General features: G+C 69.5%; 50 protein-coding genes (1 of these 50 only partly in view). 35 read left to right on the top strand and 15 right to left on the bottom strand.

The features are described from left to right. Window positions 1-34: the 5' portion of a sensor histidine kinase gene (locus tag ABLE43_RS10130; protein ID WP_348978377.1), read on the bottom strand. Its footprint begins 1,658 nt before the window's first position; only the first 34 of its 1,692 coding nucleotides appear in the window; it begins with the start codon at window positions 32-34; its stop codon lies beyond the left edge, outside the window. Window positions 35-301: 267 nt separating this feature from the next. On the opposite strand from ABLE43_RS10130, the gene ABLE43_RS10125 reads away from it, so the two are divergent. The 4 genes from ABLE43_RS10125 to ABLE43_RS10110 all read left to right on the top strand — a co-directional run bounded on the left by ABLE43_RS10125 (window position 302) and on the right by ABLE43_RS10110 (window position 5,571). Then, window positions 302-1,642 (top strand): dicarboxylate/amino acid:cation symporter, encoded by a 1,341-nt coding sequence (locus ABLE43_RS10125; protein ID WP_348978376.1) that lies wholly within the window; start codon window positions 302-304, stop codon window positions 1,640-1,642. Window positions 1,643-1,726: 84 nt separating this feature from the next. After that, a complete protein-coding gene (locus tag ABLE43_RS10120) occupies window positions 1,727-3,334 on the top strand; it encodes an alginate export family protein (protein WP_348978375.1) in 1,608 nt (535 codons plus the stop codon). 72 nt (window positions 3,335-3,406) lie between these two features. Then, complete coding sequence (locus ABLE43_RS10115) at window positions 3,407-5,020, top strand: NAD-dependent malic enzyme (RefSeq protein WP_348978374.1); 1,614 nt, start codon at window positions 3,407-3,409, stop codon at window positions 5,018-5,020. 173 nt (window positions 5,021-5,193) lie between these two features. Further along, window positions 5,194-5,571 carry a hypothetical protein gene (locus ABLE43_RS10110; RefSeq protein WP_348978373.1) on the top strand — a complete coding sequence of 126 codons (378 nt, stop codon included), beginning with the start codon at window positions 5,194-5,196 and terminating at the stop codon, window positions 5,569-5,571. A gap of 129 nt (window positions 5,572-5,700) precedes the next feature. On the opposite strand, the gene ABLE43_RS10105 is transcribed toward ABLE43_RS10110, so the two are convergent. Then, window positions 5,701-11,970, bottom strand: a complete 6,270-nt coding sequence (locus ABLE43_RS10105; RefSeq protein WP_348978372.1) for an autotransporter outer membrane beta-barrel domain-containing protein — start codon at window positions 11,968-11,970, stop codon at window positions 5,701-5,703. On the opposite strand from ABLE43_RS10105, the gene ABLE43_RS10100 reads away from it, so the two are divergent. Both ABLE43_RS10100 and ABLE43_RS10095 read left to right on the top strand, forming a co-directional pair. After that, entirely contained in the window at window positions 11,969-12,154 is a 186-nt protein-coding gene (locus tag ABLE43_RS10100) for a hypothetical protein (RefSeq protein WP_348978371.1), read from the top strand. The two genes, ABLE43_RS10105 and ABLE43_RS10100, sit on opposite strands and share 2 nt — an antisense overlap. Before the next feature lie 72 nt (window positions 12,155-12,226). Continuing rightward, window positions 12,227-12,475: a hypothetical protein gene (locus tag ABLE43_RS10095; RefSeq protein ID WP_348978370.1), complete on the top strand. Its 249-nt coding sequence runs from the start codon at window positions 12,227-12,229 to the stop codon at window positions 12,473-12,475. Between the two features lie 594 nt (window positions 12,476-13,069). On the opposite strand, the gene ABLE43_RS10090 is transcribed toward ABLE43_RS10095, so the two are convergent. Next, window positions 13,070-13,825, bottom strand: a complete 756-nt coding sequence (locus ABLE43_RS10090) for a prepilin peptidase (protein ID WP_348978369.1) — start codon at window positions 13,823-13,825, stop codon at window positions 13,070-13,072. 111 nt (window positions 13,826-13,936) lie between these two features. Here ABLE43_RS10090 and ABLE43_RS10085 point away from each other — a divergent pair, with 111 nt between their 5' ends. From ABLE43_RS10085 to ABLE43_RS10030, 12 genes are all read left to right on the top strand, one after another. Then, the gene (locus tag ABLE43_RS10085; protein WP_348978368.1) at window positions 13,937-15,136 is read left to right on the top strand and encodes an acetyl-CoA C-acyltransferase; all 1,200 of its coding nucleotides are present in this window, start codon (window positions 13,937-13,939) and stop codon (window positions 15,134-15,136) included. Window positions 15,137-15,240: 104 nt separating this feature from the next. Beyond that, window positions 15,241-17,517: an FdhF/YdeP family oxidoreductase gene (locus tag ABLE43_RS10080; protein ID WP_348978367.1), complete on the top strand. Its 2,277-nt coding sequence runs from the start codon at window positions 15,241-15,243 to the stop codon at window positions 17,515-17,517. A gap of 147 nt (window positions 17,518-17,664) precedes the next feature. Next, window positions 17,665-18,441, top strand: coding sequence for a formate dehydrogenase accessory sulfurtransferase FdhD (gene fdhD / locus ABLE43_RS10075; protein ID WP_348978366.1), 777 nt, complete (start codon window positions 17,665-17,667; stop codon window positions 18,439-18,441). Next, window positions 18,441-18,971, top strand: a complete 531-nt coding sequence (gene mobA, locus ABLE43_RS10070) for a molybdenum cofactor guanylyltransferase (protein ID WP_348978365.1) — start codon at window positions 18,441-18,443, stop codon at window positions 18,969-18,971. The genes fdhD and mobA overlap by 1 nt, the downstream gene beginning before the upstream one ends. 31 nt (window positions 18,972-19,002) lie before the next feature. After that, window positions 19,003-19,479 (top strand): chemotaxis protein CheW, encoded by a 477-nt coding sequence (locus ABLE43_RS10065; RefSeq protein WP_348978364.1) that lies wholly within the window; start codon window positions 19,003-19,005, stop codon window positions 19,477-19,479. After that, window positions 19,476-20,744 carry a CheR family methyltransferase gene (locus ABLE43_RS10060; protein ID WP_348978363.1) on the top strand — a complete coding sequence of 423 codons (1,269 nt, stop codon included), beginning with the start codon at window positions 19,476-19,478 and terminating at the stop codon, window positions 20,742-20,744. Before ABLE43_RS10065 ends, ABLE43_RS10060 begins: the two co-directional genes overlap by 4 nt. Then, a complete protein-coding gene (locus ABLE43_RS10055) occupies window positions 20,741-21,256 on the top strand; it encodes a chemotaxis protein CheW (protein WP_348978362.1) in 516 nt (171 codons plus the stop codon). Before ABLE43_RS10060 ends, ABLE43_RS10055 begins: the two co-directional genes overlap by 4 nt. 3 nt (window positions 21,257-21,259) lie before the next feature. Next, window positions 21,260-22,918 (top strand): methyl-accepting chemotaxis protein, encoded by a 1,659-nt coding sequence (locus tag ABLE43_RS10050; protein ID WP_348978361.1) that lies wholly within the window; start codon window positions 21,260-21,262, stop codon window positions 22,916-22,918. A gap of 9 nt (window positions 22,919-22,927) precedes the next feature. Then, window positions 22,928-24,922, top strand: a complete 1,995-nt coding sequence (locus ABLE43_RS10045; protein ID WP_348978360.1) for a hybrid sensor histidine kinase/response regulator — start codon at window positions 22,928-22,930, stop codon at window positions 24,920-24,922. A 7-nt stretch (window positions 24,923-24,929) separates the two neighbouring features. Further along, complete coding sequence (locus ABLE43_RS10040; protein WP_348978359.1) at window positions 24,930-25,970, top strand: chemotaxis protein CheB; 1,041 nt, start codon at window positions 24,930-24,932, stop codon at window positions 25,968-25,970. Next, the gene (locus ABLE43_RS10035; protein WP_348978358.1) at window positions 25,967-27,622 is read left to right on the top strand and encodes an ATP-binding protein; all 1,656 of its coding nucleotides are present in this window, start codon (window positions 25,967-25,969) and stop codon (window positions 27,620-27,622) included. Before ABLE43_RS10040 ends, ABLE43_RS10035 begins: the two co-directional genes overlap by 4 nt. Continuing rightward, the gene (locus ABLE43_RS10030) at window positions 27,622-29,403 is read left to right on the top strand and encodes a response regulator (RefSeq protein WP_348978357.1); all 1,782 of its coding nucleotides are present in this window, start codon (window positions 27,622-27,624) and stop codon (window positions 29,401-29,403) included. The genes ABLE43_RS10035 and ABLE43_RS10030 overlap by 1 nt, the downstream gene beginning before the upstream one ends. A 65-nt stretch (window positions 29,404-29,468) precedes the next feature. On the opposite strand, the gene ABLE43_RS10025 is transcribed toward ABLE43_RS10030, so the two are convergent. Further along, window positions 29,469-30,215 carry a hypothetical protein gene (locus tag ABLE43_RS10025; RefSeq protein WP_348978356.1) on the bottom strand — a complete coding sequence of 249 codons (747 nt, stop codon included), beginning with the start codon at window positions 30,213-30,215 and terminating at the stop codon, window positions 29,469-29,471. Between the two features lie 180 nt (window positions 30,216-30,395). Here ABLE43_RS10025 and ABLE43_RS10020 point away from each other — a divergent pair, with 180 nt between their 5' ends. Both ABLE43_RS10020 and ABLE43_RS10015 read left to right on the top strand, forming a co-directional pair. Next, window positions 30,396-31,121 (top strand): murein L,D-transpeptidase catalytic domain family protein, encoded by a 726-nt coding sequence (locus tag ABLE43_RS10020; RefSeq protein WP_348978355.1) that lies wholly within the window; start codon window positions 30,396-30,398, stop codon window positions 31,119-31,121. 226 nt (window positions 31,122-31,347) lie between these two features. After that, window positions 31,348-33,402 carry an NAD(+) synthase gene (locus ABLE43_RS10015; RefSeq protein WP_348978354.1) on the top strand — a complete coding sequence of 685 codons (2,055 nt, stop codon included), beginning with the start codon at window positions 31,348-31,350 and terminating at the stop codon, window positions 33,400-33,402. A gap of 15 nt (window positions 33,403-33,417) precedes the next feature. Here ABLE43_RS10015 and ABLE43_RS10010 read toward each other — a convergent pair whose 3' ends face one another. After that, window positions 33,418-34,284, bottom strand: a complete 867-nt coding sequence (locus tag ABLE43_RS10010) for an oxygenase MpaB family protein (RefSeq protein ID WP_348978353.1) — start codon at window positions 34,282-34,284, stop codon at window positions 33,418-33,420. A 103-nt stretch (window positions 34,285-34,387) separates the two neighbouring features. Between ABLE43_RS10010 and ABLE43_RS10005 the strand changes: the two genes are divergently transcribed. From ABLE43_RS10005 to ABLE43_RS09995, 3 genes are all read left to right on the top strand, one after another. Beyond that, a complete protein-coding gene (locus ABLE43_RS10005; protein ID WP_348978352.1) occupies window positions 34,388-36,028 on the top strand; it encodes a histidine kinase famiy protein in 1,641 nt (546 codons plus the stop codon). A gap of 76 nt (window positions 36,029-36,104) precedes the next feature. Continuing rightward, a complete protein-coding gene (locus ABLE43_RS10000) occupies window positions 36,105-38,279 on the top strand; it encodes a histidine kinase dimerization/phosphoacceptor domain -containing protein (RefSeq protein WP_348978351.1) in 2,175 nt (724 codons plus the stop codon). Further along, complete coding sequence (locus ABLE43_RS09995; protein ID WP_348978350.1) at window positions 38,276-38,809, top strand: biliverdin-producing heme oxygenase; 534 nt, start codon at window positions 38,276-38,278, stop codon at window positions 38,807-38,809. The genes ABLE43_RS10000 and ABLE43_RS09995 overlap by 4 nt, the downstream gene beginning before the upstream one ends. 1 nt (window position 38,810) lies before the next feature. Here the strand turns inward: ABLE43_RS09995 and ABLE43_RS09990 are convergent, their stop codons facing one another. From ABLE43_RS09990 to trmD, 4 genes are all read right to left on the bottom strand, one after another. Next, the gene (locus tag ABLE43_RS09990; protein WP_348978349.1) at window positions 38,811-39,686 is read right to left on the bottom strand and encodes an alpha/beta hydrolase; all 876 of its coding nucleotides are present in this window, start codon (window positions 39,684-39,686) and stop codon (window positions 38,811-38,813) included. Between the two features lie 104 nt (window positions 39,687-39,790). Further along, entirely contained in the window at window positions 39,791-40,048 is a 258-nt protein-coding gene (locus ABLE43_RS09985; RefSeq protein ID WP_348978348.1) for a DUF6440 family protein, read from the bottom strand. 132 nt (window positions 40,049-40,180) lie between these two features. After that, window positions 40,181-40,570 (bottom strand): 50S ribosomal protein L19, encoded by a 390-nt coding sequence (rplS, locus tag ABLE43_RS09980; RefSeq protein ID WP_056497824.1) that lies wholly within the window; start codon window positions 40,568-40,570, stop codon window positions 40,181-40,183. Next, the gene (gene trmD / locus ABLE43_RS09975) at window positions 40,567-41,304 is read right to left on the bottom strand and encodes a tRNA (guanosine(37)-N1)-methyltransferase TrmD (RefSeq protein ID WP_348978347.1); all 738 of its coding nucleotides are present in this window, start codon (window positions 41,302-41,304) and stop codon (window positions 40,567-40,569) included. Before trmD ends, rplS begins: the two co-directional genes overlap by 4 nt. Window positions 41,305-41,385: 81 nt before the next feature. On the opposite strand from trmD, the gene ABLE43_RS09970 reads away from it, so the two are divergent. Both ABLE43_RS09970 and ABLE43_RS09965 read left to right on the top strand, forming a co-directional pair. After that, window positions 41,386-42,306, top strand: coding sequence for an NAD(P)/FAD-dependent oxidoreductase (locus ABLE43_RS09970; RefSeq protein WP_425475254.1), 921 nt, complete (start codon window positions 41,386-41,388; stop codon window positions 42,304-42,306). A 67-nt stretch (window positions 42,307-42,373) separates the two neighbouring features. After that, window positions 42,374-42,766, top strand: coding sequence for a BLUF domain-containing protein (locus tag ABLE43_RS09965; RefSeq protein WP_348978346.1), 393 nt, complete (start codon window positions 42,374-42,376; stop codon window positions 42,764-42,766). Between the two features lie 182 nt (window positions 42,767-42,948). On the opposite strand, the gene rimM is transcribed toward ABLE43_RS09965, so the two are convergent. From rimM to ffh, 4 genes are all read right to left on the bottom strand, one after another. After that, entirely contained in the window at window positions 42,949-43,410 is a 462-nt protein-coding gene (gene rimM, locus ABLE43_RS09960) for a ribosome maturation factor RimM (RefSeq protein WP_348978345.1), read from the bottom strand. Window positions 43,411-43,432: 22 nt separating this feature from the next. Then, window positions 43,433-43,555 carry a hypothetical protein gene (locus tag ABLE43_RS09955; protein WP_348978344.1) on the bottom strand — a complete coding sequence of 41 codons (123 nt, stop codon included), beginning with the start codon at window positions 43,553-43,555 and terminating at the stop codon, window positions 43,433-43,435. 97 nt (window positions 43,556-43,652) lie between these two features. After that, on the bottom strand, window positions 43,653-44,021 hold the full coding sequence (gene rpsP / locus ABLE43_RS09950) for a 30S ribosomal protein S16 (RefSeq protein WP_348978343.1): 369 nt from the start codon (window positions 44,019-44,021) through the stop codon (window positions 43,653-43,655). 48 nt (window positions 44,022-44,069) lie between these two features. Then, a complete protein-coding gene (gene ffh, locus ABLE43_RS09945; protein WP_348978342.1) occupies window positions 44,070-45,578 on the bottom strand; it encodes a signal recognition particle protein in 1,509 nt (502 codons plus the stop codon). 241 nt (window positions 45,579-45,819) lie between these two features. Between ffh and ABLE43_RS09940 the strand changes: the two genes are divergently transcribed. Next, complete coding sequence (locus tag ABLE43_RS09940; RefSeq protein WP_348978341.1) at window positions 45,820-47,445, top strand: putative bifunctional diguanylate cyclase/phosphodiesterase; 1,626 nt, start codon at window positions 45,820-45,822, stop codon at window positions 47,443-47,445. On the opposite strand, the gene ABLE43_RS09935 is transcribed toward ABLE43_RS09940, so the two are convergent. After that, a complete protein-coding gene (locus tag ABLE43_RS09935; RefSeq protein WP_348978340.1) occupies window positions 47,420-47,998 on the bottom strand; it encodes a DUF924 family protein in 579 nt (192 codons plus the stop codon). The genes ABLE43_RS09940 and ABLE43_RS09935 overlap by 26 nt on opposite strands. A 22-nt stretch (window positions 47,999-48,020) precedes the next feature. Between ABLE43_RS09935 and mtaB the strand changes: the two genes are divergently transcribed. The 3 genes from mtaB to ABLE43_RS09920 are packed head-to-tail and all read left to right on the top strand — an operon-like array spanning window position 48,021 to window position 50,790. After that, complete coding sequence (gene mtaB, locus ABLE43_RS09930; protein WP_425475252.1) at window positions 48,021-49,232, top strand: tRNA (N(6)-L-threonylcarbamoyladenosine(37)-C(2))-methylthiotransferase MtaB; 1,212 nt, start codon at window positions 48,021-48,023, stop codon at window positions 49,230-49,232. Beyond that, window positions 49,229-50,158 (top strand): signal recognition particle-docking protein FtsY, encoded by a 930-nt coding sequence (gene ftsY, locus ABLE43_RS09925; RefSeq protein WP_348978338.1) that lies wholly within the window; start codon window positions 49,229-49,231, stop codon window positions 50,156-50,158. The genes mtaB and ftsY overlap by 4 nt, the downstream gene beginning before the upstream one ends. Continuing rightward, on the top strand, window positions 50,155-50,790 hold the full coding sequence (locus ABLE43_RS09920; RefSeq protein ID WP_348978337.1) for a septation protein A: 636 nt from the start codon (window positions 50,155-50,157) through the stop codon (window positions 50,788-50,790). Before ftsY ends, ABLE43_RS09920 begins: the two co-directional genes overlap by 4 nt. 63 nt (window positions 50,791-50,853) lie before the next feature. Here ABLE43_RS09920 and ABLE43_RS09915 read toward each other — a convergent pair whose 3' ends face one another. Then, the gene (locus tag ABLE43_RS09915; protein WP_348978336.1) at window positions 50,854-51,504 is read right to left on the bottom strand and encodes a hypothetical protein; all 651 of its coding nucleotides are present in this window, start codon (window positions 51,502-51,504) and stop codon (window positions 50,854-50,856) included. Window positions 51,505-51,743: 239 nt separating this feature from the next. Here ABLE43_RS09915 and ispH point away from each other — a divergent pair, with 239 nt between their 5' ends. The 6 genes from ispH (at window position 51,744) to ABLE43_RS09885 (ending at window position 57,592) form a co-directional block, all read left to right on the top strand. Further along, a complete protein-coding gene (gene ispH / locus ABLE43_RS09910; RefSeq protein ID WP_348978335.1) occupies window positions 51,744-52,697 on the top strand; it encodes a 4-hydroxy-3-methylbut-2-enyl diphosphate reductase in 954 nt (317 codons plus the stop codon). Then, a complete protein-coding gene (gene thrB / locus ABLE43_RS09905) occupies window positions 52,697-53,650 on the top strand; it encodes a homoserine kinase (protein WP_348978334.1) in 954 nt (317 codons plus the stop codon). Before ispH ends, thrB begins: the two co-directional genes overlap by 1 nt. Continuing rightward, window positions 53,647-54,102 (top strand): ribonuclease HI, encoded by a 456-nt coding sequence (gene rnhA / locus ABLE43_RS09900; RefSeq protein WP_348978333.1) that lies wholly within the window; start codon window positions 53,647-53,649, stop codon window positions 54,100-54,102. The genes thrB and rnhA overlap by 4 nt, the downstream gene beginning before the upstream one ends. Then, the gene (locus ABLE43_RS09895; RefSeq protein WP_348978332.1) at window positions 54,099-54,764 is read left to right on the top strand and encodes a spermidine synthase family protein; all 666 of its coding nucleotides are present in this window, start codon (window positions 54,099-54,101) and stop codon (window positions 54,762-54,764) included. The genes rnhA and ABLE43_RS09895 overlap by 4 nt, the downstream gene beginning before the upstream one ends. Before the next feature lie 192 nt (window positions 54,765-54,956). Then, window positions 54,957-56,756 (top strand): M2 family metallopeptidase, encoded by a 1,800-nt coding sequence (locus ABLE43_RS09890; protein ID WP_348978424.1) that lies wholly within the window; start codon window positions 54,957-54,959, stop codon window positions 56,754-56,756. 254 nt (window positions 56,757-57,010) lie between these two features. Beyond that, on the top strand, window positions 57,011-57,592 hold the full coding sequence (locus ABLE43_RS09885) for a TetR/AcrR family transcriptional regulator (RefSeq protein ID WP_348978331.1): 582 nt from the start codon (window positions 57,011-57,013) through the stop codon (window positions 57,590-57,592). Window positions 57,593-57,671: the final 79 nt, after the last annotated feature.

Raw genomic sequence — 57,671 nt, 5'->3', positions numbered from 1 at the left:
CCGCCAGCGACAGCCCGGCGACCGCCCAGATCATCGTCCATAACCGGTGATTCTGTCGCATCGCGGCGATGCTACGTCGCCGTCCGGCCATGTGCAACAATTGACACATGCGGCGGCGTCCAGCGGCGAAAAATGGCGTACGACTGGTTCGTCACTTCGTTTATACCATTGTTCTGCAACGATATTTCCATAGCGATTGCGTTTTGGACAACCTGGATTGCACGAACCTATCCTGCCGCCATCGCGCAAATGTCGTCGCAGAACGGCGGGAGCGCATCCCAGAGGATGAAAGGCAGAACGCATGATGATTGCCCCCGCCACCGGCCACCCGCCGGTCCCGCCCGCCGCGAAGCCGTGGTACAAGCACCTCTATGTCCAGGTGCTGATCGCGATCGTCGCGGGCGTGCTGCTCGGCCATTTCTACCCCTCGACCGGTGAAGCGCTGAAGCCGATCGGCGATGCCTTCATCAAGCTGGTGAAGATGATCATCGCACCGGTCATCTTCCTGACGATCGTCACCGGCATCGCGGGGATGCGCGACCTCGCCAGCGTCGGCCGCGTCGCGGGCAAGGCGTTCGCCTATTTCCTCACCTTCTCGACGCTCGCGCTGATCGTCGGCCTGATCGTCGGCAACGTCGTCCAGCCGGGCGCGGGGCTGAACATCGATCCCGCGACGCTCGATACGTCGAAGGTCACCGAATATGCCGCCAAGGCGCACGACACCACGATCACCGGCTTCCTGACCGGCATCATCCCCGACACCTTCATCTCGGCGCTGACCGAGGGCAACATCCTCCAGACGTTGTTCGTCGCGATCCTGTTCGGCATCGGCCTCGCCATGATCGGCGACAAGGGCGAGCGCGTGCTCGACGCGCTGAACGACATCTCGATCGCCTTCTTCAAGGTCGTTGCGATCGTCATGAAGGCGGCGCCGATCGGTGCGTTCGGCGCGATGGCGTTCACCATCGGCAAATACGGCATCGGCACGCTGTTCAGCCTCGCCGCGCTGGTCGGCACCTTCTATCTCACCGCGCTGCTGTTCGTCGTCGTCGTCCTCGGCCTCGTCGCCCGGGCCTGCGGCTTCTCGATCTTCAAGCTGATCTCGTACCTGAAGGCCGAACTGCTGCTGGTGCTCGGCACCTCGTCGTCGGAAAGCGCGCTGCCCTCGCTGATCGAGAAGATGGAACGCGCGGGCATTCCGAAGTCGATCGTCGGGCTGGTCGTTCCCACCGGCTATTCGTTCAACCTCGACGGCACGAACATCTACATGACCATGGCCGCGCTGTTCATCGCCCAGGCGTGCAACGTCGACCTGACGCTCGGCCAGCAGCTGCTGCTCCTCGCCGTCGCGATGCTCTCGTCCAAGGGTGCGGCGGGCGTCACCGGCGCGGGCTTCATCACCCTTGCCGCCACGCTCTCGATCGTTCCCTCGGTGCCGGTCGCGGGCATGGCGCTGATCCTCGGCGTCGACCGCTTCATGAGCGAGTGCCGCAGCCTGACCAACTTCATCGGCAACGCGGTCGCCACCGTCGTCGTCGCCAAGTGGGAAGGCAAGCTGGACAAGCGCCAGTTCGACGAGGCGCTCGCCGGTCGCAGCGTCCGCGTCGACCAGATGCCCGAAGGCGCGGTTCCCGCCGAATAACGACAAGCCCCTGCCCCGCCGGCCGATGGGAATACCCCGGCCGGCGACATTCTGCCCGCCCCGCGAGGCACCGGAGAGGTAAAGATGAACATGTTCCTGCGGCTGAGCTGCACCACCGCCGCCCTGATGATCCCGGCCGTCGGCCATGCCGCGCCGGGTACCGCCGACGCCCCGGTCCCGCCGCAGGCCGCTCCGGTCGCCGCCCCGGTCGCCCTCGCCCTCGCCCCCGCCGCATCGACCGCACCCGCGCAGGGCGGATCGACCAACAGCAACTCGCCGTCGGTCTTCCCCGGCCCCGTGCCGGACAAGGGGACCGCCCGCCCGGTCGCGCAGGAATATCCCAGCACCGGCGTCGGCGACGGCGTGACCGCGGGCGGCTACAACCAGTCGCGCTGGGCCGAGGACTGGAGCAAGTATCGCGATCCCAAGAAGCGCGACGACATCCTCGACCGGCTGAAGTACATCCCGATCCTGAGCGACGAGGTGTATCTGACCCTGTCCGGCGAATTCCGCGCCCGCGTCAACCTGACCACCAACCCGAACCTGCGCGACCGCGAGGCGCAGCGGCAGGACATCTTCCGCGTCGTCGGCGGTGCCGACCTGCACATCGGCGACCATGTCCGCCTGTACGGCGAACTGGCGCATGCGGGCATGTCGGGCCGCAACCTCGGCGTGAAGGCGGGGCAGCTGCACAACGACCTCGTCGTGCAGCAGAGCTTCGTCGACGTGAAGGGCGAGCTGGGCGGCGTCGATGTCGGCGTGCGCTATGGTCGCCAGACCTTTGCCGACGGCCCCAACCTGATGGTCGTGCCGCGCGACAACAACACCATCTTCTTCGTCTACAACGGCGTGCGCGCGTGGGCGAAGGGCGACAGGATCCGCGGCGACGTGTTCGATTTCAAGACCACCCGGCTGGGCGTGGGCGGCACGCGCGACGACATCGTCGACGACAACCGCCGCTTCTCGGGCGGCACGGCGGGCTTCGTCCTGCCCAAGACGCTGTTCGGCGGATCGAACCTGTTCTTCGATCCCTTCGTCTGGGGGCTGCGCAACAGCAACGCCGTGTGGGGCGGCCGCACCGCCGAGGAAGTCCGCAAATTCTACGGCCTGCACCTCTATGGCGATGCCGGTCCGGTGAACCTCGACTGGACGGTCAACTACCAGGGCGGCGAATTCGACGATCGGCCGATCTCGGCATGGCTGGTCCTGCTCCAGCAGACCTACAAGGTCGGCAAGTCGAAGACCGCGCCGCGCGTCGGCTTCCACTTCGACTATGCGAGCGGCGGCAATTCGTACAACGGCGGCACGCTCAAGACCTCGCTCGCGCCGTTCGGCAACAACATCTACTACAGCTATCAGCTGTACGCGACGCCGACCAACTTGATCGCCTTCGCCCCCAGCGTGCAGTTCCAGCCGCACAGCAAGGTCCGCGTGGCGGCGGAATATCAGCTGTCGTGGCGCGACAGCCTGAACGATGCGGTATACCGCGCCAACGGACAGGCGTTCGCGGGCACGCAGCTCGGCGATTCGCGCAAGATCGCCGACACGATCCGGCTCCAGGCGATCTATGCGATCAGCCCGCGGGTCAGCATCACCGGGCGCTACGAGCATCTGATCGCCGGTCCCGCGCTGACCGACGCGGGGTATCGCAGTTCCGACTTCCTGGCAGGCTGGATCAGCTTCCGCTTCTGATCCGCCGGCCCTGCTGACGCCCCGGTGCCCGTCGCCGGGGCGTTTCTCCGTCCATGTAACACGAGTGTGCCCATGACCGCCGCCCCCCATGCCGCCGCGCGCGCCCTGCTCGCCGATCCGCTGACCAACAAGGGCACCGCCTTTACCGAGGCGGAGCGTGACACGCTGGGGCTGCACGGGCTGCTGCCGCCGCATGTCGGCACGCTCGACAGCCAGATCGAGCGGCGGCGGCGGGCGCTGGCGCGGATGCCGGACGATTTCCAGCGCTATGCCTTTCTGCGCGAATTGCAGGATTCCAACGAGGTGCTGTTCCACGCGCTGGTGCAGCGCGACCTGCCCGCGATGCTGCCGCTGGTCTATACCCCGACCGTGGGCGAGGGCTGCGAGCGGTTCAGCGAGATCTGGCACCGTCCGCGCGGGCTGTTCCTGTCATGGCCCAACCGGCACCGCATCGCCGACATCCTCGCCGATCCGGCGCTGGACCGGGTGAAGGTGATCGTCGTCAGCGACGGCGAACGCATCCTCGGGCTGGGCGACCAGGGCGCGGGCGGCATGGGCATTCCGATCGGCAAGCTGGCGCTCTACACCGCCTGCGCCGGGGTCCATCCCGCCGAGGTGCTGCCGATCCTGCTCGACGTCGGCACCGACAACGAGGCGCGGCGCGACGACCCGCTCTATGTCGGCTGGCGCCACCCGCGCGTCCGCGGCGCCGAATACGACGCCTTCGTCGAGGATTTCGTCACCGCCGTCGCCGCGCGCTTCCCCGGCGTGCTGCTGCAATGGGAGGATTTCGCCGGGCACAACGCCTATCGCCTGCTCGAACGCTATCGCGACCGGCTGCTGAGCTTCAACGACGATATCCAGGGCACCGCCGCCACCGCCGTCGGCACGCTGCTGTCGGCGATCGGGCGGACCGGCGTGCCGCTCGCCGAACAGCGCATCGTGCTGTTCGGCGCGGGCGCGGCGGGCGGGGGCATCGCCGAGATGCTGGTGCAGGCGCTGGCGGGCGAAGGGCTGAGCGAGACCGACGCCCGCGCGCGTATCTGGGCGGTGGATCGCGACGGGCTGATCCTGTCGGACATGGAGGGGTTGAGCGGCCCCCAGGCGGCGCTGGCGCGCGCGTCCGGCGAGGTCGCCGACTGGACCCGCACCGCGCACGGCGCGATCGACCTGTTCGAGACGGTCGCCAACGTCCACCCGACCGTGCTGATCGGCGCATCGGGCCAGCACGGCGCGTTCAGCGAGGCGGTGGTGCGCACCATGGCGCAGCATGTCGCCCGCCCGGTCATCTTCCCGCTCTCCAACCCCGTATCGCGGGCCGAGGCGCATCCGTCCGACCTGCTGCGCTGGAGCGCGGGCCGCGCGCTGATCGGCACGGGCAGTCCGTTCGGCGTGGACGGGGTAACGCAGGTCAACAACGTCTACATCTTCCCCGGCGTCGGCCTGGGTGCGCTGGCGGCGGGGGCGCGGGCGATCACCGACGGCATGTTCATGGCCGCCGCCCGCGCGCTGGGCAGCATGGGCGGGGCCGATACGCTGCTCCCCCCGATCGAGCGGTTGCGCGACGTGGCGCTCGACATCGCGCAGGTGGTGGCGGAACAGGCGGTCGCCGACGGGGTGGCGACCACCCCCGACACGATCGACCGCGACGCGATCGCCGCGCGGATGTGGACCGCCGCCTATTGAGGCACGGCGGGCCGCATCCGGCCCGGTGGCATCGGTCCGTCCCGTCGCCTGCCGCGGGTCGGCGGGGAGGCCCGCGGGAACTTTGCCCGCCCTGACGGCTTGGTCGCCCACCCGCACCCGTCCAGCTCAGGTTCACCGCGAACCGGGCAGGACGGGGTCTGAAAGGAACGACCATGAAGACCTTGCTGAACGCCTTCGCCGCCCTCGGCCTGCTGGTCACCAGCGCCACCGCCGCCGTCGTCGCCACGCCGGATACCGCCGCCGCCCAGTCGCGCGACTGGCGTGACGGGCGCGGCTATGATCGCCGCGACGACCGCCGGTGGCGTGACGACCGACGCCACGACCGGCGCTGGCGTGATGACCGGCGCGGTCGCGATTGGCGCGACGACCGGCGCGGTCGCGACTGGCGCGGCGATCGCGGACGCCATCGCGGCCCGGTGGTGCGCGAACGGATCATCGACCCGCGCTCGCGCGAGGCCCGCGCCATGGGTGTCGAGTATCGCGGCGGGTGCCGCTATGTGATCCGCAACGGCCGTCGCGTCTGCGGTTGAGCCATGCGCCGGGGGGCAGGATCGCCCCCCGGCGTTCGACCGGCTGAACCCCCTGCATCCCGAAGGACGCCGGACCGCCCTGCCCTGCGCTCCCCGTAACGGACAGCGCATGGTGAGGCGGAACCCCCGTCAGAACCGCAGGCGTGCCCCCGCGAGGATCGATTCCTGGTGATCGTCGCGCCCGTTCTGCGCGCTGCCGACCGCATAGATTTCGAGGTTGCGGCCGTAACGATAGGTGACGCCGCCGGTCGCGGTGGCGACCATCGGCGCCCGCCCGACGCCCAGTGCCAGCAGCCCCAGCCCGCCCCCGGCATAGCCGCCCAGCGCATCGGCGCGCGTACCGATCGTCTGGTAGCGCCCGCCCAGCGTCACGAACGGCCGGAACGGATCGTCCGACGTCTCGCTGCGCCCGAAGGTGATCCCGGCATCGACGAAGCTGGCGCGATGCTGGTCCCGCGCGACGTTCAGCGCGAAGGCCGCGCTGCCGCTTTCCTGCACCGCTTCCCGCGTCGTCCGCACCATCGTGGCACCGAGGCGCGGCGTGATCGCCCAGCCGTTGGCGAGCTGCGCGGCATAGTAGATCGACTGGTCCATGCTCCAGCTCGTCAGGTCGTAGCGACCGAGCGTGATGCCGTTCGCGCCGGGCACGAAACGGTCGGTGCGCGCCTTGGCGTCGTTGTAGACGATCGACGCGGCGAAGCCGAAGCCGCTGGGATCGCGGTAGCGGGCGACGCCGCCGACCACCACGCCGTCCGCCTGGGTCCGCGCGCCGAGCTCGCGGATGAACTGGCGCGTGTCGAGCCAGCCCGCGAACATGCCGACCATGCCGTCGCCGGTGCCGTAGCCGATGCCGCCGAGATAGCCATAGCCCTGCGACGCCGCCTTGCTGATCCCCTGATCGGCATCCGCCCCCAACCGATGCCACTGGCCGACCGACTGGGCGAACAGATAGGCGCCGGGATCGGTGCGGGTGGTGGCGAACGCCGGGCCGCGCGTGGTCTCGGCAAGGGCCAGCGCATTGTCGACCCCGATCTGCGTCGCCGAGGCATAGGCTTCGGGCGTGATCAGCGCGAACTGGCGCGGATTGGCATTGCCGTCGCCCGCTGCGGTCAGCAGCACGGGCAGCGCATTGCCGAGCGCGCTGTTGTCACCCTGCAGCAGCAGCGTGCGGTTGGCATAGGCGACGCTGCGCGCGACCTGCGGATTGAAGGTCGCATCGGTGCGGAACTGCCCGATCAGCGCGATACGATTGCCCTGCTGCGCCACATAACCGAACAGCGACGACGGCTTGGCGATGTTGGTGTAGCTGCCGGTGATCCCGCCGGTCGCGGTGATCAGCTCGAACGAGGTACCCGGGCGGACATAGCCGGTGGGCGCGAGCTGGAGCGTCGCCCCGTTCTGGATCGTCAGCGCGCCGTTCACCGCCAGCCGGTCCGCCGCGCTCTGGTTCAGCTCGAACAGCGACGTCGAGCTGCCGAGCAGCGTGACGTTGCCGTTCACCACCATCGTCCCGATCGACGAACCGGGGCTGAGCACCCCGGCGACCGTCAGATTGCCGTTGACCACGCCCGACGAGCCGAAGACCGCCCCCGTCCCGACGTTGATCTGCGACGCGGTGATCGTCGATCCGGCAAGGCCGACCAGCCGCCCGCCGCCGAGCGACGTGACGCCCAGCGTCCCGCTGCCCGCCAGCGTGGCATAGCCGCCGGTCATCGCGAACGCCTCGACATTGGCGATCGAATCGAACGCCACCGGTGCCGACGCGCTGCCGCCCGACACGCTGATCGTGTCGCTGCCCGCCCCGCCGTCGATCGCGCCCGCGAACTGGCCCGCGATGGTGAAGCGCTGGTCGCCCGCGCCGAACGCCACCTGCCGCGCGGTCAGGCGACCGTCGGCGGCGATCGTCAGGTCGGTGCCCGGCGTCACCCGGTCGTAGCTGTGGGTGCCGGTCAGCGTCAGGATGCCGCTGCCGGTGGTCGCCAGCGTCTCGAAGCCGGTCAGCACCCCTTCGCCGAGCGTGCGGTTGCCCGCCAGATCGAACACCGCGGTATCGTTGCCCGCCCCGCCCGAAGCGGTGCCGACGAGGAACGCATTGCCGACCAGCCGCAGCATGTCGTTGCCGCCGCCGAGGTCGATCGCCCCGCCCAGCGTGCCGCCGTTGGCGACGGTCAGCGACAGGTCGTTGCCGCCGAACCAGATCGCCCCGTTGTTCGCCAGCAGGCCGGTGACGGTCAGCGAACCGCTGTCCACCTGCACCGCCTCGAACCCGGTCGCCCGGCCGGTCAGCGTCACCGCGCCGGTATTGGCGAAGGTCAGCAGATCGTTGCCGGTGCCGCCGTCATAGCCGCCCACGGCGTTCGCGGTGCCGAGCGACAGCCGGTCGTCCCCGCCCGCCAGCGCGACCACCGACGCATCGCCGTCGATCGCGACCCATTCGCTCGCATCGCTGCCCTGGATCGTGCCGACCCGGTTGCCGCGCTGCGTCAGGTTCAGCCACGTGCCGTTGAGGATGATCTGGTCCAGCGCCTCGGTCTGCGCCAGCGACAGCAGGCCATAGCCGTCGATCTGCAACCGCTCGAACCCGCGGATGCTGCCCAGCCCGTTGCGGTTGCCCGCGAGGATCACGTTGTACAGGTCGTTGCCCGCGCCGCCGTCGACGGTACCGGTCACGCGCGATCCCGCCTGGTCGACGAACACGTCGTCGCCGGTGCCGAGCAGGACCGATCCCGCAATCAGCCCGGCGTTGACGACGCGGTCGTTGCCGCCGCCCAGCGACACCGATCCGGCGATGGTGCCGTTGTTGGTGACCGTCTCCGCGCCGTCGCTGCCGGTGATCGCGGTGTCGCCCGCGCTGCTTAGCGTCTGGCCCGCCGCGACCGTCACCGATCCGCCGCTGACGCTCACCGTGTTGAAGCGGAAGGTGCCCGAATAGGTGACGTTGCCGCTGCCGATCTGACTGAAGCGCTCGAAATTGACGAACTGGTCGCCGTTGACGCTGCCGCCGCCGGTCGCGTCGAGGATGAAGCCGTCGTCACCCTCGCCCGCATCGACCGTGCCGATCTGCGTCGCGACGGCGCTGTGCAGGAAGATGTCGTCGCCCGCGCCGAGGAACACGTCGCCCTCGATCCGGCCGTAATTCTCTACCCGGTCGTCGCCGCCGAGCAGGCTGATCGAGCCGGTGATCGTGCCGGCATTGAAGATCCGGTCGTTGCCGTCCGACCCCTGCACCGCACCCGCCAGATAGGGTGCGCCGATCAGCGCACCGGTCAGGTCGTCATCGGCCAGCACCGTGCCCGCACCGCCGCGGATGGTGCCGAAGTTGGTGATGTCGAGCGTGGCGCCGAGCGATCCGATCGCGTTGGAGCGCGCGCCGGTCGCCTCGATCACGCCGCTGGCATAGTTGGTGATCGCGGCGGTTACGCCGATCGGTGTCTCGACCAGAACTGCGTTGGCGGGCCGCGTGTAGAGATACGGACGGTCGGAGATCTCGAGGATTTCGCGACCACCGGCGTTGGCGCGGATCGTGCCGCTGTTCTGGATCGCGATGCCCAGCGTCCCGAGGGCCGGCGCATCGGGTCGGATCGCCACCGACAACCCGGCATTGGCGCTGCTGAGCGCCTCGATCGTGCCGCTGTTGTTGACGAGGATCTGCCCGTTACCCGGCGTTCCGTTCACCGCCAGGGTGACGGCGGCCGGATCGAAGCTGTCCTCCGGGCGCCGCGACGTGACCGTGCCGCTGTTGTTGAAGACCAGCGCGAACGGCTCGCCCGTCGCCAGCGCCGTCGCCCCGGTGGTGCTCGCCAGGACGCCGCCGCCGGTGATGGTCCCGTTGTTGGTCGCGACGATCGAACCGTCGCTCGACAGCCGGACGGCTGCGCTGACACCGGCGTTGCGAATGGTCCCGTCGTTCTGGAACGAGAAGCTGCCTTCGCGCGACTGATGCACCGCGAAATAGGAGAGCCCGGCGGTTTCGATGGTGCCGCTGTTCAGGAAATTGCCGACACTGCCGTAGAAACCGGCGATGGTCGCCTGATTGGTAAAGCTTGCCAGCCCGCTCAGGCGCAGGTCGTCCGGGGTGCTGAACGGCAGTGACGAGTCATACTGCGCATCGGCAAAGATGCCGTTGGTGACGTTCACCTTGTTGACGATCGAACCCGTGCCGTAGAGCGTCAGCTGATTATAGGCCCGATCCGCCTCCACGGTGACGACCGTGTCGGCGCCGAGCGCCTCGACCGACTCCCGCTCGAATCGGGTGGCGGTGCGCACGCCGAGGGTCACGACCCCGCTTGCGGTGCGGCGATAGCGGTAGGTATCCAGACCGGTACCGCCGTCGATCGTGCCGGTCACGCCGGTCTGCCCATCGGTTTCGACGAACAGGTCGTTGCCGCCCCCAAAGGTCAGATTGCCGCGCAGCACGCCGCCATTGGCGACATAGGCTGCCGACTGGCCGAAGAAACCGGTGCTGATTAGGTTTACCGAACCCTCGATGGTTCCGGCGTTGAACACGGCCATGTTCTGCCCGATGATCGCGGTACCGCCGGTCCCCGCAATCGTGCCGCCCTGTCCGTTCCGAACCGCCAGATTGCCGTAGTAGTTCGATTCGGCCTGTACGATGGCCGGTCCGCTCGCGCTCGCGATGCGACCGGTGTTGACGATGGACCTCGCCTCGTTCGGGTATCCGAACGCATCGAACGCCGCTGCAGGGCCGCCCACCTCGATCGTGCCGGTGTTGATCAGACTGCGAACGTTGCGAACGCCGGTCCCCGCTAAGCCGCCGGCCGCCTGGACGATACGCCCCGCGTTCGTGACATTCAGCGAACCGTTCACGCCGATGCCGCCGTCAAGCGTGATCGTACCGGCGTTTACCACCTGCTGCCCGCCCGCCACGGCGCTGGCCTTGTCATTGGCCGATCCGCGGTCATACACGCCGATCGCACCCAAATTGGTGAAGGTGGTACCTACGCTGCCGACCACGGCGGCCGTGACGTTGTTCTGCACCGTGCGATTGAGCAGCAGCGTGCCGCGATTGATCAACTCCAGATCCTGCACCGCCGTTTCGGCCGTCGATGCCAGGGTCGGCGTCCGCAGGATGAAGATCGGCGACGTAGCCGCCGTCAGGTTCAGCGCGCTTTCGACGGTGCCGTTCCCTGCGAACAGCAGCGGACGTGCCGACGCGAGTCCGGTCAGGGTCAGCTTCGCATCGTCGTACAGGTCGAACCCGATCCCGGCGAAACTGCCCGGATCGACGCTGTAGGACGCATCGGAACGCAGGCGATAGACCAGTTGCGCGTCAGGCGCGTTCACCGAGCCGGTGATACCGGCATAGGTGCCGGGACCGCTGTTGGCGAACTCGACGACGAGCGTACCGCCGCGCCCGAGGAAAAGATTGCCGTTCAGCACGCCGCCACGCTCCGCAAAATACCGGTTTCGCCGGACTTCCCTGTCGGTCAACCTTGCCAACTGCACATCGCCGTTGATGGTACCAGCGTTGGCCACGGTCGCGGAATTCACGTTCGCGTCGTAAAATGAAGAGGAGCCGAAACCGACGATACCAGCGGAAAGCCCCGACACGACCCCGCCTGCCGCATTGATGAGCGTCGCCCCCGACCGCATCCGCACGCCGGTGTCGCCCGAACTGATCGTTCCGCTGTTGCGCAGCGTTCCGTTGAGGATCACGCCGCTGCTGCCGCCGGAGATGCGACCGCGGTTTTCCGAAGCGGGCGACGAACCGAAGAGACCGAAATCGACCCCGGTACCATTCGCGCTGATCTGCCCGGTATTGAGGAAACTCGCGATAGAAAGGCTGACGCCGGTATCTCTGGCGGTGATCGATCCGCTGTTCCGGAACGTCGATGCGGCGGTCCCGCCGACACTTACGCCGCTGCCGGTCGATATCACCGTCCCGCGGTTATCGAAGCTGCCGCCGTTCCGCCAGTAGACGGCGTCAGAATAACTGCTCGGCGCGGTCGTGCGGATGGTGCCCTCGTTCACCAGCGTCAAGCCCGAGTATCCGGCCATGCTCGCGAACACGTTGTTTTCCGAAGTCAGGCTGGCACGATTGATGATCGTTCCGCTGCTGTCCGAACCCGCCTGGATCGTGCCTGGCGATGCGAAGCCCGCGTCGAGTGTCACCGTGCTGTCGTTATCCACGATCAGACCGCGATTCTCGAAGCCCGTGGGCATCGTCAACGCCGGACCGACCACTGCATCGCTGGTGAAGTGCACCAGCAGCAGGTCGAAACCGGCCCCGCCGTCGATCTCGCCACTGATGCCCGTACGGAGCGCGCCATCGGCATAACCGACGACCAGCGTATCGCTTCCGGACCCGAAACGGACATCGCCGGTGATGGTACCGACAGAATTATCGATATAGCTGTTAAAATACAGGGGCGACGTCATGATCACGTTGCCGACGATCTCGCCGTCGTTCACCAACCGCAAACTGCCGGCCGCGCTGATCGCCGTCGAACCACCGCTGGTGATCCTGCCCCCGATATCGTTCAACAATTCGATGCTTGATCCATCGATCGCAGCGCCACTGCCGCTATTGGCGATGACCCCCGAGTTGCCGATCTGCAGATAGTTGCGATACGACAATGTACTCGATGCAGCACTGTTGACGATTTTACCGGCATTGAAAATCGCCGAGTAACTATTGGAAGCAGACGTCGAAAAAACGGCGCTCCGCCTGTCGCCGTCGATCGTTCCGGCGTTGTCGATTGTCCTGATCGGGGCGAGGATCGCACCGATGTTCCCGGTCGATTGGTTGATGATGGAACTAACGAAAGAACTACTGCTGCCGCTGTATATTGCAACGCCGGACCGACCGGAAATCGTACCCGCGTTGTCGACGCTGACGTTCGTCGAATTCCTGCTGTTACTGGACATGAAGAGCCCAACGTAGCCGGTGACGGTAGCGCCCTCGGCGACGCGCAGGTCCATATTGTTCGCGCCGTAGCCCAAGCCGTTGGCCAGGGCTGTCAGACGAATCCCTTCCCTGGTGCCACCGTCGACGGCTCCGTTGACCGCCACCTGGGCATATGACCAACTATAATCGGTGGCTGGCCGATAAATGTCGATTGCCGGACTGCCATTGCCTTGAACGACCGCACCGCTTGCCACCGTGATACGCGGGCTGGCGCCCGCCGACCGAACCCCGTCAGGGTCGGTGCCGGTACAGATGATCTCGGCATTCTGTGGCGCCGGATCGGGGGTGCACTGCGCATAGGCCGGTGCGGCGACGCACGCCGCCAGCGCGATCGCGGTCGAGCCCAACGCGCGGCTCCGGGCACGCGCGGACATCGTGAGCTTCGTGTTCATAGTTCCCCCATCACTTTATCATGATGAATATCGCGGCGGTCGACCTGTTGTCCATGAAGAATCGTGAACTACAGCCGTAACGGGTTAAACTTGGGAAAACTTGGCATGACTGATAGAATAACAGCATATGGAATAAGATGAGCGTCACGGCGAACCGGGCGGGCGGTCGCCAGGCGCCTCAGGGGGCCGTCACCGCCCACACCAGAAATGCCGCCCCCGCCAGCAGCGTGCCGAGCGGCAGGCGGTCGTCGGCGCGCACCCGCCCGCCCTGCGCCGCACCCGCCGCCACCGCCGCCAGCCCGGCCAGCGCCGCGATCAGCAGGACCAGCGGCAACGCCCGCCAGCCGAGCCACAGGCCGATCGCGCCGAACAGCTTCGGATCGCCCCCGCCCAGCCCGATCCGTCCGCGCACGCGCCGATAGGCGGCGGCGAGGAGCCACAGGCTGCCGAACCCCGCGACGCCCCCGATCGCGCGCGCCGCCGGATCGGGCGTGACCCCGGCGATCCCGCCGATCCCCGCCACTACCGCCAGCGACAAAGTCAGCCGGTCCGGCAGCCAGAAGGCGGCAAGGTCGATCGCGCCGAGCGCCAGCAGCAGCCAGCCGCACGCCGCCCCGGCCACGCCCGCCGGCCCCGGTGCGACGAGCCCGGCGGTGACGCCGATGCCCGCGCCCAGCAGTTCGATGACGAAATGGCTCGGCGCGATTGCGGCACGGCACGTCCGGCACCGTCCGCGCAGGAGCAGGAAGCTCGCCAGCGGCACCAGTTCGACCGGTCGCAGCACCCGTCCGCAGCCGTCGCAGGCGGATCGGCCATGGGCGACGCCGCGCCCCTCCGGCCAGCGCAGCGCGATCGTCGCGATGAAGCTGCCGAACACCGCGCCCAGCACCCCGAGCAGGATCGGCCAGAACGGGGGCGGCAGCGACATGGACATGACCGCGCCTATCGCGCGAAGCCGTGGGCGGAGCAACTCGGCTGGCGTCCGCCCTGCGCTGCGCCTAGATATGGTTTCAAACGAAACAGATGCTTCAGGAGAGCAGCCGCCATGTCCGATCCCGCCAAGACCGATCCGGTCGTCATCCTGTCCTATGCGCGCACGCCGATGGGCAGCTTCCAGGGCAGCCTTGCCGGAGCGAGCGCGACGCAGCTCGGCGCGACCGCGGTCGGCGCGGCGGTGGAACGGGCCGGGCTGTCGGGCGAGGCGGTCGAGCGCATCTACATGGGCTGCGTGCTGCCCGCGGGCCTCGGACAGGCCCCGGCGCGGCAGGCGGCGCTGGGTGCGGGCCTGCCGACCCATGTCGAGGCGACGACGGTCAACAAGATGTGCGGATCGGGGATGCAGGCGGCGATCATGGCCGCCGAGGCGCTGGCGGCGGGCTCCGCCGACCTGATCGTCGCGGGCGGCATGGAGAGCATGACCAACGCGCCCTATCTCTCCACCCGGCATCGCGGCGGTGCGCGGATCGGCCACGACCGGTTGATGGACCATATGTATCTCGACGGCCTGGAGGATGCCTATGAGCCAGGGCGGCTGATGGGCAGCTTCGCCGAGGCGACGGCGGCGGCGTACCAGTTCACGCGGGCAGCGCAGGACGAATATGCGATCGAATCGCTTCACCGGGCGCAGCGCGCGCAGGGGTCGGGCGCGTTCGATCGCGAGATCGTCGCGGTGGAGGTCGCGGGGCGCAAGGGCAGCACGACCGTGCGCGTCGACGAACAGCCCGCGCGCGGCGACGTGGCGAAGATCCCGACGCTGAAGCCCGCCTTTTCCAAGGACGGCACGATCACCGCCGCCAACGCCTCGTCCATCTCGGACGGGGCGGCGGCGCTGGTGCTGACGCGGCAGTCGGTCGCCGACCGGCTGGGCCTCGCCCCGGTCGCGCGGGTGGTCGCCCATGCCGCGCACGCCCATGCGCCCGCCGATTTCGCGACCGCGCCGGTATTCGCGATGCGCAAGGCGCTGGCGCGCGCGGGCTGGTCCGCGACCGATGTCGATCTGTTCGAGGTGAACGAGGCGTTCGCCTGCGTCGCGATGATCGCGATGCGCGACCTGTCGCTGCCGCACGACGCGCTGAACGTCCATGGCGGGGCCTGTGCGCTGGGCCATCCGATCGGGGCGAGCGGGGCGCGGGTGCTGGCGACGCTGCTGTCGGCGCTGGAGACGCACGGCCAGCGGCGCGGGCTCGCCTCGCTGTGCATCGGCGGCGGCGAGGCGACGGCGATGGCGGTGGAGTTGCTGGACTGACGCCCCCACCCCAACGGAACTTTCGCCGCCCGCCCGGCATATGCTACGCTCGGGCGTAGCGGGCTCGGGCGTAGCGGGCTCGGGCGTAGCGGGAAGGAAAAGACGTGGCGGATCGCGAAGAGACGGTGGGATACAAGGGTCCCGCCGGTGGCTGGGGGTCCGTCAAGGGCATGTCGAAGGTGCTCGCGAGGGAGCGCAACCACCCCGCCGCGCTCGCCCAGCTCGCCCGCCAGAACAAGCCCAAGGGGTTCATGTGCACCTCCTGCGCATGGGGCAAGCCCGCCGAGCCGCATCCGTTCGAGTTCTGCGAGAACGGCGCGAAGGCAACGCTGTGGGACCTGACGCCCAACCGCTGCACGCCGGAATTCTTCGCGAAACACAGCGTGAGCGAGCTGAAGGGCTGGAAGGACTACGACCTCGAGCATCAGGGGCGCCTGACCCATCCGATGCGCTACGACCATGCGACCGACCATTATGTCGAATGCAGCTGGGACGAGGCGTTCGCCGCGATCGGGGCCGAGCTGAAGGCGATGGACCCGAAGAAGACGATCTTCTACGCATCCGGCCGGGCCAGCCTCGAAACATCGTATCTCTGGGCGTTGTTCGCACGGCTCTACGGCCACAACAACCTGCCCGACAGTTCCAACATGTGCCATGAGACGACCTCGGTCGCGCTCAAGAAGACGATCGGCGCGCCGGTCGGCACCTCGATCCTCGACGATTTCGAATCGTGCGACGCGATCTTCTTCTTCGGACAGAATACCGGATCGAACAGCCCGCGCTTCCTCCACCCCTTGCGCGAGGCGGTGAAGCGCGGGTGCAAGGTCGTGACGTTCAATCCGGTGAAGGAACCGGGACTGATCGCCTTCACCGATCCGCAGAACCCGTTCGAGATGGCGACCCGGACCAGCACGAACATCTCGTGCCAATATCATCAGGTGCGCCCCGGCGGCGACGTGGCGGTGCTGATCGGCCTTGCCAAGCATGTGCTCGCCGCCGAGGACAAGAGCTGGGCCGAGCGCAAGGTCCATGTCCTCGACGTGGATTTCATCGCGCAGCACACCAACGGCTTCGATGCCTTCGCCGCGATGGTCCGCGCGACCGACTGGGCCGATATCGAGCGCGAGAGCGGCCTGACGCGCGCCGCGATCGAAAGCGCGGGGCAGGTCTATGTCGAGGCCGACCGGACGATCGGCATCTACGGCATGGGCCTGACGCAGCAGGTCCATGGGTTCGACAACGTCGCGACCTATGTCAACCTGCTGTTGATGAAGGGCAATATTGGGCGCGACGGGACCGGCATGTCGCCGGTGCGCGGCCACAGCAACGTGCAGGGGCAGCGCACCGTCGGCATCTCCGAAAAGCCGGAGCTGGTGCCCAACGACCGGCTGCGCGAACTCTACGGTTTCGATCCGCCGATGGAGCATGGCCATAATACCGTGACCGGCTGCGAGGCGATACTGAAGGGCGAGATCGACGCCTTCCTGTCGCTCGGCGGCAATTTCATCCGTGCGATCCCCGATCTGGAGCGGCTGGAGGCCGCGTGGCCGAACATCCGCCTGACGGTGCAGATCGCGACCAAGCTGAACCGCAGCCACCTGATCAACGGGCAGGTCGCCTATCTCCTCCCCTGCCTGGTGCGGACCGAGGTGGACGTGCAGGCCAGCGGCGAGCAGATCGTGTCGATCGAGGATACGTTCAGCCACATCCACGGATCGATCGCCACCCATCCCGCCGCCAGCCCGCACCTGAAGTCGGAGATCGCGATTGTTGCGGGCATCGCCAAGGCGACGCTGCCGCCCAATCCGAAGGTCGACTGGGACGGGTGGACCGGCGACTATGCCAGGGTCCGCAAGCAGATCGAGTTGACCTATCCGGAGGAGTTCCACGATTTCGAGGAGCGCATGTTCACGCCGGGCGGCTTCTATCGCGGCAATTCGGCGCGGGAACGGGTGTGGAAGACGGAGAGCGGCAAGGCCGAGTTCACCGTGCCCCAATCGCTGTCGGGCACCGACATTCCCGATGCGCCGGGGCGGCTGCGGCTGGTGACGCTGCGCTCGAACGACCAGTTCAACACGACGATCTACGGCTATGACGACCGGTTCCGCGGGATCAGCGGCACGCGCGACGTGGTGCTGCTGAACCCGAGGGAGATCGCGAAGGCGGGCCTGCGCAAGGGGCAGATCGTCACGCTGGTCGGCGACGGGGACGACGGCATCGACCGGCGGGTGGCAGGGTTGAAGGTCGTGCCGTTCGACCTGCCCGACGGGTGCATCGCGGGCTATTATCCCGAACTGAACCCGCTGATCCCGATCGGCTGGCATGACAAGGAATCGATGACCCCGGCGGCGAAGGCGGTGCCGGTGAAGATATTGGCGTAGGGTCACGCCGATCCCGCGCCCGTACCCCCGCGCAGGCGGGGGTCCAGGGTTTCATACAAGGGACGTTGCCGTATATCGCTCTGGACCCCCGCCTGCGCGGGGGTACGGTGTAGAGACTGTCCGGACGCCTGGTTGCAGGACGCTTGCATGACCGCCCCCACCCGCCCCGCCCCGTTCACCCGCATTGCCGGCGACGGCACCGCCTCCCCCGCCGAGCGCATCGTCGCCAGCGAGACGCCGGTCGCGATCGAGGTCGACGGGCTCGGCTATGCGGTGCTGATGGCGACGCCAGCCGACCTGCCCGACCTCGCCACCGGCTTCGCGCTGGCCGAGCGGCTGATCGACCGCGCCGGGGAACTGGTCGAGGTGGATGCGCATGCGACCGCGAACGGCATGCTGCTGCGCCTGATGCTGATCCCCGATCGGCACGAACGGGTGGCGGAGCGGGTGCGCCACCGCGTGTCCGAATCGTCGTGCGGGCTGTGCGGGATCGAGAATCTCGAACAGGCGCTGCGCCCGTTGCCGCGCGTCACCGCCGCGACCGCCGCCACGGCGCATGCGATCTTCGCCGCCGCACAGGGCTTGCGCGATCACCAGCCGCTGACCCGCGCGACCGGGGCGGCGCATGCCGCGGCGCTGTGCGCCGCCGACGGCACGGTCCGGCTGGTGCGCGAGGATGTCGGACGGCACAACGCCTTCGACAAGCTGATCGGCGCGATGCGGCGGCAGGGGCTGGACTGGGACGGCGGCTTCGCGCTGCTCACCTCGCGCTGCTCGTTCGAGCTGGTCGAAAAGGCGGTGCTGGCCGATTGCCCGCTGCTCGCCACCCTGTCGGCGGCGACCGCGCTGGCGCTGGAGCGCGCCGCCGGGGCGGGCCTTGCGCTGCGCACGCTGGTGCGCGCCGATGCGATGCTGGCGTCGTGATGCGGAGATTGGGCGCGATCCTCGCGGGGGGGCGCTCCAGCCGGTTCGGCAGCGACAAGGCGCTGGCGCTGCTCCACGGTCGCGCGCTGATCGACCGGGTGGCCGATGCGCTGCGTCCGCAGGTCGACGCGCTGGTCGTCGTCGGTCGCGATCATCCGGGCCTCACCGGCACGCCCGATCGCCCGGCCGCCGATCTTGGCCCATTGGGCGGGATCGCCGGGGCGCTCGCCCATGCCGCCGCGCACGGCTTCAGCCATGTGCTGAGCGTGCCATGCGACGCGCCCGACCTGCCGGACGATCTGCCGGCACTGCTCGGTGAGCCACCGGCCTGTCTGGCCGATTTGCCGGTCGTGGGGCTGTGGCCGAGCGCCGCGCTGGCGGAACTCGATGCGCTGCTCGCCGGACCGGGGTCGCGGTCGGTGCGTGCCTTCGCCGACCGCATCGGCGCGCGGGCAGTGCCGGGCGGCGGCATCGCCAACGTCAACACCGCCGACGACCTTGCCCGCATCGCCGCCGCGGAACGGCGCTGACACGCCCGCGAACGCCCGATATAGCGAAGCCGTGAGCGACCTGTTCCTGATCCTGCGCGCCGGCGCCGTGCGCCTCGGGCTGCCGTTGGCGGCGGTGCGCGAGGTGCTGCCGCTGCTGCCGGTCGAGGCGGTGCCGGGACTGCCGCGCCCGCTGCTGGGGTTCGTCGACCTGCGCGGCGATATCGTCGCGGTGGTGCAGCCGCTGGCGCTGCTCGACCCGCAGGCGCCGCTGCCGCCGGTGGCGCTGTCGGCGCACCTCGTCCGGCTGCGCGGGGACGATGCACCGTGCCTGCTGGTCGATCGTGCCGAGGATGCCGTGCAGGGTGCGCCGCAGCCGATCGATCCGGCGCACAGCCTGCACGGCACGGTGACGGGCGAACTCCCGCTGGGCGAGGGCACCGCGCTGGTCATCGATTCCGCCGCGCTGCTGCTCGCCGCCGAACGCGCCGCGATCGCCCGGCTGGCGACGGCGGCGGCGGCGCGGCGCGACCAATGGGCCGCCGCATGACGCCCACCGACCCCGGTTTCGCCGAGATCAAGGCGCTGGTGATCGAGCGCACCGGCCATCATTATTATGCCGACAAGGACGCGCAGCTGCTCGAGCGCATCGTGCAGCGGATGGCGGCGCGCGGCGATGCGACGCTCGCCGCCTATCGCGACCGGCTGCGGGACGGCGACGGCGACGAATGGCCGCAGCTCGAAAGCGCGGTCACGATCAACGAGACCTTCTTCTTCCGCTTCGCCGAACAGTTCGCCGCGCTGCGCGACCGCATCCTGCCCGACCTGATCGCCGCACGGGCCGGGGAACGGCGGCTGCGCATCTGGAGCGTGGGCTGCTCGACCGGCGCGGAGGCGCATTCGGTCGCGATCCTGCTCGCCGACCTGCTGGGCGAGGCCATCGGCGAGTGGCGCATCCAGCTGACCGGCACCGACATCGACGATGCGGCACTGGCGGCGGCGCGGCAGGCGGAATATTCGTCATGGGCGCTGCGTACGATGGGCGAGGGGGAGCGCGCGCGACTGTTCGACCGGCACGGCGAACGCTACCGGCTGAAGGACGCCTATCGCGGGATCGCGCGGTTCGAGCGGCACAACCTGATGGCGATGATCGCCGATGCCGCCCCGCTGCATTTCGCCGACTACGACCTGATCCTGTGCCGCAACGTGCTGATCTATTTCAGTCACGACCATGCGACGCGGATCGTCGGCGCGCTGGCCGAGCGGCTGGCGGAGGGCGGCGTACTGCTGCTCGGCCATGCCGAACCCAATCCGGCGTTCGACGCGGTCGCCGATCCGGTGCAGCTGGGCGGGGTGCTCGCCTATCGCCGCAGGGGCAGCGTGCCCCCGCCGCCGGTCGCGCAGGTCGTATCCGAACCGCCTTCGCCGCGCATCACCCTGCCCCGTCCGGCGCGCCCGATGCCCAGGGTCGCCCGGCCCGTCCCCGCCCCCGCCCCGCCGCCGGGCGAGCCCGCCGGACGCGATGCTGTCGCCTGTTACCTAGCAGCGCTGTCGGCGATGGCGCTGGGCGAACGCGCCGTGGCGGAGCGCGGGTTTCGCGACGCGCTGTATCTCGATCGCTCGTTCGCGATGGCGCATTATCTGCTCGCGCGGAACCTGCTGGCCGACGGGCGTACCGACGATGGCCGCCGCAGCCTGACCAACGCGCTGCGCCTCGCCGCCGCGCTGCCGCCCGATGCCGAACTGGCCGAGGGCGACGGGATGACCGCCGGTGCGCTCGCCGCCGCCGCCCGCCATGCGATCCGTACGCTGTGAGCGGCATCGACATCATTGCCGAGGGGCTGGACCCCGCCGCCGTCGCCGCCGTGCTGCGCGCCCGGCAGCGGGCGCTGGCCGCGCCCGACGCCGGTCCGGCCGCCGCGCGCGAGACGTTGCTGGCATTCGCGCTGGACGGCGTGGCCCATGCGCTGCCGATCGCGGCGGTGCGCGCGGTGGCGGCGGTGCCGCCGATCGCCGCCGTGCCGCAGGCTCCCCCGGCGCTGCTCGGCCTCGTCGCGTGGCGCGGGACCGTGGTCAACCTGTTCGCCCCCGGCCCGGCGCTCGGACGGGCGGCGACGACGCCGGGCGCGATGATCCTGCTGCGGCACGAAGCGCCGCGCATCGCGCTGGCGGTCGATACGCTGACCGGCGTGGTGACGGCGGCGGCGGCGGACGGTGTCGCGACACACTTGTCGCGGCTGGTCGCGACCGATACCGGCCATGTCACCCGTATCGAACCGGCGCTGCTCGTCGAACTGCTGCTCCCGCCCCGTCTTCAGGAAGGATAAGCCTTGTCCGTCTCCACCCGGATCGCAGCGGGCTTCGCCGCGATCACCGCCATCCTGCTGGCGCTCGGCGTCTATGCCCTTACCCAGATCGGCGAGGTGCGGACCACCGTCGACCAGATCGTCGGGCGCGACCTCGCGTCGATGCAGGCGCTCAGCCGGATCGACCAGGCGCTGGCCCGCAAGGTGGAGGCGCGCGGCGCGATCGTCCGCGCGTTCCTGACCAACGACGCGGCGGGCATCCGCGAGGGCACGACGGCGTGGCGCGGCGCGATCGACGATGCGACCCGCGGCATCGCCGAGCAGCAGCGCGCCGCCGAAAGCTATCGCACCAACGCCATCACCGGGTCGCGCGCGGAGCAGTGGACCCGGATGGTCGCGCAACTGGGCGATGCCGAGGAGGCGCTGTCGCGCACCCGCGGCGACGTGGAGGCGCAGCTCGCCGCGATCCGCGCGGGCGACCGCGAGGCGGTGCTGGCGAGCGAGACCAGTATCGCGCGCGATCACGCCGCGACTGTCGCCCGCGTCGCCCAGGCGCGCGAGACGCTGAACGTCGCGATCCAGCGCGGCAGCGAGGCGACGCGCGAGGTGTATGAGGCGAGCCGTCGCTCGATCCTGCTGGGGCTGCTGGCGGCGATCGTGGTCAGCATCGTCGTCGCGGTGACGATCCGCCGCTCGATCGTCGGGCCGCTGGGCGAGTTCATGGGCTTCGTCGGGCGGATCGGCGGCGGCGACCTGTCGCACACCACCGATGCGACCGGGCGCGACGAGCTGGGGCAGCTGGGGCGGACGCTGAACGAGATGGTCGGCGGGCTACGCACCATCGCGACGCAGAACCGCGCGGCGACCGAGAACCTCAACGCCGCCGCGACCGAGATCCGCGCATCGACGCAGGAACAGGCGGCGTCGGTCGAGGAACAGCTCGCCGCCGTGCAGGAAACCGCCGCGACCGTGGACGAGATCACCCATAGCGGCGCGCAGATCAGCCGCCGCGCGCAGGAGGTGATCGCCGCGGCACAGGCGACCGCACAGGTCAGCGACAACGGCCTGACCGCCGTCGCCGACACCGCCCGCGCGATGGACGCGATCCGCGATCAGGCCGAAGCGGTGGCGACCAACATCGTCGCGCTGTCCGAAAAGACGCAGGCGATCGGCGACATCATCGCGACGGTCAACGACGTGTCCGAACGCTCGCACCTGCTCGCGCTCAACGCCTCGATCGAGGCGGCGGCGGCGGGCGAGCAGGGCCGCAGCTTCGCGATCGTGGCGGCGGAGATGAAGATGCTGGCCGATCAGGCGAAGGGCGCGACGAAGGGCGTGCGATCGATCCTGGGCGACATCCAGCGCGGCATCAATTCGTCGGTGATGCTGACCGAGGAAGCGGTGAAGCGCATCGCATCGGGCAAGGAACGCACCGATCAGGGCCATGCCGCGATCGAGGAACTGGCGATGCGCGTGCAGGAGAACGTCCAGACCTTCCAGCAGATCGTCGCATCGACCAACCAGCAGCAGATCGGCATCGAACAGGTGACGATCGCGCTGCAGAACATCCGCCAGGCGTCGCAGCAGACCGCCGCCTCCACCCGCCAGCTCGACCAGGCGGCGGGCGACCTGTCCGACCTGTCGCGCACCCTCGTCTCGCTCACCGAGCGCTATCGCCTGTAGGCCGCGGCGATGGACGAGCTTCAGGCCGAACTGCTGGCGGCGTTCGCATCGGAGCTGGCCGAGCATATGGCGGGCATCCGCACGGCGCTGGCCGATGCCGATGCGGGCCGCGCGGTCGACCTGCGCGAATTCAGCCGCCGTGCCCACAGCCTGAAGGGCGCGGCGCGCGCCGTCGACCTGCCCGATACCGAAGCGGCGGCGCACGAGATGGAGACGCTGTTGCTGGCGGTCGAGCGCGGCGAACGCCCGCTCGACGCGCCGCTGGTCGCCGAGCTGCGCGTGCTGGCCGACGCGATCGAGGACGGGGCGGCACCGGCCGCCGACGCGCCCAGGGAAGCCGAGCCCGACCGCCGCGTCGCCATCGCCGGGCACCGCGTCGAACGGCTGGGGCGGTCGCTGGGACTGCTCGCAACGCAAATCGCCGAACAGGGCGTCGTGACCGACCGGTTGCAGGCGCTTGCCGACGATCTGGCGCAGATCCAGACGCTGGCGCTGGCCACGGGCAATGCCGAACTGGTCCGGCGCCTCGCCCAGGCCACGGCCGAGGCGGGACGCATCCGCCGCGTGCATGGCCGGTTGCTCGGCGCGCTCGACCGTTCCAGCGCCGAACTGGAGCGCGACGGCGAGCGGTTGTTGCTCCAGCCGATCGGTACGCTGTTCGACGGCTATGAACGCACCGTCCGCGATCTGGCCGGGGCCGAGGGCAAGGCCGCGCGGCTGGTCCTGCCCGAGGTGGAGGGCGAAGCGGACCGGCGGGTGCTGGCGGCGCTGCGCGATCCGCTGCTCCACCTGCTGCGCAATGCGGTGCGCCACGGGATCGAGCCGCCGTCCGAACGACGGGCGAAGGGCAAGGGCGAGGAAGGGCTGATCGCGATCGACGTGCGGATCGATCGCGGACGGATGACGCTGACCCTGCGCGACGACGGGCGCGGGCTGGACGATGCCGGGATCGAGGCGCGCGCACGCACCGCCGGGCTGATCGCGCCCGACGCCCCGCGCCCGCCGCGCCGCGCTCTCCATGCGCTGCTGTTCGAGCAGGGCTTCTCGACCGCCGAACGGCTGGATGCGGTGGCGGGGCGCGGCATCGGCCTGTCGGTGGTGGCGGAGGTCGCGCGGCGGCTGCACGGATCGGCCTCGATCCTGCCCGCGCCCGGCGGCGGCACCGCGATCCGCCTCGTCGTGCCGCTGGCGCTGACCCGCCGGACGCTGTTGTTCGTCGAGGTGGGCGCGACGCGCTGCGCGGTGCCGACCGATGCGGTCGCGCATGTCCGCCGCGTCGCGCCCGCCGACCTGCAACCCAGCGGCGGGCAGACGATGCTGCTGGTGGACGACGCGCCGGTGCCGGTCGCGCGGCTGGGCGACGTGCTCGGCATCGCCCACGGCGAGGGCGGCAGCGCCGACGCGCTGGTACTGTCGATGGACGGGCAGCGCCGCGTCCTGCTGGTCGATGCGCTGCGCGAGGTGCGCGCGCTGCTGGTCGGCGATCCCTCGGCGATCGCCGCCGATGCGCCGCTGGTGCTGGGCACCGTGCTGGTCGACGGGGCGGTGGTACTGGTGCTCGACCCGGCGCAACTGGTGCGCGACCGGCCCGGCATGGCGCTGTTGCCGGTCGCGCCCGCCGCCGCCGCGTCGGTCCAGAAGACCATTCTCGTCGTGGACGATTCGATCACCACCCGCACGCTGGAGCGCAGCATCCTCGAGGCGCAGGGCTACCGCGTGCTGGTGGAGGTCGACGGGCTGGCCGGGCTGGAGCGGCTGCGATCGGGGATCGACGCGATCGACCTGCTGGTCGCCGATGTCGAGATGCCGCGCATGGACGGTTTCGGCCTGCTGGGTGCGGTGCGGAACGATCCGGCGCTCAAATCTTTACCCGTCGTCATGATGACCTCGCGCAACAGTCCCGACGATATCGAGCGCGGACTGGCGCTGGGGGCCGATGCCTATGTCACCAAACAGGACTTCGATCAGGGCACGCTGATCTCCGTGGTCCAGCAACTGCTCTGAAGCGCCGATGGAACGCCGTACCCGCCCCGCCCGCGTGATGATCGTCGAGGATTCGGCGGTCGTGCGCACGCTGCTGACCCATATCGTCGCGGGCGATCCGCGCCTCACCGTCGCCGCCGCCGTCGCCAGTGCCGAGGAGGCGATCGCCGCCATCCCCACCGTCAGGCCCGACGTCATCTCGATGGACATCCGCCTGCCCGGCATGGACGGGCTGGCGGCGACGCGGCGGATCATGGCCGATCATCCGACGCCGATCGTGGTCGTATCCGGCAACATCGATCGCGGCGAACTGGGCAGCAGCATGGACGCGCTGCGCGCGGGCGCGCTGTCGGTGGTCGAGAAGCCGGTCGGCCTGGCGGACGCCGCCTATGCGCAGGTGGCGCACGAGATCCGCACGCAACTGGCGATCATGAGCGAGGTGGCGGTCGTCCGCCGCCGCCTGCGCGAACCGCTGCCGCCGCCGGTGGTGCCGCCCCGGACCCGCGATCCGCGGATGCTGCTCGTTGCCGCGTCGACGGGGGGGCCGCCCGCGCTGGCCCGGCTGTTCGCGGCGCTCCCCGCCGATCTGCCGCTGCCGGTGCTGCTGGTGCAGCATATGGGCGCCGGTTTCATGCCGGGCTTCGCCGGCTGGCTCGACAGCGTCGTGCCGCAGCGGGTCGAACTGGCGCGCCATGGCGAGACGCCCCGGCGGGGCACGATCCATGTCGCGCCGGGCGACGCGCATCTCACCATCGCGCGCGGCGGCACCATGGCGGTTTCGACCGATGCACCGGTCGGCGGACAGCGCCCGTCCGCCACCCGCCTGATCGAAAGCGCCGCGACCGGCCTCGACGGCGCGGCATTGGCGGTGGTGCTGACCGGCATGGGCGACGACGGCGGCGAAGGCGTGCGCGCGCTGCTGGCGGCGGGCGGATCGGCGGTGGCGGAGGATGCCAGCAGCGCGGTCGTCTATGGCATGCCTGCCGCCGCGCACCGGGCGGGCGCATTGTCGCTGCCGCTCGGCATGATCGCGCCGCATCTGCGCCGGATCATGGACCGCACCGGATGAGCGACGGCGCATCGATCCTGCTGGTCGAGGATTCGGAGACGCAGGCGCTGCAACTGCGCCGCATGTTCGAGCGTGCCGGTTTGCGGGTCGAGCGCACCCGCGATGCCGAAGCCGCGCTCGGCGTACTGGCGTCGCACCGGCCCGACCTGCTGGTCGTCGATTATCGCCTGCCCGGCATGAACGGCGACGAGCTGGTGCGCATCGTCCGCCAGACCAGCGCCACCCGCGCGCTGCCGGTCCTGATGCTGACCGGCGACGACGCTTCGGAGATCGAGCGGCAGGGGCTGGACAGCGGGGCCAACGCCTATGTGCCCAAGGGCGGCGGCGGCGAGCTGATCGTGTCGCGCATCCGCGCGCTGCTGCGCCAGTCACCCGGCCGCCCGGTCGAGGATGCGCCCGCCCCCGCGCTGCGCCGTGCCCGGCTGCTGCTGCTGGGCGGCAGCGAGGCCGATCGCGACGGTTTGCGTGCGCGGCTCGGCGCGGACGGCTATGCGGTCGGCGATCTGGGCGATGTGGCGGCGGCGCTGGCGGCGATCGATGCCGATGTCGCGGACGGCATATTGATCGTGGCGCACGACGGCGCGGACCGCTTCGCCGCCACTACCCGGCTCGACGCCCGCCGGATCGAGCGGGCGAGCGGGGTGGCGCTGGTCGCGCTGACCGACGATGCCGAACCCGCGACCGTGCTGGCGGGGCTCGCGGCGGGCGCGGACGACGTGGTGTCGCAGGGGCGCGGCGGCGACATGCTGCTGGTGCGCATCCGCGCGATCGTCCGCCGCAAGCTGGCCCGCGACGAGGAGGCGGCGGGCATCGCCCGCGACCGGGCACAGGCGGTCGCACTGGCGCAGGCGCGCGCCGAGGCCGAATCGGCGGAACGCCTCGCCAACGCCAACGCCGAACTGGCCGGGGCCAACGCCCTGCTGCGCGAGACGCAGGCGCAACTGGTGCAATCGGCCAAGATGGCGTCGCTCGGCGAACTGGTCGCGGGCATCGCGCACGAGATCAACAATCCGCTGGCCTTCATCCTCGCCCATCAGGCGACCGTCGAGCGCGCGGTCGGCGCGGCGCGCACCGCCACCGACGACGAACGGCGCGACGCGCATCTCGCCAAGGCGTCGGACCGGCTGGAGTCGATCCGCACCGGGCTGACCCGTATCCAGGAGCTGGTGGTCAAGCTGCGGCGCTTCTCGCGGCTGGACGACGGCGAGGTATCGCGGATCGACGTGCCGGAGGCGATCGATGCGGTGCTGACGCTGCTGGCCCCCCGGCTCGGCACCGTCGCGGTGGCGCGCGACTATGGCCCGGTCCGGCTGCTCGAATGTTCGGGGGCGCTGGTCAATCAGGTGGTGATGAACATCGTCGCCAACGCCGCCGACGCGGTCGATCCGGCGGCGGGGCGGATCGCCATATCGACCCGATCCGAAGGCGGGCAGTTCGTGATCCGCATCGCCGACAACGGCCCCGGCATCCCGCCCGACCGGCGCGAGCGCATCTTCGAGCCGTTCTTCACCACCAAGGACGTGGGGGCGGGCACCGGCCTCGGTCTCGCCATCGCGTACGGGGTGGTCCGCTCGCACCACGGCACGATTACCGTCGATTCCGCCGGGGAGGGTGGCGCGGCGTTCACAATCAGGATACCGGAACGACCATAATGGAAACTGCCGGTCCCCCGCCCCTGCTGCTGCTGGTCGACGACGAGCGCGAGATCCTTGTCGCGCTGACCGACCTGCTGGAGGACCGCTACCGCGTGATCGCCACCGGATCGCCGGTCGAGGCGATCGAACTGGTCGCCGCCAATCCCGACATCGCGGTCATCGTGTCCGACCAGCGCATGCCCGAGCTGACCGGCAGCCAGTTCCTCACCCGCATCCGGGGCGTCAGCGATGCGGAAGCGATCCTGCTGACCGGCTATGCCGATCTGTCGGCGGTGGTCAGCGCGCTGAACGACGGCGCGATCAGCGGCTATGCCAACAAGCCGTGGGACGCCGATGCGCTGGGCGCGATGATCGACGCGGCGGCGGAGCGGTTCGCGCTGCGCCGCGCGCTGGCGTTCGAGCGTGCCGCCTTCGACGGACTGATGCGCGGCTCGCCCGACCGAATCGCGATCATCGACCGCGGCGGGCGGGTGGTGCGCGGCGATGGGGTACCGGACGAACGCGATCTGGCGGCGCTGGCCGAGGATCGCGTCGACGAGGAGGACCGCCACAGCGGCGATGCGGCGAGCGGCGAACGCTGGGCGCATATCCAGCGCATTCCCTTCGGCGAGCCCGGCCATCGCTTCCTGCTCAGGATCGAGCGCGACGATACCGAACGCCGTCTGGCGCAGCGGCGGCGGCACCAGTCGGAAAAGCTGGAGGCGCTGGGCACGCTGGCAGGCGGCATCGCGCATGACTTCAACAATCTGCTGGCCGCGATCCTCGGCAATCTCGAACTGGCGACGCGGCGGATCGACGATGCCGATCGCCTGCCGCGCCATCTTTCCGCCGCGACCGAGGCGGCGGGCCGCGGCAGTGCGATCACCCGGCGGCTGCTGAGCTTCAGCCGCCAGCGCGACCTTGCCGCCGAGACGTTCCGCCCCGACGCGGCGATCCGCGCGGTCGAGGAGCTTATCGTGCGTACCGCCGCCGCGCGCATCCGCCTGTCCTACGACTTCGCCGATCCGACATGGTCGGTGCATACCGATCCGGGCCAGTTCGAGCTGGCGATCCTGAACCTCGCGATCAACGCGCGCGATGCGATGGGCGGCGAGGGTGTGGTGGGCATCGCCACCGCCAACATCCCCGACGCGACCGGCATGGCGGAGGGGCTCTCCGGCCCGTTCGTGCGCATATCGGTCAGCGACACCGGTACCGGCATCGACGAAGCGGTGCGCGCGCGGGTGTTCGAGCCGTTCTTCACCACCAAGGCGCAGGGGGTCGGCACCGGCCTCGGCCTGCCGATGGTCCGCGCGATGGCGCAGGCGGCGGGCGGCGACGTGACGATCGACAGCACGCCGGGCGAGGGCACCACGATCCACCTGTGGCTGCCCTGCGTCGCCGCCGAAGCGGATGCGCCGCCCGCCCCGCCCGCCGGGCCGCTGGCCCCGCACCACATCCTGCTGGTGGAGGACGATGCCGAGGTCCGCGACGTCGTGACCGCGCAGCTGGAGGCGATGGGCCACCGCGTCACCGCCGAATCGACGGCGGCGGGCGCGCTGGCGCGGCTGGAGCGGTGCGATTGCGCCGACATGATCATCACCGACTATGCGATGCCCGCCCTGTCCGGCGTGGCGCTGGCCGAACGGGTACAGGCCTGCTGCCCCGGCCTGCCGGTGCTGCTCATCACCGGCTTCGCCGAGATCGGCGGCGCGATCGACCTGCCGGTGCTGACCAAGCCGTTTTCGAGCGAACAGTTGCAGGCGGCGCTGGTCGCGGCGCTCGGCCCCGCGGAATAACGCAAGAGTCTGGTCCACTTGCGCGGAAGCGGTACCGGCCCGCTCCGGCTTCGCTGGATCGGACTCTATCCGGCGCAGCGCACCCGGCGGATCGGCGCGCCCTCGCCCATGATCGTCAGCCGGTCGCCGTCCAGCGTCAGCGACTGGTGGGTGGTCCACGTTTCGCCCTCGCCCGAATAGCGCGCGTCGATCGTCACGCCAGCCCCGCCGGGCGCGACCGCCGTCACCTCGCCGACGCTCTCGTGGAAGCGCAGTTCGCGCAGGGAAATGGTCACGCCCTCGATCGACGTCGCAGGTGCCGCGCAGGCGGCGGCGTCGCGATCCCAGCGGCCGAGGAACCGCGCCGGGATCGTTACCGGCGACGCAACCGGCGTCGGAAAGGCACAGCCCCGCACCGGCGGTCCGCCGATCTCCAACATCCCGCTGAACGGACGCGGTTCGCCCGACATGTCGTCGGTGCAGGCCTTGTTCGTCACCGTCACGACCAGTCCCTCGGCTCGCCAGCGACGACCGCCCGCGACCGCCTCCTGCGACAGGATCGGCAGGCGTCGCTCGGGGCTGTCGACGCCCGACAGCCGGATCGTACCGCCGTCGACCACGGCCCGGTAGAACGGTTCGTTGGTCGTGACCGAAACCGCCGCCGGCAGCGTCGGACTCCTTGCCTGCGCGATCGGGGTGAGGGACGGCGCAGGCGAAGGCTGCCCGTTCACGGTCGGCATCGGCGACGGCTGCTGCTGCGTCGCGCCGCCGCCGCACCCGGCGAGCGATGCGATGGACAGCGCCAGCAGCGCCCTGCACGGAAAAATATCCATCGAATCACTATCGCGCGGTCGCGTCGCCTTGGCAAATCGCGCCATTCCCCGGGTCTTGCGTCCCGGTGACGATCCGAAGCCGATCGATACGCAAACGACCGACCGTTGGATCGCTGCGACGGGCGACGGAACGGCTAAACCTCCGACAATTGAACCCGTTCCCCCGGTCGATTAATTAAAATGCTCAACGACATTGTGAGGGCATGGATGCAGGACGCAGAGGTTCGGTCGCGGCGGGCGGTGCTGAAGGCGGCGGGCGGGATCGCCGGCCTGATGCTGGCGCAGGGGTGCGCCCGTCCCTCGATCGCACCGGTCGCCAGCCTGCCGCCCGCGCCGATGCCGCGGGCATATGCGCCGGTTCCTGCTGCACCGGTACGGACGATGGCCGCGCCGCCGACGGTGAACGCCGCGCTGTTCGAGCGCGCCCGCGCCGCGCTGGATCGCCATGCGGGGCAGATCCGCCGCAGCGACCGCATCGCCATCGCCGACTTCGCGCTCGATTCCACCCATCCGCGCTTCCAGTTCATCGACATGCACAGCGGCGTCGTCTCGGCGATGCGGGTGACGCACGGCAGCGGATCGGACCCGGCGCATCGCGGGCGGCTGGAGCGGTTCAGCAACGTGCCCGATTCCAACGCGACCTCGGAAGGCGCGTTCACCACCGAGAACTACTATATCGGCAAGCATGGCCGGTCGCAGCGGCTGGTCGGGCTCGATCCGACCAACGACAATGCGCTGATGCGTGCGATCGTGATCCACGGCGCATGGTATGCCAATCCGGAGATGATCGCGCAGCACGGCAAGCTCGGTCGCAGCCAGGGTTGCTTCGCGGTCGCCGAGGGCGATCTGGCGCGGGTGTTCGACCTGCTCGGCGAAGGGCGGATGCTCTACGCAGCGAAGGTGTAGGACAAGGGACCGGCCGCTTCGTTCCCAGGTTCCGGACCGTTCGTGTCGAGCGCAGTCGAGACACCGCGCGATCCGCTTGCGGCACGTCCCTCGACTTCGCCCGGGACGAACGGACGGGGAGGTGGCCGTGCCCGGTCGTTCATAACGCACTGATTGATATACCCAAATCAACCACCCGCCCCTTCGCGCTGGCCCGCCCCGGCCCGATCCGGTAAGGATCGCGGCCATGACCGAGCATCGCTTCCATTCGATCCACACCCACGGTTTCGTGCGTGTCGGTGCCTGCACCCCGGCGGCGAGCGTCGGCGATCCGGCGGCCAATGCCCGCGCCGCGATCGCGCTGGCCCGCGAGGGGCATGACGCGGGGGCGGACCTGCTGGTCTTCCCCGAACTGAACCTCACCTCCTATGCGATCGACGACCTGCACCTGCAGGACGCGCTGTGCGCCGCGACCGAGGAGGCGCTGGCCGAGGTCGTCGCCGCCAGCGCGGACCTGACCCCGGTCCTGCTGCTCGGCGCGGCGCTGCGGCGGAACGGGCGGCTGTACAACTGCGCGATCGCGGTGGCGCGCGGGCGCATCCTCGGCGTGGTGCCCAAGACCTATCTGCCCAACTACCGCGAATATTACGAGAAGCGCTGGTTCGCCACCGGCGTCGGCCTGACCGGGCTGACGATCACGCTCGCCGGACAGGCGGTGCCGTTCGGCACCGACCTGCTCTTCGCCGCCGCCGACCTGCCCGACTTCGTGTTCCATGCCGAGATCTGCGAGGATTACTGGGCGCCCCTCCCCCCCTCGACGGCGGGTGCGCTGGCGGGGGCGCTGATCCTGTGCAACCTCAGCGCGTCGAACATCGTCATCGGCAAGGCGCGCGAACGCGAACTGCTGTGCGCCTCGCAATCGGCGCGCACGCTGTCGGCCTATGTCTATTCGGCGGCGGGCCGCGGCGAGAGCACGACCGACCTCGCGTGGGACGGACAGGGCATGATCCACGAACTGGGCGAGCTGCTCGTCCAGTCGGAGCGGTTCGACCGCGCGAGCGGCGTCATCTATGCCGATGTCGATGTCGCGCGGCTGCGGCTGGAGCGGATGCGCACCGGCACCTATAACGACTGCGCGGCGGCGAACGGGCATCCCGAAACCCGCTTACGCACCGTGACCTTCGATCACCGGCCGTCGTTCGCCGACATCGGCCTGAAGCGTCCGGTGCGCCGCTATCCCTTCGTCCCCAACAATCCCGCCGCGCTGGACGACGACTGCTACGAGGCGTTCAATATCCAGGTGGAGGCGCTGCGCCGCCGCCTGCTGGCCTCGGGCGCGCGGCAGCTGGTGATCGGCGTGTCGGGCGGGCTCGATTCGACCCATGCGCTGATCGTCGCGGCCAAGGCGTTCGACCGGCTGGGGTGGGAGCGCAGCCGTATCCTCGGCTTCACCATGCCCGGCTTCGCGACCGGCGAGGCGACGAAATCCAATGCATGGACGCTGATGCACGCGCTCGGCATCACCGGCGCGGAGATCGACATCCGCCCCGCCGCGCGCCAGATGCTGGCGGACATGGACCACCCCTTCGCGCGTGGCGAGGCGGTGTACGACGTGACGTTCGAGAATGTGCAGGCGGGGCTGCGCACCGACTATCTCTTCCGCCTCGCCAACCAGCGGCAGGGGATCGTGCTGGGCACCGGCGACCTGTCCGAGCTGGCGCTGGGCTGGTGCACCTATGGCGTCGGCGACCAGATGAGCCATTACGGCGTCAACGCGGGCGTGCCCAAGACGCTGATCCAGTATCTGATCCGCTGGGCGATCGGCACGCACCAGTTCGATGCCGCGACCGATGCGGTGCTGGATGCGATCCTCAATACCGAAATCTCACCCGAGCTGGTGCCCGCGGGCGACGACGGGCGGATGCAGAGCACGGAGGACCGGGTCGGTCCCTATGCCCTCAACGACTTCTTCCTCCACCATATCGCCCGCGCCGGGCAGGCCCCCTCGAAGGTCGCGTTCCTGTGCCGGCATGCGTGGGCGGACGCAGCGGCAGGGGCCTGGCCGATCGGCTTCCCCGAGGAGGCGAAGGGAGCCTATGACCTGCCGGTGATCGCGGCGTGGCTGGAGAAGTTCCTGTGGCGCTTCTTCCAGACCAGCCAGTTCAAACGGTCGGCGCTGCCCAACGGGCCGAAGGTATCGGGCGGCGGCGCGCTGTCCCCGCGCGGCGACTGGCGCGCGCCGTCGGACGGGACGGCGGCGCCGTGGGTGGCGGAGCTGAAGGCCGGGTTGCCGCCGCTGTAGGCAAGCGCCCGCCCCCTACCCCTGCGCCCGCGCCGTCCTTTCCGAAGCCGATCCGCCCAGTGCCCAGCGCAGCACCCGCGCCATGCCCTGTGCGCCGGTGCGGGCCGCCACCCGCACCCCCGCCCCGCCGCGATCGAGGTCGAGCAGCCCCCGCGCCCAAGGCCGCAGCAGGTCGATCGCCGCGCCGGTGTTGACCGCGCCGAATCCTTTCAGCAGCGGGTTCGGCAGCGGCTGGCGTACCAGCGCGTCGCGTACCGCCTGTGTCCGGTGGTCGAACCGCAGTTCGCGCCGCATCGCGGTCAGATAGGCGTCCACCGCCGCCCGGCTGTCCGGCACGTCGCGCGCGCCCAGCCGCTCGGCGACCACGACATTCTCGGCGAAATAACGGTCCTGATCGCCCGCCGACAGGCCGGGATCGCGATAGCGCAGATAGCCGCGTAGGAATGAGTCCACCTCCGCGACATGCACCCACGTCAGCAGGTGCGGATCGTTGGCGTCGTAGCGCGTGCCGTCGGGCAGCATCCCGTGCACCCGGTCGTGGATGCCGCGCACCCGCGCGATCAGCCGTTCGGCCTCGGCGGTGCTGCCATAGGTGGTGGCGGCGATGAACTGCGCGGTCCGCTTGAGCCGCCCGAGCATGTCGCGGCGGAAGTCGCTGTGGTCCCACACCCCGGCCAGCGCGCCCGGATGCAGCATCTGGAGCAGCAGCGCGGCGGTGCCGCCGATCATCATCGACGAGAAGTCGCCGTGCACCCGCCAGCTGACCGACCCCGGCCCGAACAACCCGTCGTCGCCCGGCGGCCGGGTGAGGTCGATCGCACCGTCGCCCGCGCCGGTCAGCGCGCGGATCTGGACAGCGATGGCGTGGCGCAGGGGATTCATGCCGGGTCAACGCCTTGTGCGGGCCGCCGGGTCCGTATCGCAGGCGGAACTATTCGGCCGTTCCCGGCTTCATGCCGGACACATAGCCGGTAGAATGCGCCCGATGGACAATTCCGACTCCTCAGAAACCGGCGCACGCGGCGGCCCCCCGCCCTCGATCGCGCCCGGCGACGGCGACATGACCGATCCGCACAACGAAATCTTCTTCGCGGCGGTCAAGACGACGCGGATGCCGATGATCGTGACCGATCCGCACCGGCCCGACAATCCGATCATCTTCGCCAACCCGGCGTTCATCAACATGACCGGCTATGGCTGGGACGAGCTGATCGGGCGCAACTGCCGGCTGTTGCAGGGGCCGGACACCGACCCCGACACGATCGCCGAGGTCCGCCGCGCGATCGAGCAGCAGCGCGAAACGTCGGTCGAGGTGCTGAACTACAAGAAGAACGGCAGCGCCTTCTGGAACGCGCTGTTCGTCTCGCCGGTGTTCGACAAGGCGGGCAAGCTCCGCTATTTCTTCGCGTCGCAGCTCGACGTCAGCCGCAGGCGCGATGCCGAGGACGGCCTGCGCCAGGCGCAGAAGATGGAAGCCGTCGGCCAGTTGACCGGCGGCATCGCCCACGACTTCAACAACCTGCTGACGGTGATCCAGGGGTTCACCGACATGCTGCTGAACCAGGTCGAGCGGGCCGACGAACGCCCGATCGATCCGGGTCGCGCCCGCCGCTCGCTCCGCGCCGTCATGGAGGCAGCGGAACGCGGCGCGGGGCTGACGCAGCAGTTGCTCGCCTTCTCCCGGCGGCAGAAGTTGCAGGGGCGCGTGGTCAACGTCGACGATCTGGTCGAGGGCATGATCCCGATGCTGGAACGCACGCTCGGCGACGGGGCGATCCGGATCGAGATGAAGCGCTGCGGCCAGGACTGCAACGCGCGGATCGATCCGGTGCAGGCGGAAACCGCGATCCTCAACATCCTGCTCAACGCGCGCGACGCGATGCCCGGCGGCGGCACGATCCGCATCGTCGTCGACAAGGCGCATGTCGATCCCGGCGACGAGGGGTTCGGCGACGTGGCCAGCGGCGACTATATCGAACTCGCCATCGCCGACACCGGCACCGGCATGTCGCCCGACATCCGCGATCGGGTGACGGAGCCGTTCTTCACTACCAAGGACCAGGGCAAGGGCACCGGCCTCGGCCTGTCGATGGTCTATGGCTTCATGAAGCAGTCGAACGGCGCGCTGCGGATCGAATCGGAGGAAGGTGCGGGCACCACCATCCGCCTGTTCTTCCCCGCCGTGGACAGCGCCGCCGAACCGATCGCCCACCGCGCGCACCGGGCCGAAGCGGATTCGCAGGGCAGCGAGACGATCCTCGTGGTCGAGGACCAGCCCGATGTCGGCGATCTGGCGGAGGCGATCCTCGTCGACTTCGGCTATCGCGTCCTGCGCGCGGCAAACGGCCCCGACGCGGTTCGCATCATCGAAAGCGGCCAGCCGATCGATCTGCTCTTCACCGACCTGATCATGCCCGGCGGCATGAACGGGGTCACGCTGGCCCGCGAGGCGCGGCGGCAGCGCCCGCGGCTCAAGGTGCTGCTGACCACCGGCTATGCCGAGGCGTCGATCGAGCGCGTCGATGCGCGCGGCGCCGATTTCGATCTCATCAATAAGCCGTACAAGCGCGTCGATCTGGCGGCGCGGGTACGGCAAGTACTTGATGGACCCACCGGAGTCGGTTGATAAGGCGGCATAGCCGGCGAAAGGCCGTGTCGATCCGCGCGATGCGGGTGGAGAGTTGATCCGGAAAGGCCATGGTTTGGCGACCAGTCCCGAGTTCGAGTCCCTGGCGGGTTCCTCCGCAGCGCAAAGCCCTTCCGAACTCGGACAGGATCTGACCGCCTGCGATCGGGAACCGATCCATATCCCCGGCGCGGTCCAGCCGCATGGAACGCTGCTGATCGCCGATGCGCAGGACGGCACGATCGTCGGCGGGGCGGGCGATTGCAGCGGCCTGTTCGGTTCGGCATGGCTGGGGCGTCCGCTGGCCGAGGTGCTGGGCGACGGCGGCGTCGCCGCGCTGACCGACGGGGGCGGCACGCACCTGCTCGACCCGGCGGTGGAGGGCAGCCATTCGGCGGTGGCGCACCGCGAGGGTGGCCATTGGCTGATCGAGCTGGAGCCGCGCAATCCGGGCGCGCCGGGCACCGACGATGCGCTGGCATGGATCGGGCGCGGCAACGACGAGTTCAGCCGCGCCATCGACCTCGACGATCTGGCGGCGCGGGCCGCGACGATCTTCGCCGACCTGACCGGGTTCGACCGGGTGATGATCTATCGCTTCCTCGACGATGATTCGGGAAAGGTGGTGGCGGAACGCCATGCCGCCGACGTGCCGGGTTTCCTCAACCATCATTTCCCCGCGTCCGACATTCCGCGGCAGGCGCGCGCGCTCTATATCCGCAACCGGGTGCGGGTGATTCCCGACGCGGCCTATACCCCGGCACCGATCGTCGGACGCGATCCCGCGCTGGCCGCCGTCGACCTGAGCGACATCGGCATCCGCGCGGTATCGCCGATCCATATCCGCTATCTCCACAACATGGGCGTCGCGGCATCGGCATCGGTGTCGATCGTCAAGGACGGGGTATTGTGGGGGCTGGTGGCATGCCACCATCGCACGCCCCGACCACTGTCCTACCTCCAGCGCAAGACCTGCGAACTGATCGCCGCCGCCTTCGCGCAGCAGGTGCGTGCGAAGGAAGAGGCCGCCGAATATCGCGAGCGGCTGCGGATGCGTGCCGCCGAGGATGCGCTGGCCGTCCGCCTCGCGCAGGACAACGACCCCGATCAGGTCGCGCCGCTGATCGGCCACGAACTGCAACGCATGTTCGCCGCCGACGGCTTCGCGCTCCACCGCGGCACGCAGCTCCACACCACCGGCCATGTCCCCGCGCGCGAGGACATCGCCGAACTGTCCGCCTGGGTCCGGCAGCAGGGGATCAGCCCGCTGCACACCGCCAGCCTCGAACAGCGGCTGCCCGCTGCCCGTGCCTATCGCGATCTTGCCAGCGGGCTGCTGGCGATCGTGCTGTCGGTCGACGAACCGGCCGTGCTGCTGTGGTTCCGGGCCGAGGCGCTCCAGACGGTCAAATGGGCGGGCAACCCGCACAAGGCGGTCGAGGCGACGCCCGGCGAGCAACTGACCCCGCGCGCCTCGTTCGCGGCGTGGAGCGAGGAAATTCGCGGTCGCGCCCGGCCATGGTCGACCGCCGAGATCGAAGCGGCGCACCGCCTGTCGCGGATGCTGTTCGACCTGCGCCAGCGTCGCCGGATCGGCGAGCTGAACCGCGAACTGAGCCGCGCGGTCGCCGACAAGGACGTGCTGCTGGCGCAGCAAGACACGCTGATCAAGGAGGTCAACCACCGCGTCCAGAACAGCCTGCAACTCGTCGTCGCGTTCCTCGCGATGCAGGCGAGCGCCGAGAATGACGAGACGCTGACCCGCCATCTGGGCGAGGCGCAGCGGCGGCTGTCGGCGGTCGCGCTGGTGCATCGCCGCCTCTATTCCGACGACAGCGTGACCTCGGTCGATCTCGGGCGCTATGTCGAGGATCTGCTGGGCGAGATGCAGTCGTCGATGGGCGCCGAATGGCAGGGGCGGCTGACGATGGACGTCACGCCGATGCTGATAAACCCCGATGCGGCGGTGCAGGTCGGGCTGATCCTCGTCGAGCTGGTCATCAACGCCCAGAAATACGCCTATGCGGGCAAGCCCGGCCCGATCGCGGTGACGCTGGAGCGGTTCCGCAACCGCTTCCGCCTGACCGTCGCCGATCGCGGACAGGGACGCACCGGCACGCGCAAGGGGTTCGGCACGCGCATGCTGACCGCGATGGTGCAACGGCTCGACGGCACGATCGAGGAAAGCGACAATGCGCCGGGGCTGCGCATCACCGTGTCCGCGCCGGTCGGCGTTCCCGACGACGCATGACCGCCTCCACCGCGCTGCGCGCGGCGACGGCGGCGGCACATGAGGCGGTCGATGCCGCCTATGGCCGCTTCGACCTGACCGATGCGGCGAGCTATACCGCGTTCCTCGTCGCTCATGCCCGCGTGCTGCCGCCGGTCGAGGCGGCGTTGGCGGGTAGCGGGGTAGTACCGACGTTCCGCCCTCGCGCCCAGGCGCTTGCCGCCGATCTGGCGGCGCTGGGCTCCTCCACGCCCGATCCGCTTGCGGTCACGATCGAGCGCGATCCGGCGGCGGCATGGGGGACCTTCTACGTCGTGGAGGGGTCGCGGCTGGGCGGGGTGATGCTCGCGCGGCAGGTGGGTGGCGGGCTGCCGACCGCCTATCTGTCGGCAGGGCACGGATCGGGCGACTGGCGGAGGGTCCGCGCGTCGATCGATGCGGCGGACACCGGCGGCGACTGGACCGCGCGGGCAGTCCGTGCGGCGGAGCGGTGCTTCGCGTGGTACGCGCAGGCGGCGGCGGTACCGCCGGACCGGCATTTCGCGCAGTAGGTCAGCCGCCGAACGGGTAGGTCTTCACCGATGGCGGGAGCGGTGGCGGACTGAGTCCCCTTGACTGCGCCGTCAGCAGGTCGATGATGTCTGCGACCAACGCGCCGTCCGGATGATGATCCGCGCCCGACAAGGCGAATGATGCCCCCTGTTTGCGGCTGTGTACCGCCGCATTGTGCAATTCATTCGCCATCGCCGGGGGGACGACATCGTCCACGGTCCCATGCAGCAGGAAATACGGTTCGTCGAGCGCCGCGACCGCGGCCAGATTGTCGTAGCGATCCGCAATGAAGGCACGCGCGATCCGGGGAGCCATCGCCCTGAGGCGGGTAAATGTGCCGATCGTTATCAGGGCGTCGAGCCGCTGCCGCATCGCCAGCCCGAATGCCACCCCGCCGCCAAGGCTGTGGCCGACGACCAGAACCGGCCTGCGCTGCGACCGGGCCTTGGCGAAGGCATAGAATGCGTCGGCATCCTGCGCGATTCCGGCTTCCCCGGGCGTGCCCGGGTTGCCCGAATATCCCCGATATTCCGCGGCGATGATACCATAGCCACGCTGCGCCAGGGGTGCGAACCACCGCACGGCTTCGTCCGCGCCGCTTCCGTTTCCATGGAAAAGAAGAATCAGCGGACGGTCGCTGCGACCTCGCACTTCGATTCCGGTCAGTTCGGTTCCATCCGCCGCCCTGACGCGGATGGTGTCCGCTTCCGCAGGAAGGTTCGTCATGTCGAGGCGATGCGTCGGCGGACGATATATCTGGTCGCGGAACATCTGGCCCGACGCGGGGTACGCAACGACGGCGCCCAGGACCGCCGCAACCATGGCAATGGCTTCAGGACCACGCAAAGCCCTGGCTCGATCGGGAACCCATACCATTACGCCCCCACCTCCTTCGGCGGACCCGCAGCTACGACGCCGTAGCGGCCGATCGAGGAGCGCATAGCATGAAATAAGGCGCGGCGGCCATTGGCCACCGCGCCCTAGCCACACATCGGCAGACCGTCCGGCTTCACCCGCGGCGTCATGCTGCCGCGCGAGCCGCGTTGCCACACCAGATACTGGCATCCCGTCTCCGGATCGCGCCAGACGCGGACCGTCCCCCTGGCACGGCCCGAACCGATCCTGCCCTCGGCGGTGGCGGCGTTGGTCGCATCGGCATCGTCGGGCGATTCCGACCGGTCGCAGCCGCCCAGCACTGCCGCACCCACCAGGCACGCCGCCGCCATCATCGTCCGCATATCCGTTCCCCCGCATCCATCGCCCGTCGATCCTACCGCCCGCCCGCCCGGGTGCCAAGCCGAACGCAAAAAGGGCGCGGCGACCGCAGTCGCCACGCCCCTTTCGTCGGTCGACAGCGGCCCGTCGCACGATTACTCGGCGGCGGTCGCCTTCGCCGGGCGCGGATCGCGGCGTTCGGCGATACGCGCCGACTTGCCGGTGCGGCCGCGCAGATAATAGAGCTTCGCGCGACGCACGACGCCGCGGCGCACGACCTCGATCGAATCGATGTTCGGCGAGTAGAGCGGGAAGACGCGCTCGACGCCCTCGCCGAAGCTCATCTTGCGGACGGTGAACGACGAGCCCATGCCCGCGTTCGAGCGGGCGATGCACACGCCTTCATAATTCTGCACGCGGGTCCGCTCGCCTTCGACGACCTTCACGCCGACCTTGAGGGTGTCACCGGCGCGGAATTCGGGGATCGACTTCGATTCGAGGAACTTGGCGATCTGTTCCGCTTCGAGCGTCTGGAGGAGGTTCATTGCTTCTGACCTTCGTCTTTTCTGTGCGCGCCAGAGGGCGACTGGACCCGAGCATCGACATGACGCTCCCACAGGTCCGGCCGCCATAGCCGGGTATCGGATTCCGAACGTGCCTTGCGCCACGCCGCGATCCGCGCATGATCCCCCGACCGCAACACCTCGGGGATCACACGCCCTTCCCAGTCATAGGGTCGGGTATATTGAGGATATTCGAGGAGGCCGCTTTCAAAGCTCTCTTCGATACCGCTCGAAGCCGCGCCCATTACGCCGGGAAGCAGCCGAACGCAAGCATCCAGCAGTACCAGCGCCCCCATTTCGCCGCCCGACAGCACGTAATCGCCGATCGCCACCGGTTCGATCGCGCGCGCCTCGAACAGACGTTCGTCGAACCCCTCGAACCGGCCGCACAGGATCACCGCGCCCGGCCCCTCCGCCAGCGCGCGCACCCGCTGCTGGGTCAGTTGCGGCCCCCGCGGGGTCATCGCCAGCACCGGCCTGCCCGGCGCCACGCTGTCGAGCGCGGCGGCGAGCACGTCGGCGCGCAGCACCATGCCCGCGCCGCCGCCTGCGGGCGTATCGTCGACCGAGCGATGCTTGTCGGTCGCGAAGTCGCGGATCTGCACCGCATCGAGCGACCAGCGCCCCTCGCGCAGCGCACGGCCCGCCAGCGACAGCCCCAGCGGGCCGGGGAACATCTCGGGGTACAGCGTCAGGACGGTGGCGGCGAAACTCATGCCCGCTCCCCTGCCAGCAACGCCCGCGGAACGAAAGGCGGCGCGCGCCATTTGCGCCCCTATCGATATCGACGGATGGAAATGATGGACGAAGCGGCGGACTGCATCATCATCGGCGCAGGCCCGGCCGGGCTGACCGCCGCCATCTATCTCGCGCGCTTCCACCTGTCGGTACGGCTGTTCGATTGCGGGTCGAGCCGGGCGGCGATGATCCCGCGCACGCACAACCATGCGGGCTTCCCCGGCGGTATCTCCGGTCCCGACCTGCTGGCGCGAATGCACGAGCAGGCGCGCCTCTACGGCGCGACCTGCGAACCGTCGACTGTCACCGCGATCGAACGCGACGGCGAAGGCTTCGTCGTCCGCACCGATCGCGGGACCACGCCCGGGCGCACCGTGCTGCTGGCGACCGGGGTCGTGAACCACCGTCCGCGCAAGCTGGACGATGCGACGCACGACGCGGCACTGGCGCGGGGGCTGCTGCGCTACTGCCCGATCTGCGACGGCTATGAAGTGACCGACAAGCGGGTCGGTGTGATCGGGACCAGCGACCACGGCATGCGCGAGGCGCTGTTCCTGCGCGGCTATACCGCCGACGTGACGCTGATCGCGCCCGACAGCGACCACGACCTCGACGATGCCTGCCGCGCGGCGCTCGACGATGCGGGGGTGGTGCGGGTCGATGGCCCCTGCGGCGACTATCGCATCGACGGCGACCGGTTCGTCGTGCGCACCGCGGACGGCGAGCTGGCGTTCGACAGCGTATATCCCGCGCTCGGCTCGCGCATCCGCTCCGACCTCGCGGTCGCGGCAGGCGCGGCGGCGAGCGCGGACGGCTGCCTCGAGGTCGACGATCACCAGCGCACCACCGTCCCCGGCCTGTTCGCGGCGGGGGATGTGGTGAAGGGCCTCGACCAGATCAGCCATGCGATGGGCGAGGCAGGCGTCGCGGCCACCACGATCCGCAACCTGCTGGCGGAGCGCCGTCCGCTGCGGCGGTAGCGCGCTTGGCGCAGGCGCGACGGCCGACGCCCTTGATCGGTCCGGGTATGCATCGTATCCGATCGCGGTGAGCACCGAGTCCCTGCGTCAGATCCTGTACACGAGCACCAGCGCCGGACAGGCGGATACCGACGCGATCCTCCAGCAGTCGCGCCACAACAATGCGGTGGACGGGATCACCGGACTGTTGTGGGTGCATGGCGGGCGCTTTCTCCAGGTGCTGGAGGGGCCGGAAGACAGCGTGGCCGAAACCTATGCCCGGATCGCCGCCGATCCGCGACATCACGACGTGCGGATATTGTCCGACCGACCGGTCGGGACGCGCGAATTCGGCTATTGGAGCATGGAGCACGGCCCGGATTGCACCGATGCCGGATTGCGCGGGCGGCTGGCCCGGCGGCTGGCGGATGCGCCGGGGGATATCCGCGACGCCTTCACGGCGCTGTGCGCGGAGGGGTAGGCCCGATCGACCTTCCGCTCGCCGAAGCAGGAAAACCGCTCCATTTTCCTGCCGTCACTCGTGCGCAGGCGGGAGCCCGTATGCGCCAGCGTCGCGAATCCGGTCGAAACGTCAGCGGTTATGGATTCCCGCCTGCGCGGGAATGACGGGAATCGATGCGTATCGCTGCAGGTCGATCGGTCCTAATCGACCGCGAAGATCGCCGCGACCACCAGCCGTTCGTGGTCCCATTCCGGCACCGCATGCGGCTGCATCGGCACCATGAAGCGCTTGCCGGTCGGGCGTTCGATCTCGATCACGTCGCCCGCGCCGAAATCGTCGATCGCCACCACCTGTCCCAGCGCCTCGCCGTCGGTCGATATCGCAGGCAGGCCGAGCAGGTCGGCGTGGTAATATTCGCCCTCCCCCAGCGGGGGCAGTTCGTCGCGACCGATCCACAATTCGGTGCCGCGCATCGCCTCCGCCTTGGTCCGGTCGGTGATCTCACGGAACCGGCCGATCACGCCGTTGGTCGCCGGGCGCACCGCCTGTAGCGTCAGCGCGCCACCGTTGAGCCGCGAATAGGCGGCTAGGTCGTCGGTGAACAGCTTGAGCCGCACCTCGCCGGTCAGGCCGTGCGCGCCCGCGATGGCGGCGAGCACCACCCGGCGCCCGCCGCTCCCTGCGTCATTCGGGGGAACCGGCGTCGCCTTCGGGGGCGTCGTCGCGGCCTTCGGCGGGGTCTTCCGCCGATCGGCCCTGGTTGGTGGCGTCTTCGTCATGGGCGGGCTGCTGTTCGGGGTCGGTCATGCGGCGATGCTCCTGTCACGGGACAGGGCGTAACGCGCAGGCGCGACCAAAGGCTGCCCGCGTCCGCCCACATGGGGCGGACGCGGGACGAAGCCCCTTATGCTTCGGCGTTGGCGGCTTCTTCGGCGGCCTTGGCCTTTTCGGCACGCTCCTCGGCGCGCTCGACGGCCTTCTCGCCCGGCTTGCCCTTGTTCGGGTTGTTGCGGGCGGCCCGCTCCTTCACGCCCGCCTTGTCGAGGAAGCGCGCGACGCGGTCGGTCGGCTGCGCGCCGACGCCCAGCCAGTGGGTCGCACGCTCGGCGTCGAGCACGACGCGCTTCTCGTCTTCCTTGCCCAGCAGCGGGTTGTAGGTGCCGATCTTCTCGATGAAGCGGCCGTCGCGCGGGCTGCGCGCGTCGGCGACGACGATGCGGTAGTAGGGACGCTTCTTCGAGCCGCCACGCGACAGACGGATGCTGAGTGCCATTGTTCTTCTTCCTTCGTTGGTTCGTGTAAGCCGGTTCCCGACCGGCGGTTACTTCTTCTTGATGAGGTTCTCGAAACCGGGGGGCAGCTGCGGCATGCCGCCGCCCTTCCCGCCCAGACCCGGCAGGCCGGGCATCTCGCCCCCCGCCTTGCCGAGCAGGTCGCCAAGACCCGGGCCGCCCAGCGCATTGCCGATGCCGCCCAGCCCGCCGCCGGGACCGCCCTTGCCCAGCATCGCCATCATGCCCTTGATTCCGCCCATCTTCTTGAGCTTCTTCATCGCCGTCTGCATCTCCTGATGCATCTTCAGCAGCTTGTTGACGTCCTGCACCGTGGTGCCGGAGCCCTTGGCGATCCGGATCTTGCGCTTGGCGTTGATGAGTTCGGGCTTGGCGCGTTCCTTCGCGGTCATCGACGTGATCATCGCGTCCATGCGCAGCAGGATCTTTTCGTCCATCGCGCCCGACGCCATCGCCGCCTGCGCCTTCTTCATGCCCGGAATCATGCCGGCGAGCGCGCCGAGGCCGCCCATGCGCCGCATCTGCGCCAGTTGCCCGCGCAGGTCGTTCAGGTCGAACTGCCCCTTGGCGAGGCGACCGGCCATGCGCTCGGCATCCTCGGCCTCGATCGACTGCGCCGCCTTCTCGACCAGCGACACCACGTCGCCCATGCCGAGGATGCGGCCCGCCACGCGCTTCGGGTGGAACGGCTCGATCGCGTCGAGCTTTTCGCCGGTGCCCGCAAACTTGATCGGCTTGCCGGTGACGGCGCGCATCGAGAGCGCGGCACCGCCGCGCGCGTCGCCGTCCATGCGGGTCAGGATCACGCCGGTCAACGGCACCTGATCCGAGAAATTCTGCGCGACGTTGACCGCGTCCTGCCCGGTCAGCGAGTCGACGACCAGCAGCGTCTCGTTGGGACGGGCGATGTCGGACACCGCCTTCATCTCGTCCATCAGCGCCTGATCGACGTGCAGGCGGCCCGCGGTGTCGAGCATGACGACGTCATAGCCCTGCAACTTCGCCGATTGCAGCGCGCGCCGCGCGATATCGACCGGCTGCTGCCCCGCGACGATCGGCAGGGTCGCCACCTCGACCTGGGTGCCCAGCACCGCCAGCTGTTCCTGCGCCGCCGGGCGGTTGACGTCGAGCGACGCCATCAGCACCTTCTTGCCCTCGCGCTTCGACAGCAGCCTGGCGAGCTTGGCGGTGGTGGTCGTCTTGCCCGAGCCTTGCAGACCGACCAGCATGACGACGGCGGGCGGGGTGACGTCGATCTCCAGCTCGGCGGTATCCGGCCCGAGCATGTCGACCAGCGCGTCGTGCACGATCTTGACGACCTGCTGCCCCGGCGTGATCGAACGCAGCACGTTCTGGCCCACCGCCGCCTCGGTCGCCTTGTCGACGAACTGGCGCGCGACGGGCAGCGCCACATCGGCCTCGAGCAGCGCGACGCGGACTTCGCGCATCGCCGTCCGCACATCGCCCTCGGTCAGCGCGCCGCGACCGCGCAGGCGATCGAACACCCCTCCCAGCCGGTCACTCAGACTCTCGAACACGCGGACGACTCCAATTTTGCGCCCCGAAAAACGCTCAAGCAAAACACGCCGGCGGACGAAACCTCGTCGGCCGGCGTCGCCCATGGGCGGCTGTGCTCAAACGATTCCCTGGGGAAACGATCGGGGGCGGATAGCAGAAGGCGGATGACGGCACAAGGGCGCGGTCGCTCCGCCACAATTTCGTGCTTCCATAATGCATATTAACAACTTCTATACGGGTCGGGCGCATCGTGGCGGCACGATGGAACCCGATCGCCCCAGCATCGCCGCCGATGCGCCCGCGCCCGAGCAACGGCGGCGCCGGGCGGTCGCGCTCGGCGGGGTCGCGCTGCTGCTGTTCGTCGGGATCGGCGGTGCCATCGTGGCGCGAACCATGGCGTGGCGTTTCGGCGACGGTCCCCCGGTCGAGGCGGGGCTGATCGTCGCGCTGCTGTGCAACGTGGCGCTGATGGCGTTCGCATGGGCACGGCATCGCGCGCTGATTGCGGAAGTCGCGGTACGCACCGCCGCCGAGGAACGGGCGCGACAGCTCACCGCGCGCGATCCGCTGACCGGTTTCCTCAACCGGCGCAGCCTGCACGACGCCGGGGCCGGATTGCTGCGCTTCGCCGCGCGACGCGGCGATGCGGTGGCGCTGCTGATCGTCGATCTCGACCATTTCAAGGCGATCAACGACATGCACGGCCATGCCGCGGGCGATGCGGTATTGCGCAACATCGCCATCGCGGTCGCGGGGGCGATGCCGCCCGCCGCGCTGACCGCCCGGTTCGGCGGGGACGAATTCGCCTGCGCCTTCGCGTTCGATGCCGCCTGTCCCGGCATGGTCGAAGGCGTCGTGGCGCGGCTGAAGACGGCGCTGGCGCAACCGGTCGAGGTCGACGGCCTGCGCTGCCAGATCACCTGTTCGATCGGCATCGCCCGGTCCGACCGCGACGGCGGCGCGATCGACCCGCTGCTCCGCGCCGCCGACATCGCGATGATTTCCGCCAAGAAGGCCGGACGCAACCGCCACGCCTGGTTCGATCCGGCGATGGAACGCGCGCTGAACGACCGCAACGCGCTGGAGAGCGGACTGCGCCACGCGATCCCCGCCGGACAGGTGGTGCCGTGGTTCGAGCCGCAGGTCGAACTGTCCAGCGGGCGACTGACCGGGTTCGAGGTGCTGGCGCGCTGGACGCATCCGGTGCTGGGCGAGGTGCCGCCCGACCGCTTCATTCCGATCGCCGAGGAAGCCGGGCTGATCGGCGACCTGTCGCTGTCGGTCATGCGGCAGGCGTTCGTCGCCGCGCGCGACTGGGATCCGGGGCTGTCGCTGTCGATCAACGTCTCGCCGGTGCAACTGCGCGACGCATGGTTCGCGCAGAAGATCATCAAGGCGACGATCGAGGCAGGCTTCGCGCCCAACCGGCTGGAGGTGGAGATCACCGAAAGCGCGCTGTTCGACAATCTGCCGCTCGCCCAGTCGATCATCGGCAGCCTGAAGAACCAGGGCGTGCGCGTGGCGCTGGACGATTTCGGGACCGGCTATTCCAGCCTCGCCCACCTGCGCGCACTGCCGTTCGACCGGATCAAGATCGACCGGAGCTTCGTCCTATCGCTGCTCGACAATGCCGATTCGGCGGCGATCGTGAAGGCGATCATCGGTCTCGGCGACAGCCTGAACCTGCCGGTCGTGGCGGAAGGGGTGGAGAACGGGCTGATCGCCGAGCGGCTGGCGGCGCTCGGCTGCATCAAGGGGCAGGGCTGGGCCTTCGGTCGCCCCGCGCCGGTCGCCGACACCCGGCGGATGCTCGGCGCGCGCGGGTTGCTGCGCGGCGGGACCGACCCGGACGTGCCGTGTCTTACCAGCCGGCGTCTGGCCGGCTGAGATACGCCGCCTCCGCCTCGGTCGACACCCGCCCGAGCGCGGCGTTGCGCGACGGATAGCGACCGTAGCGGGCGATGACCGCCGCATGATCGCGCGCGAACTTCAGATTGGTCGGATTGCCCAGCGCCTCGAAACAGCGCAGCGAGAAGCGCGCCACGCCCGCATCCTCGCTATGCATCAGCGGCATGTACAGGAACGAGCGCTCCAGCGACGGCCAGCCCCGGTCGTCGCCGCGTGCGATGCCGACCAGCGCGAGCTCGAGCGCCAGCGGATCGGCGGCGAACGCTTCCGCGCTGCCCCGGTGGATGTTGCGCGAGAACTGGTCGAGCAGGATGACGGCGGCGAGCAGGTGCCGCGCATCGCCCCGCCAGTCCGCCGCCTCGCTCGCCAGCACCGCGTCGCGCAAGGCACCGAACCGTTCGGCGATCGTCCGGTCGAGCGCGTCGTCCTTGGCGAAATGCCGGTCCGGCCCGACCTCGTCGAACCAGAAGTCGAGCACTTCGCATGCTGCCGCGTGGACTTCGCGTGCCGCTGTCCCTAAGTCGTCGCCCATGCCATCCTCCGTTGGTCCCACCATGATAACGCTCGGCTGTCGGCTGAACATCGCCGAGAGCGATGCGATCCGCGGGCTGCTGGCGGGGCGCGACGCGGTAGTCGTCAACAGTTGCGCCGTGACCAACGATGCGGTGGCCAGCACCCGACGCGCGATCCGCCGGGCGCGGCGCGATCGACCGGGGGCGGAGCTGATCGTCACCGGCTGTGCCGCGCAGATCGATCCGGCGGCGTTCGCGGCGATGCCCGAGGTCGACCGGGTGATCGGCAATTCGGACAAGCTGAACCCCGCCGCATGGGCGTCGACCGAGCCGGTGGTCGTCCGCGAGATCGCCCGCGTCCTCGACACCGCGCCGCAACTGTCGGACGCCTTCGCAGGCCAGACGCGGGCGTTCGTCGAGGTCCAGAACGGCTGCGACCATGGCTGCACCTTCTGCGCCATTCCCGGGGGGCGCGGCCCCTCGCGCTCGGCGAGCGTGGACGCGGTGGTCGCGCAGGTCGCGGCGCTGGTCGCGGGCGGGCATGGCGAGGTCGTGCTGACCGGGGTCGACCTGTCGAGCTACGGCCATGACCTTGCCGAACAGCCGCCGCTCGGCACGCTGGTCGAAGCGATCCTCGCGCGCACCTCGCTGCGGCGGCTGCGGCTGTCGTCGCTCGATCCGGCGGCGATCGATCCGGCGCTGTTCGCCTGTGTCACGCAGGAGGCGCGGGTGATGCCGCATGCCCATCTGTCGTTCCAGGCGGGCGACGACATGGTCCTGAAGCGGATGCGCCGCCGCCATAGCCGCGTCGATGCCGTGCGGCTGGTCGCGCGGCTGAAGGCGGCGCGCGGAGACATCGCGATCGGCGCGGACCTGATCGCGGGCTTCCCGACCGAGGATGAGGGCATGGCCGCGAACAGCCGTGCGCTGATCGACGATTGCGATATCGTCCACGCCCATGTCTTCCCCTACAGCCCGCGCGCCCGCACCCCCGCCGCGCGGATGCCGCAGGTGCCGCCACCGGTCGCGAAGGCGCGCGCTGAAGCACTCCGCGCCGCCGCCGCCGCACGACGGACACGCTGGTTGCAGGCGCAGGTCGGCGCGATCGCCGACGTGCTGGTCGAACGCCCCGGCACGCGCGGGCATACGCCCGGCTTCGCCGACGTGACCTTACCCCCCTCCCCGCCCGGCGCGATCGTGCCCGTGCGGATCACCCAAGTCGAAGGCGATCGCTTGATCGGAATGCCCCTATGAGCCTGTCCTGGCATGAACGCCTGCTCGGCGGATTGAAGAAGACGTCGGACCGGTTGACCGGCAACCTCGTCGGCCTGTCGGCCGCGCGGCTGGACGACGCGACGCTCGACGAGATCGAGGAGGCGCTGATCGCGTCCGACCTCGGCCCCGCCACCGCCGCGCGGGTGCGCCGTCGCCTCGCCGACGGGCAGTATGAGCGCAACATGGAGGAACTGGGCGTCCGCCTCGTCGTGGCCGAGGAGATCGAGAAGGTGCTGGCCCCGGTGGCCAAGCCGCTGGAGATCGAGGCATTCCCCCGGCCGCAGGTTATTCTGGTGATCGGCGTCAACGGCTCGGGCAAGACGACCACCATCGCCAAGCTGGCCAAGACGCTGGTCGAACAGGATTACGGCGTCATGCTGGCGGCGGGCGACACCTTCCGCGCCGCCGCGATCGGCCAGCTCAGAACCTGGGCCGAGCGGATCGGCGTGCCGATCGTCAGCGGGGCCGAGGGCGGCGACGCGGCGGGCATCGTCTATGAAGCGGTGAAGCAGGCGACGGCGACCGGCATCGACGTGCTGATCGTCGACACCGCCGGGCGGTTGCAGAACAAGCGCGAGCTGATGGACGAACTGGCCAAGGTCCGCCGCGTGCTCGGCCGCCTCAACCCCGCCGCGCCGCACGACGTGGTGCTGGTGCTCGACGCCACCACCGGCCAGAACGCGCTCAACCAGATCGAGGTGTTCAAGGAAACGGCGGGCGTCACCGGCCTCGTCATGACCAAGCTGGACGGCACCGCGCGCGGCGGCGTGCTGGTGGCGGCGGCGGAGAAGTTCGGCCTGCCGATCCATGCGATCGGCGTGGGCGAGACGGCGGACGACCTGCGCGGGTTCGACGCCAACGAAGTATCCCGCATCATCGCGGGCGTGGAACGGGTGCGCAAATGACGACGGCTCCGAAACCCCCGGCATCGCCGCTGTTCCGCATGGCGCTCGACTACGGCCCGCTGGCGGTGTTCTTCGTCGCGAACCTGCTGGCGTCGAAGCTGTCGCTGCCCGACATGGTCGATTCGCTGGCGCAGGTCGTGATCGCCAGCACCGCGTTCATGATCGCCAGCCTGATCTCGATCATCGTGTCGAAGTGGAAGACCGGCCATGTCTCGCCGATGCTGTGGCTGTCGGCGGGCCTCGTCATCGTGTTCGGCGCGCTGACGCTGTATTTCCGCGACGACACCTTCATCAAGATGAAGCCGACGATCGTCTATGCGATGTTCTCGGCGATCCTGACCTTCGGATTGCTGACCGGGCGCCCCCTTCTCCAGCAGATGCTGGAGACCGCCTATCCGGGGCTGAGCGCCACCGGCTGGCGCAAGCTGACGATCAACTGGGCGGCGTTCTTCGCCTGCATGGCGGTGCTGAACGAGGTCGTGTGGCGGCACTCGACCTGGGACTTCTGGGTCGGGTTCAAGCTGTGGGGCGCGGTGCCGCTGACGCTGATCTTTGCGGGCGCGAACATCCCGATGCTGCTGCGCCACGGACTGCAACTGGAAAAGGACGCGCCGCTGCCGCCGGCGGATTGACGGATATTGAATAGCGTACTCCCGCCTGCGCGGGGGTACGGCATCGTCCGTTCGGCGCGGCCTCTACCGCGTGACGTTGTAGCGCAGCTGCTCGTCGGTCAGCTGGAAGCCGACCATCGCCTCGAACGTGGCGGCGAGCACCGCCTGCCGCACCGCCGGATCGGACAGCGGATCGACCGCCGCGTCCTGATCCCCCGGGCGGCGGCGGCGGTTGATCTGGTCGCGGGTTTCCTGCGGCAGCGTGGCGGCGGCGCGGTCGACGATCGCGGTCCCCTGTCCCTGCGCCTGTGCGCGCACCGCGCCGGGCGCGAAGTTCAGCGTGACCTGTGCCACCCGCTTCGACACCACCTGCGTGCCGCCGCGCACGACGGTGATGAAATAGGGCAGCGTGACGCTGCGCGCCTCGGTCGCGTTGGTGCGGCGCGCCTGCACGTCGAAGGTCAGCGTGCTGGTGATCGTGTCCGCCCCCTCGACGCAATTGGCGCGGACGTTGGTCAGCGTCGCCACCACGTCGATCGCGCGCGCATCGCGGCTGGCGGGCGGATCGAACAGGGTGATGTCGCCGGTGCCCGCGGGCACGCCCGCCACCGGACAGGCGGAACGCACCGCCGAGATGCCGACCCCCTGCGAGGTGTCGATCTCGCCCGACCGCTTGCACGCCCCGAGGGCGAGCGTGGCGACGAGAAGGGTGGCGGCGGAGCGACGGAGGGTCACGGGTTACACATACCTTATGCACGGGTGCGGCGGTGCCGCGCCTCCTGAACAGCCCGCTTCATAGGAACCGGCTTTCGCGCGTGCAAGCAATCGAGTCGTTATTGGGATGGCGGCACCGGCCCGCTCCCCCACCCGGCCACCCACGCAAATATCCTGAATGGGTGGCCGGGCGGTGGAGCGGGCCGCTACCGCCGACCACGGCTTGGCCTGCCCCCAAACAAGCTGTAAGCGCTTGCACCATGAGCGAACCCACCCGCCCCGTCATCGAACTGCTGATCGCGGCCCCGCGCGGTTTCTGCGCCGGCGTCGATCGCGCCATCCAGATCGTCGAGCTGGCGATCCGCAAGCACGGCGCGCCGGTCTATGTCCGGCACGAGATCGTCCACAACAAGTTCGTGGTCGATTCGCTCCGGGCCAAGGGCGCGGTGTTCGTCGAGGAACTGGACCAGGTGCCCGACGGCGTGCCGGTCGTCTTCTCCGCGCATGGCGTGCCCAAGTCGGTACCCGCCGCCGCTGCCACCCGCGGCCTCGAATATCTCGACGCCACCTGCCCGCTGGTGTCCAAGGTGCATCGCCAGGCGGAGCGGCTCGTCGCCTCGGGCCGCCACATCCTGTTCGTCGGCCATGCCGGACATCCGGAGGTCATCGGCACCTTCGGTCAGGTGCCCGAGGGGCAGATGACCCTGATCGAAACGGTCGAGGACGTCGCGAACCTCACCCCCGCCGATCCCGACAACCTCGCCTTCCTGACGCAGACCACGCTGTCGGTGGACGACACCCGCGCCATCGTCGAGGCGACGATCGCCCGCTTCCCGACGATCGTCGCGCCGCGCGCCGACGACATCTGCTATGCCACGTCGAACCGGCAGGCGGCGGTCAAGGCGATCGCGCAGAGCTGCGACATGGTGCTGGTGATCGGCGCGCCCAATTCGTCCAACTCGGTCCGGCTGGTCGAGGTGGCGGAGCGCGAGGGCACGCGCGCCCGGCTGATCCAGCGCGCCGCCGATCTCGACTTCGACTGGCTGGCGGGCGTCGGCACGCTCGGCATCACCGCCGGAGCCTCCGCGCCGGAGGTGCTGGTGCGCGAGCTGGTGGCGCGCATCGGCGAGCGCTACGACGTATCCGAGCGCGAGGTCGAGATGACGCGCGAGACGATCGCCTTCAAGCTGCCGAAGGGGCTGGAAGCCGCCTGATGGCCGTCTATACGCAGGTGTCGGCGGAGGCGCTCGCGCGCTTCCTGTCCGGTTATGACCATGGCGACCTGATCTCCGCCAAGGGCATCGCCGAAGGGGTGGAGAACAGCAACTATCTGGTCGAGACGACGACCGGGCGGTTCATCCTGACGCTGTACGAGAAGCGGGTCGACCTTGCCGACCTGCCGTTCTTCTTCGCGATGACCGATGCGTTGGCCGACGCAGGCAATCCGGTGCCGCGCGCGCTGCCCGACCGGTCGGGCCGCGTGATCCAGACGCTGGAGGGCCGCCCCGCCTGCCTCATCGAGTTCCTGACCGGCGTGTCGGTGAGCGACCCCACCCCGGCGCAGGCGCAGGCCGCCGGCGCGGCGCTGGGCGCGATGCATGCCGCCCTGACCGGTTTCGCGCCGACCCGCGCCAATTCGATGGGCGTCGCAGCGTGGCCGAAGCTGTACGCCGATTGCGCGGCGCAACTCGACACGATCGGGACCGGGCTGCGTGCCCGCGTCGGCTCGGCGCTCGACCGGGTGGTCGCGGCATGGCCCGCCGACCTGCCCGTGGGCGCGATCCACGCCGATCTGTTCCCCGACAATGTGCTGATGCTGGGCGACCGGGTGACGGGACTGATCGACTTCTATTTCGCCTGCACCGACGTCCGCGCCTATGACGTGGCGATCACCCATTCGGCATGGAGCTTCGATGCGAAGGGGACGCCGCTGGACCCGGCGATCGGGCAGGCGTTGCTGGCGGGATACCGCACCCGTGCCGCGCTGTCCGATGCGGAGGTCGCCGCGCTGCCGCTGCTGGCGCAGGGGGCGTGCCTGCGGTTCCTGCTGACACGCGCGTGGGACTGGATCAACACCCCGCCCGATGCGCTGGTGGTGCGCAAGGACCCGCTCGCCTATCTGCGGCGGCTCGAATGGTACGAAGCCAATCCGGCGGCGTTCGCATGAGCGACGCCCCCGAACTCCCCCGCGTCGAGATCGCGACCGACGGCGCGTGCAAGGGCAATCCGGGTCCGGGCGGCTGGGGCGCGGTGCTGCGCGCCGCCGACGGGCGCGAGCGCGAACTGTCGGGCGGCGAGCCGGTGACGACCAACAACCGCATGGAATTGCTGGCGGCGATCGAAGGGCTGAACGCCTTGAAGCGCCCGTGCCGCGTCGTCCTGTCGACCGACAGCCGCTATGTGATGGACGGCCTGACCAAGTGGATCAAGGGCTGGCAGAAGAACGGCTGGAAGACCGCCGCGAAACAGCCGGTCAAGAACGCCGAGCTGTGGCAGGCACTGCTCGCCGCCGCCAAACCCCACCGCATCGAATGGGTGTGGGTGAAGGGCCATGCGGGCCACCCCGACAACGAACGCGCCGACAAGCTGGCGAGCGACGCCGCGGTGGCCCAGCGATGATCCCGCGCGTCCTGATCGATACCGCGCAGGTGCCGGGCGACGATGTGGAACTGCGCCTCGTCCAACGCGGCGACGACTTCATGATCGTGCTCGACCGCAACGAGCTGATGAGCAGCCGCATGTCGGCCTCGGAGGAGGCGCTGGCCGATCTCGGCTGCGCGCATCTGACCGGCAAGGCGAAGGCGCGGGTGCTGATCGGCGGGCTCGGCATGGGCTTCACCCTGCGCCGCGCGCTGAAGATCCTGCCTGCGGACGCCGAAATCGTGGTGGCCGAACTGGTGCCCAGGATCGTCGAATGGGCGCGCGGGCCGCTTAGCGCTATCTTCGACGGGTGCCTCGACGATCCGCGGGTATCGATCGCGCTGGGCGACGTGGCGCTGGCGATCGGCAACGGCGGGTGGGACGCGATCCTGCTCGACGTGGACAACGGCCCCGACGGCCTCACCCATGCGGGCAACGACAAGCTGTATTCGGAACGCGGGCTGCGCATCGCCAGGGCGGGTCTCAGGCTGCACGGCGTGCTGGCGATCTGGTCCGCCTATGCCGATCCGGCGTTCACCAGGCGGTTGCGCGATACCGGCTATGCGGTGGATGAACAGGTGGTGCGGGCGCGCGGGACCAAGGGCGCGCGGCATGTGATCTGGCTGGCGGCGCGGCGGTAGGGAGGCCACGCAATGCCGTTCGTCCCGAGCGCAGTCGAGGGACGTGCCGCACCGGCTGCGCGAGGTGTCTCGCCTGCGCTCGACACGAACGGTTGGGGAAGCGCACCATATGCCACGGCTTGACGACCCCGCCCCGCCGGTAGCAGTTTCGCGCGATACTTGTCCCTGTTCCGAGGATCGCCGCCCTTGACCCTGCGTACCGCCGTATCCGCCCTCGCCCTGCTGCTCGCCACCCCGGCGCTGGCGCAGCAGGCCCCCACACCGGCCGACGCCGACCGCTTCGTCGGGGAGGCGGAGAAGGCGCTGGGCGACTATTCGGTCGATGCGCAGCGGATCGCATGGGTCAACGCGACCTATATCACCGAGGATACCGACGCGCTGGCCGCCACGTCTGGCGCGATCGGTACCGAGATGGCGGTCAAATACGCGCTGGAGGCCGCGAAGTTCGACGGCATCCGCGGCCTGTCGCCTGATACTGCGCGCAAGCTGTATATCCTGAAGTCCGCGATCGTCCTGCCCGCCCCGACCACGCCCGGCGCGGCGGCGGAACTGTCGAACATCTCGACCAGACTGTCGTCGTCCTACGGCAAGGGCAAGGGCACGCTCGACGGCCAGCCGATCAACGGATCGGATATCGAGGCGGCGATGGGCACCACCCGCGATCCGGCGAAGCTCAAGGAGATGTGGGTCAGCTGGCACGACAATGTCGGCGCGCCGATGCGCAAGGATTACCAGCGGCTCGTCACCATCGCCAACGAAGGCTCGAAGGAACTGGGGTTCCGGGACACCGGCGCGATGTGGCGGTCGGGATACGACATGCCCGCCGACGATTTCGCCAGGCTGACCGACCAACTGTGGGGCGAGGTGGAGCCGCTGTACAAGGCGCTGCACACCTATGTCCGCGCGAAGCTGAACGCCAAATACGGCGATGCGGTGCAGCCCAAGACCGGGCCGATCCGCGCCGACCTGCTCGGCAACATGTGGGCGCAGGAATGGGGCGGCATCTACGACATCGTCGCCCCGCCCGGTTCGGGCGATCTGGGATATGAGATCGGCGACCTGCTGAAGGCCAGGAACTATGACCCGGTGAAGATGGTCCGGACCGGCGAGGGCTTCTATTCCTCGCTCGGCTTCCAGCCGCTGCCGCAGACCTTCTGGGAACGCTCGCAGATCGTGAAGCCCGCCGACCGCGAGGTGATCTGCCACGCATCGGCGTGGGATATCGACAACAAGGACGATATCCGCATCAAGATGTGTACGAAGGTCAATTCGGACGACTTCGTGACGATCCACCACGAACTGGGCCACAACTATTATCAGCGCGCGTACAAGAACCAGCCGTATCTGTACCTGAACGGCGCGAACGACGGCTTCCACGAGGCGATCGGCGATTTCGTCGCGCTGTCGATCACGCCCGACTATCTGGTCAGCATCGGCCTGCTCGACCGCCGGCAAGTGCCCGATGCCAGCAAGGATACCGGGCTGCTGCTGCGCCAGGCGATGGACAAGGTGGCGTTCCTCCCCTTCGGCCTGTTGATGGACAAGTGGCGCTGGGGCGTGTTCTCCGGGCAGATCGCGCCGGGGGATTATCAGAAGGCGTGGGACAAGCTGCGACTCGACTATCAGGGGATCAAGGCGCCGGTGGCGCGCGACGAGAGCAAGTTCGATCCGGGGGCGAAGTATCACATCCCGGCATCGACGCCGTACATGCGCTATTTCCTCGCCCGCATCCTCCAGTTCCAGTTCTACAAGGCGGCATGCGACCAGGCCGGATGGAAGGGGCCGCTGCACCGCTGCTCGTTCTTCGGGAACAAGCAGGTCGGCGCGCGGCTCAACGCGATGCTGGAGATGGGCGCGTCCAGGCCGTGGCCCGATGCGTTGCAGGCGTTCACCGGCAGCCGGCAGATGTCGGGCAAGGCGATGGTCGAATATTTCGCACCGCTCAAGAAGTGGCTCGACGCGCAGAACAAGGGGCAGCCGAGCGGCTGGTAGGGGGCTGCCGAAGTTGGCGGCCGGCAATCTTCCCCAGCCGTTCGTCTCGAGCGAAGTCGAGGGACGTGCCGCAGGCGGTGCGCAAGGTGTCTCGACTTCCCTCGACACGAACGGCGCGGGGTCGGCGCAGCATCCTGCGCGTCAGGTGCAAGCAGACCTGTCCAAAGAGCCGCACGGGTTCTGCCACAGGCGCTGCCCTGCAGGACAGCCCCCGGCGCTTTCCTTTGCGGGGATAGCGCTTTACCGCCGATGCGATGACGACTGCCGATACCCTTCCCGCCGAGCGCACGTTGCGCAGCGATGCCGCCGCGCGGCGCGAGGCGCTGATCGAGGCGGCGGCGGCGTGCTTCCGCGAGGAGGGATACCGCGTGCCGTTCGAGGCGGTGGCGGCGCGCGCGGGCGTGGGGCGCGGCACGCTGTACCGCAACTTCCGGGACCGCGAGGCGCTGGCGCTCGCCATCTTCTCGCGCGAGATCGAGCGGATGGCGGCGTCGCTCGACCCCGCGCAACCGTTCGAGGCGACGTTCGAGCGCATCCTGCGCGAGGGCGCGCCGACGCTGACGCTGTTCGGGCGCATCTCGTCCGAACTGCTGGCCGACGGCGACAATCGCGCGGCGTTCATGGCGCTGGGCGCACGGATGGAGGCGGCGCTGGCCCCGGTGGTCGCTGCCGCCCATGCCCGCGGCGAACTGGCGGTCGGGGTGAGCGCGCATGACGTGGCGCTGTCGTTCCGGATGGTCGGGGGGCTGCTGCGGTCGTTCTTTACCGAGGACGAGGTAGGCGAGCTGATCGGGGCGGCGCTGCGGCTGATACTGGACGGATTGCGACCGCGTTGAGGGTCGGTGTGGCGGCGGAAGTTTGCTGGTGATAGCGGGAAGTTGGGTTCCGGAACGTCTGAAAGCGCCCAGTTGCGGA

This window comes from Sphingomonas silueang (genome assembly GCF_040049155.1).
Classification (GTDB): Bacteria; Pseudomonadota; Alphaproteobacteria; order Sphingomonadales; family Sphingomonadaceae; genus Sphingomonas; species Sphingomonas silueang.
The sequence above is the reverse complement of the archived record's forward strand: the minus strand, read 5'-3'. Positions and strand labels throughout refer to the sequence as shown.

Excerpts from the sequence above, each read along its gene's own strand:
- ABLE43_RS10125 (WP_348978376.1), top strand. The coding sequence starts at position 302 with ATGATGATTGCCCCCGCCACCGGCCACCCGCCGGTCCCGCCCGCCGCG.
- ABLE43_RS10120 (WP_348978375.1), top strand. The coding sequence starts at position 1,727 with ATGAACATGTTCCTGCGGCTGAGCTGCACCACCGCCGCCCTGATGATC.
- ABLE43_RS10115 (WP_348978374.1), top strand. The coding sequence starts at position 3,407 with ATGACCGCCGCCCCCCATGCCGCCGCGCGCGCCCTGCTCGCCGATCCG.
- ABLE43_RS10110 (WP_348978373.1), top strand. The coding sequence starts at position 5,194 with ATGAAGACCTTGCTGAACGCCTTCGCCGCCCTCGGCCTGCTGGTCACC.
- ABLE43_RS10100 (WP_348978371.1), top strand. The coding sequence starts at position 11,969 with ATGATCACGTTGCCGACGATCTCGCCGTCGTTCACCAACCGCAAACTG.
- ABLE43_RS10105 (WP_348978372.1), bottom strand. The coding sequence starts at position 11,970 with ATGACGTCGCCCCTGTATTTTAACAGCTATATCGATAATTCTGTCGGT.
- ABLE43_RS10090 (WP_348978369.1), bottom strand. The coding sequence starts at position 13,825 with ATGTCCATGTCGCTGCCGCCCCCGTTCTGGCCGATCCTGCTCGGGGTG.
- ABLE43_RS10085 (WP_348978368.1), top strand. The coding sequence starts at position 13,937 with ATGTCCGATCCCGCCAAGACCGATCCGGTCGTCATCCTGTCCTATGCG.
- fdhD (WP_348978366.1), top strand. The coding sequence starts at position 17,665 with ATGACCGCCCCCACCCGCCCCGCCCCGTTCACCCGCATTGCCGGCGAC.
- mobA (WP_348978365.1), top strand. The coding sequence starts at position 18,441 with ATGCGGAGATTGGGCGCGATCCTCGCGGGGGGGCGCTCCAGCCGGTTC.
- ABLE43_RS10060 (WP_348978363.1), top strand. The coding sequence starts at position 19,476 with ATGACGCCCACCGACCCCGGTTTCGCCGAGATCAAGGCGCTGGTGATC.
- ABLE43_RS10045 (WP_348978360.1), top strand. The coding sequence starts at position 22,928 with ATGGACGAGCTTCAGGCCGAACTGCTGGCGGCGTTCGCATCGGAGCTG.
- ABLE43_RS10040 (WP_348978359.1), top strand. The coding sequence starts at position 24,930 with ATGGAACGCCGTACCCGCCCCGCCCGCGTGATGATCGTCGAGGATTCG.
- ABLE43_RS10035 (WP_348978358.1), top strand. The coding sequence starts at position 25,967 with ATGAGCGACGGCGCATCGATCCTGCTGGTCGAGGATTCGGAGACGCAG.
- ABLE43_RS10030 (WP_348978357.1), top strand. The coding sequence starts at position 27,622 with ATGGAAACTGCCGGTCCCCCGCCCCTGCTGCTGCTGGTCGACGACGAG.
- ABLE43_RS10025 (WP_348978356.1), bottom strand. The coding sequence starts at position 30,215 with ATGGATATTTTTCCGTGCAGGGCGCTGCTGGCGCTGTCCATCGCATCG.
- ABLE43_RS10020 (WP_348978355.1), top strand. The coding sequence starts at position 30,396 with ATGCTCAACGACATTGTGAGGGCATGGATGCAGGACGCAGAGGTTCGG.
- ABLE43_RS10015 (WP_348978354.1), top strand. The coding sequence starts at position 31,348 with ATGACCGAGCATCGCTTCCATTCGATCCACACCCACGGTTTCGTGCGT.
- ABLE43_RS10010 (WP_348978353.1), bottom strand. The coding sequence starts at position 34,284 with ATGAATCCCCTGCGCCACGCCATCGCTGTCCAGATCCGCGCGCTGACC.
- ABLE43_RS10005 (WP_348978352.1), top strand. The coding sequence starts at position 34,388 with ATGGACAATTCCGACTCCTCAGAAACCGGCGCACGCGGCGGCCCCCCG.
- ABLE43_RS09995 (WP_348978350.1), top strand. The coding sequence starts at position 38,276 with ATGACCGCCTCCACCGCGCTGCGCGCGGCGACGGCGGCGGCACATGAG.
- ABLE43_RS09990 (WP_348978349.1), bottom strand. The coding sequence starts at position 39,686 with ATGGTATGGGTTCCCGATCGAGCCAGGGCTTTGCGTGGTCCTGAAGCC.
- ABLE43_RS09985 (WP_348978348.1), bottom strand. The coding sequence starts at position 40,048 with ATGCGGACGATGATGGCGGCGGCGTGCCTGGTGGGTGCGGCAGTGCTG.
- rplS (WP_056497824.1), bottom strand. The coding sequence starts at position 40,570 with ATGAACCTCCTCCAGACGCTCGAAGCGGAACAGATCGCCAAGTTCCTC.
- trmD (WP_348978347.1), bottom strand. The coding sequence starts at position 41,304 with ATGAGTTTCGCCGCCACCGTCCTGACGCTGTACCCCGAGATGTTCCCC.
- ABLE43_RS09970 (WP_425475254.1), top strand. The coding sequence starts at position 41,386 with ATGATGGACGAAGCGGCGGACTGCATCATCATCGGCGCAGGCCCGGCC.
- ABLE43_RS09955 (WP_348978344.1), bottom strand. The coding sequence starts at position 43,555 with ATGACCGACCCCGAACAGCAGCCCGCCCATGACGAAGACGCCACCAAC.
- rpsP (WP_348978343.1), bottom strand. The coding sequence starts at position 44,021 with ATGGCACTCAGCATCCGTCTGTCGCGTGGCGGCTCGAAGAAGCGTCCC.
- ABLE43_RS09940 (WP_348978341.1), top strand. The coding sequence starts at position 45,820 with ATGGAACCCGATCGCCCCAGCATCGCCGCCGATGCGCCCGCGCCCGAG.
- ABLE43_RS09935 (WP_348978340.1), bottom strand. The coding sequence starts at position 47,998 with ATGGGCGACGACTTAGGGACAGCGGCACGCGAAGTCCACGCGGCAGCA.
- mtaB (WP_425475252.1), top strand. The coding sequence starts at position 48,021 with ATGATAACGCTCGGCTGTCGGCTGAACATCGCCGAGAGCGATGCGATC.
- ftsY (WP_348978338.1), top strand. The coding sequence starts at position 49,229 with ATGAGCCTGTCCTGGCATGAACGCCTGCTCGGCGGATTGAAGAAGACG.
- ABLE43_RS09920 (WP_348978337.1), top strand. The coding sequence starts at position 50,155 with ATGACGACGGCTCCGAAACCCCCGGCATCGCCGCTGTTCCGCATGGCG.
- ispH (WP_348978335.1), top strand. The coding sequence starts at position 51,744 with ATGAGCGAACCCACCCGCCCCGTCATCGAACTGCTGATCGCGGCCCCG.
- thrB (WP_348978334.1), top strand. The coding sequence starts at position 52,697 with ATGGCCGTCTATACGCAGGTGTCGGCGGAGGCGCTCGCGCGCTTCCTG.
- rnhA (WP_348978333.1), top strand. The coding sequence starts at position 53,647 with ATGAGCGACGCCCCCGAACTCCCCCGCGTCGAGATCGCGACCGACGGC.
- ABLE43_RS09895 (WP_348978332.1), top strand. The coding sequence starts at position 54,099 with ATGATCCCGCGCGTCCTGATCGATACCGCGCAGGTGCCGGGCGACGAT.
- ABLE43_RS09885 (WP_348978331.1), top strand. The coding sequence starts at position 57,011 with ATGACGACTGCCGATACCCTTCCCGCCGAGCGCACGTTGCGCAGCGAT.